Raw genomic sequence first — 48,440 nt, forward strand, 5'->3', positions numbered from 1 at the left:
GCTTCAGCCCCCCGCCGACCACCCCGGGACAGCAGTCCGCTGCCCAGCCCGACCAGCCTCAGGCGCCGTCATCGTCGCCGTCATCGGGTCCCACCCCGTCGTAACCGGGCGCTCGCCGCGCACGTCTGACGGGCGCGGCGCGTGACACGGATGGAGGACAGGCGGCCGGTCGGGGCGCGCCAGGCACGGGACCTGGTGCGGGTCGCGTTCGGTCCGTCGCTGGTGGCGTTGACGGTGATCGCCGCGGTGACGGTGCTGCAACTGGTCATCGCCAACAGCGATATGACCGGCACTCTCGGTGCCATCGCCAGCATGTGGCTGGCCGTGCATCAGGTACCGATCTCGATCGCCGGGCATCAGCTGGGCGTGCTGCCGCTGCTGCCGGTGTTGCTGATGGTCTGGGGCACTGCGCGGACCACGGCGCAGGCCACGTCGCCGCGCGCTTCCTGGTTCGTGACCCGCTGGATCGTCGCCTCGGCCCTCGGTGGTCCGATGCTGATGGCGGCAATCGCGCTGGCCGTGATCCACGACGCCTCCTCGGTGATCACCGAGTTGCAGACGCCCAGCGCACTGCGGGCATTCTCCGGCGTGCTGGCCGTGCACGGCATCGGTGCGCTCATCGGGGTTGGGTCACGAGTGGGGTGGCGGGCGCTGCGCGCCCTGCGGCTACCGCTGTGGCTCGGCGACACCGTGCGGGCGGCGACGGCAGGCCTGCTGGCCTTGCTGGGCCTTTCCGGCGCGGTCACCGCGGCCTCCCTGGTCGTGCACTGGGGCACCATGCACGAGCTTTACGCGGTGACGGACTCGCTGTTCGGCCAGCTCAGTCTCACGCTGTTGTCGGCGCTGTACGTGCCGAACGTGATCGTCGGGACGTCAGCGGTGGCCGTGGGATCCAGCGCCCACATCGGCTTCGCCACGTTCAGTTCGTTCACGGTCTTCGGCGGCGACATCCCCGCCCTGCCGATCCTGGCGGCGGTCCCGACCCCACCGCTGGGGCCGGTCTGGGTGGCGCTGCTGATCGTCGGTGCCGCGTCGGGGGTCGCAGTGGGACAGCAGTGCGCCACCCGGCCGCTGCCCTGGCCTGCGGCGATGGGCAAACTGGCGGTCGCCTCCCTGCTGGCGGCGGTCACGATGGCGGTGCTCGGCTACGCCGGTGGGGGACAGCTGGGCAACTTCGGCGAAACCGGCGTCGACCAGGCCACCTTCGGTCCGGCGGTGTTCTTCTGGTTCTTCGTCGTCGGAGCCGTCACCGTCGTGATGACCGGCGGTATCCGGCGCCGCCCGAAGCGGGTCAAGCCGCCCGAGCCGGTCGCCGAGCCCACCCTCGAGGACGACGGCGAGGCGCTCACCGCCCCGATCCCTGACCTTCCGGACGCGCCGGACGTGCCCGGGGAGTCACAGCCCGAACCCGAACCGGCCCCGCAACCCCACGCCGAGGGCGAACCCGAACCCGCGCGCCTACCGCCCGCGCCCCCGCCACCGGTCCGGCCCGCTCCCGACCTCGAGGACGTCGAGGACCTGATGATCGTCGACGACGACATCGACGCGGGCCCACCCGAGCGCTGAGGTGTTCTAGCCCCCGGCCGGGACCGGGTACCGGTCGTTGATGTCGGCGTTGCTCGACTTCCGCGCACAGTGTGCGCAGCAGAAGATGGCGTCCTCGGTCTCGACGCCGTGACCCAGGATCCGGCAGCCGCAATGAGCACACGCGGGAGCCAGTTCGACCGCAGCGCACTCGACGCTGTCGAACGTGGCGGTGTGCCCGTCGGCGAAGGTGACGCTGAAGGCCTTGTCGTAGTCGTTTCCGCATGTGTTGCAGATCGCCATGGGCAATGCTCCTGTAGAGAAGACGGTGAAACCTCGGATGCCCGGCGAGCGGTGCCGACAAACACCGTTAGGCTCATCGCCGTGCAGCATCGGATCCACGTCCCCCCGAGCGCGCCGGCGCGCCTCGTCGTCCTGGCCTCGGGTACCGGTTCGCTGCTGCAGTCGCTGCTGTCGGCCGCGATCGGGGACTATCCGGCGCGGATCGTCGCGGTGGGAGTAGATCGCGACTGCCGCGCCGTGGACATCGCGCACGATGCGTCGATCCCCACCTTCCGCGTGCGACTCAAGGACTACGCCGACCGCGCCGCCTGGGACACCGCGATCGCCGACGCCACCGAAGCGCACAGCCCCGATCTCATCGTGTCCGCAGGCTTCATGAAAATACTTGGGCCGCAATTCCTTTCACGTTTCCTCGGCCGGGTCGTCAACACGCACCCGGCGCTGCTGCCGGCGTTCCCCGGCGCGCACGCGGTGCCCGACGCCCTGGCCTACGGGGTCAAGGTCACCGGCTGCACCGTCCATCTGGTGGATGCCGGTGTGGACACCGGCCCGATCCTCGCCCAGCAGGCGGTCGCCATCCTCGACGGTGACGACGAAGACACCTTGCACGAACGCATCAAAGTCGTGGAACGACGGCTCTTGGTGGACGTACTGGCCGCGCTGGCAACGCGCGGCGTGACCTGGAGTGGCAGAAAGGCGACCATAGGATGACCGCGGGGACATTGATCGGGAAGAAGCCGATCCGGCGCGCGCTGATCAGCGTGTACGACAAGAGCGGACTGATTCCGCTCGCACAAGGTCTGCACGAGGCGGGCGTGGCCATCGTCTCCACCGGATCGACGGCCAAAACAATTGCCGACAAAGGCATTCCGGTGACCCCGGTGGAGTTCGTCACCGGCTTTCCCGAGGTGCTCGACGGCCGGGTCAAGACGCTGCACCCGCACATCCACGCCGGCCTGCTCGCCGATACCCGCAACCCCGATCACGTGCGGGCGCTCGGCGAGCTCAAGATCGAGCCGTTCGACCTGGTGGTCGTGAACCTCTACCCGTTCAGCGAGACGGTGGACTCCGGCGCCGAAATCGAGGAATGCGTCGAGCAGATCGACATCGGCGGCCCGTCGATGGTGCGCGCGTCGGCCAAGAACCACGCGAGTGTGGCCGTCGTGGTCGATCCGCTCGGATACGACGGGGTGCTGGCCGCGGTCCGCGGCGGCGGCTTCACCCTCGCCGAGCGGCAGAAGCTGGCGGCGCTGGCGTTTCGGCACACTGCCGAATACGACGTCGCGGTGGCCAGCTGGATGGGGTCGGTGCTGTCCCCGGAAGGCGGCGACGCACCGGCATTCCTTCCGCCGTGGTTCGGTCAGACCTGGCGACGCACGTCGCAGCTGCGTTACGGGGAGAACCCGCATCAGCAGGCCGCGCTCTACAGCGACGACGCCGGCTGGCCGGGGTTGGCGCAGGCTGAGCAGCTGCACGGAAAAGAGATGTCCTACAACAACTTCACCGATGCCGATGCGGCGTGGCGGGCGGCGTTCGACCACCAGGAGATCTGTGTGGCGATCATCAAACACGCCAACCCGTGCGGGATCGCCATCTCCTCGGTCTCGGTGGCCGACGCGCATCGCAAAGCCCACGAATGCGATCCGCTGAGCGCGTTCGGCGGCGTGATCGCCGCCAACACCGAGGTCACCGTGGAGATGGCCGAGTTCGTGTCGGAGATCTTCACCGAGGTGATCATCGCGCCGGCGTATCAGCCCGGAGCGGTGGAAATCTTGGCCCGTAAGAAGAACATTCGCGTGCTGGTGGCCGCCGAACCGCCGGTCGGCGGGGTGGAGCTGCGCCAGATCAGCGGCGGTCTGCTGATGCAGGAACGCGACGGGATCGACGCACCCGGTGACGATCCGGCCAACTGGACGCTGGCCACCGGCACGCCTGCGGACGCGGCCACCCTGGCCGACCTGCGGTTCGCCTGGCGCGCCTGCCGCGCGGTGAAGTCCAACGCGATCGTGGTCGCGGCCGACGGGGCCACCGTCGGCGTCGGGATGGGCCAGGTCAACCGGGTCGATGCCGCGCGGCTGGCCGTGGAGCGCGGCGGCGAGCGGGTGCGCGGCGCGGTCGCGGCCAGCGACGCCTTCTTCCCGTTCCCCGACGGTCTCGAAACGCTGATGGCGGCCGGGGTCAAGGCCGTCGTGCATCCGGGTGGATCGATGCGCGACGACCTGGTCACCGAGGCGGCCGCGAAGGCCGGCGTGACCCTCTATCTGACCGGAGCCCGCCACTTCGCGCACTGAACCCCACCCCGCCTCCGAGGCGTGGTCTGTGACGTTGCGCTGACCGCGTAGTGCCGTCGTGGCGTGGCAGTCGTAGCGTGGAGAGGTGACTTCACCTGACACCTTCCCCCGCACTCTTGGCGAACTCCGCGCGACCGGACATCGCGAGCGCAGCGTCAAGCAGGAGATCCGGGAGAATCTGCTCACCGCCCTGGCGGAGGGCGACGACGTCTGGCCAGGTATTTTCGGCTTCGAGGACACGGTGTTGCCGCAGCTGGAGCGCGCGCTGATCGCCGGGCACGACTTCGTATTGCTCGGCGAGCGGGGGCAGGGCAAGACGCGGCTGCTGCGCTCGCTGCAGAACCTGCTCGACGAGTGGACCCCGGTGATCGCCGGATCGGAACTGGGCGAGCACCCCTACTCGCCGATCACGCCGGAGTCGATCCGGCGGGTCCAGGAGTCCGGCGACGACCTGCCCATCGCATGGCGGCACCGCAGCGAGCGCTACACCGAGAAGCTGGCCACCCCGGACACCAGCGTGGCCGACCTGGTCGGCGACATCGACCCGATCAAGGTGGCCGAAGGCCGCAGCCTGGGTGATCCCGAGACCATCGCCTACGGGCTGATCCCGCGGGCGCACCGTGGCATCGTCGCGGTCAACGAACTGCCCGACCTGGCCGAGCGCATCCAGGTCTCGATGCTCAACGTGATGGAGGAGCGTGACATCCAGGTGCGCGGGTACACCCTGCGGCTGCCGCTGGACGTGCTCGTGGTCGCCAGCGCAAATCCCGAGGACTACACCAACCGCGGGCGCATCATCACCCCGCTCAAGGACCGGTTCGGCGCCGAGATCCGCACCCACTACCCGCGGGAACTGGACGCCGAAGTCGGGGTGATCACCCAGGAGGCGCACCTGTCGGCGCGGGTGCCGACCTACCTGATGCAGATCATCGCCCGCTTCGCCCGCTACCTGCGCGAGTCGAACTCCGTCGACCAGCGCTCCGGGGTGTCGGCGCGGTTCGCGATCGCGGCCGCCGAGACCGTCGCCGCCTCGGCCCGGCACCGCGGCGCGGTGCTGGGCGAGGACGAACCGGTGGCCCGGGTGGTGGATCTGGGCACCATCATCGACGTGCTGCGCGGCAAGCTGGAATTCGAGTCCGGCGAGGAGGGCCGCGAGCAGGCCGTGCTCGAGCACCTGCTGCGCCGCGCGACCGCCGACACCGCCCAGCGGGTACTCGGCGGGATCGATGTCGGCCCGCTGGTGGTCGCGGTCGAAGGCGGCTCGGCGGTGACCACCGGCGAGCAGGTGTCGGCCAAGGACGTGCTGGCCGCGCTGCCCGACCTGCCGGTGATCGAGGCGATCGCCGAGCGACTGGATGCCGACACCGAAGGCGAGCGGGCCGCCGCGCTCGAATTGGCGCTGGAGGCCTTGTATCTGGCCAAGCGCATCGACAAGGTGACCGGAGAAGGCGAAACCGTCTATGGCTAGCCGCCCCGACAGGGGACACGCGCACGACTCCCGGTATTCGGCCTACACCGGGGGCCCTGATCCGCTTGCCCCTCCGGTGGATCTGCGTGACGCACTCGAGCAGATCGGGCAGGACGTCATGGAAGGCACGTCGCCGCGGCGGGCGTTGTCGGAATTGCTGCGCCGCGGCACCAAGAACACCAAGGGCTCCGACCGGCTGGCCGCCGAGGTGAACCGTCGTCGTCGAGAGCTGTTGAACCGCAACAACCTCGACGGCACGCTGCAGGAGATCAAGAAGCTGCTCGACGACGCGGTGCTCGCCGAGCGCAAGGAGCTGGCCCGCGCCCTGGACGACGACGCCCGATTCGCCGAGCTGCAGATCGAATCGCTGTCGCCGTCGCCGGCCAAGGCCGTCCAGGAACTGTCGGACTACAACTGGCGTAGTCCCGAGGCGCGCCAGAAGTACGAACAGATCAAGGATCTGCTCGGCCGGGAGATGCTCGATCAGCGGTTCGCCGGGATGAAGCAGGCGCTGGAAAACGCCACCGACGAAGACCGCCAAGCGGTCAACGAGATGCTCGACGACCTGAACGATCTGCTGGACAAGCACTCTCGTGGGGAAGACAGCGCGCAAGACTTCGACGATTTCATGCGCAAGCACGGCCAGTACTTTCCGGAGAATCCGAAAAATGTCGACGAGCTGCTGGATTCGCTGGCCAAGCGGGCGGCGGCCGCGCAACGGTTCCGAAACAGCCTGACGCCCGACCAGCGCGCGGAGCTGGATGCATTGGCGCAGCAGGCTTTCGGCTCGCCGGAGCTGATGAACGCGCTGAACCGGCTGGACTCGCATCTGCAGGCGGCCCGGCCGGGGGAGGACTGGACCGGCTCGTCGGAATTCTCCGGTGACAACCCGATGGGTATGGGGGAGGGTGCGCAGGCGCTGGCCGACATCGCCGAACTCGAGCAACTCGCCGAGCAGCTCTCACAGAGCTACGCCGGGGCCTCCATGGACGATGTCGACCTCGACGCGCTGGCCCGTCAGCTCGGCGATCAGGCCGCCGTGGACGCGCGGACGCTGGCCGAGTTGGAGCGCGCGCTGATGAACCAGGGCTTCCTGGATCGAGGTTCCGACGGGCAGTGGCGGTTGTCGCCGAAGGCGATGCGCCAACTCGGCCAGACCGCGTTGCGCGATGTCGCCCAACAACTGTCCGGGCGTCACGGCGAGCGCGACACCCGTCGTGCGGGTGCCGCCGGTGAACTGACCGGCGCCACCCGGCCGTGGGCGTTCGGCGACACCGAGCCGTGGAACGTCACCCGCACTCTGACCAACGCGGTGCTGCGGCGGGCCGGAACCGGGGATACGGCCGGGTCGTTGCGGATCGCGGTGGACGACGTCGAGGTCTCCGAAACCGAGACCCGCACGCAGGCGGCGGTGGCGCTGTTGGTGGACACCTCGTTCTCGATGGTGATGGAGAACCGGTGGCTGCCGATGAAGCGCACCGCGCTGGCGCTCAACCACCTGGTGAGCACCCGGTTCCGCTCCGACGCGCTGCAGACCATCGCCTTCGGCCGTTATGCCCGGACGGTGACTCCCGCCGAACTCGCCGGGCTCGAGGGCGTGTACGAGCAGGGCACCAACCTGCATCACGCCCTGGCGCTGGCGGTCCGGCATCTGCGCCGGCATCCCAATGCCCAGCCGGTGGTGTTGGTGGTCACCGACGGCGAGCCGACCGCACATCTGGAGGACGTCGACGGTCGCGGATCGTCGGTCTTTTTCGACTACCCGCCGCACCCGCGGACGATCGCGCACACCGTGCGAGGATTCGACGAGGTGGCACGCCTGGGCGCTCAGGTGACGATTTTCCGGCTCGGAAACGATCCCGGCCTGGCCAGGTTCATCGATCAGGTTGCTCGACGAGTGGAGGGTCGGGTGGTCGTTCCCGATCTCGACGGGCTCGGCGCGGCGGTGGTCGGCGACTACCTGCGGTCGCGGCGACGCCGCCGGTAAGCCGAACCGACCGGCTACTCAGCAAATTCTCATTCGGCGCGTGCGTGGGCGCTGGGTCGACCGAGTCCAGCAAAGAGCGCGGCAAACCTGGTTATTGTTGACATCAACTTTCTGCGGCGGGGGGTCCTAGCGAACACGTGCGTGATGTGTTCGCGGGAATGTTTCAGGCCTGTGAACTGGCTACTCGACACCTGTCGGCACGCCGTGAAGGAAGTGACACATGCGAATTTTGATGGCCGCGAATTTGAGCCGTTCCGCTTGCTGAAGGGCAAACAGCCCCTTAGTATCTATCAGGATCTTCTAAGATTCGCATCAGCAAAGCATCGAGTTCGTCACGACCTGGGCGAACCGCACCAGCAAGGGGAATCAGCAATGGCGTCACGGACTCGACCTTTCCTGATGACCGGCGCGGCACTGGTCAGCGCCGCCGCCGTCGTCACCGCCTCACCGGCGTTCCTGCCGACGCACGACATCGCGGTGGGGGCGCCCAGCTCGCTGCCGCTGTCGACCGCCAAGTACGAGCTGACCGCGCTCAGCGACATCACCATCCAGGGCATCAACGACGCCTACTGGTTCGGCTGGGGCGGCTACATCACCGACACCAACACCTACTACCCGGGTGTCAGTGACCGCTACGTCAGCGGCGCTTCGGGCGTCCTCTACTACCTGGTCGACAACGCCGCCGAGACCTTCCTGCCGGGCTTCGACCTGGACAACTACTACTTCGAGATCGGCGCGCCCGCCGTGCCGTACGTCGCCGCCGGTGAGCTGTTCGGCACGAGCTCGCCCATCTTCCAGGCCGCGCAGGCGACCTTCTACTACGGCATCCCGAACGTGATCAACTCGATCGTCGTCTCGGCGACGGAGCTGGTCCCGGAGATCAACATCGGCCCGATCAAGATCGGTGCGGGATACCTGGCCAGCCTGTACTTCTACGGACAGACGCCGGATTACGACCCGACCACCGGTACCGGGTTCTCCTACGGCAGCAACGGGCTGTCGGCGATCTGGGCCTACATCTCGACCTCGATCTCGGACAACCTGCCGGGCGCCCCGTCCGGTGCGGCGCTGAGCAGCGCGGTCGCCGCGGCCACCGTGGCCGTCGAGAACGGCATCAAGGGCCTCGAGGACGCGGTCAAGACCGTCACCTCGCCGGCCACCTCGTCCTCGGCGGCGGCGAAGTCGACCACCAAGGCCGTGTCAGCTGCCGCTGAGGTCAAGACCGAGACCGAGGCCGAGGACACCACCCCGGCGACCGGCGGCACCACCTCCACCGAGGGCAGCTCGTCCACCGACGACAGCTCGTCGACCGAGGGCAGCTCGTCCACCGACGACAGCACCTCGACCCCGGCGACGTCGACCGGTAGCGCGGCACCGTCCACCCCGAAGTCGACCGCCACCAAGCCGGCCAAGCCGCAGAACCCGCTGAACAAGATCGGCAAGAAGATCTCGGACGCGCTCGGCATCACCAAGAAGTCGAAGCCCAGCACCAAGTCCTCCAGCGATTCGAGCAGCAGCTCGAGCTCGAGCTCGAGCTCCGGCACCGGCGGCAGCGCCAAGTAACACCCGATCAACGACAACGCCGCCCCCTTCTGAAGAAGGGGGCGGCGTTGTCGTTGAGGGCTGGGGTGTTGCTCAGCGAGACAGTTCTTCGGAACCGCGAGGCTTGCGGCTCTTGCGTTTGACACCGACACCACCCCACAGCGAGAAGCCTCGGATGGTGACCTTGGGGGCACCCGGGGTGCCGCGGCCGTCGACATCGTGATCGAAACCGCCCATCACGCCGACCCCACGAACCTCGACGTTGACCTCCGGGGGCAGCAGGATGGTCTGCCCGCCCATGATCGAATACGCGTGAATCTCCACGGTGGCCGAGGTGAAGTCGGCATAGCGCAGGTCCACCACGCCGCCACCGAACAAGGTGAACGTGGTGATCCGGCCGGGCACGTTCCAGCGCCCACGGCGCTCGAAGCCGCTCAAGATCGCCAGCAGCAGTGTCTTGGGCGCCGGTTTGGAGGCGCCGCGGCGGTGCGAGGTGTCGGTGGCTTCCGGCAGGTCTTCGGTGAGTCGGTCCAATTCGTCGTAGGTCTGCGCGGCGTAGGCCTTGGCCAGCCGCTGCTCGTACTCGCCGAGCTGCAGGCGACCCTTGGCGGCGGCCTCGGTGAGCAGCTGAGCAACCTGGATGCGGTCCGTGTCAGCGGCCCGCGTCGTCGCGTCCCGGGGCGTCAAATTGCTCATCGCCTACGAGGGTACGACTCTGGAAGGCAACCGCAAGAGTGTTCGCTGATCTCTCACCCTGGTGTTATCGCAGCCAGCGTGGCTGACGTTTCTCCAGGAACGCCAACATCCCTTCCCGCGCCTCCTCGGAGACGAACAGCCGGGCGGATTCGGCGGCCAGCCGCTCGGCGTCGCGGTCGAACCGAGTCAGGACATCGGCCGTGGTCAGGGCTTTTGACGCCGCCAGCCCCTGGGGCGAGCCGCGACCCAGGTCCGCCACGATCGCCGCGACGGCGGGGTCGAGGTCGTCGGCTGCCAGGGTGATCAGCCCGATCTCGGCGGCCGTCGCCGGGGTGAAGGTCTCGCCCGTCAGGTAGTAGCGGGCCGCCGCCCGCGGCGCGAGCTTGGGCAGCAAGGTCAGCGAGATGATGGCAGGCGCCACCCCGATGCGCGCCTCGGTCAGCGCAAACGTACTGCGCGGCCCTGCAACCACGATGTCGCACGCACCCACCAGCCCCAGCCCGCCGGCGCGGACGTGGCCGTCGATCGCCGCCACCACCGGCACGGGCGATTCGACGATCGCGCGCAGTACAGTCGCGAGCTCCCGGGCTCGGGCGACGGTGGCCTCGTAGGGATCCCCGTCGGAGGCTTCGCTCAGGTCGGCGCCCGCACAGAATGTGCCGCCGGTGTGTCCCAGCACCACCGCCCGCACCGAGGCGTCGGCGGCGGCCGCCCGCAAGCCGGCGTGCAACTGCTCGACCAGTCGGGCGGACAGCGCGTTGCGGTTGTGCGGTGAATCCAGCGTCAGACGGGCGACGTGGCCGTCGACCGCATAACGGACCAGGGTGTCCATCGGAGTCAGTACGACCGCGGCAGGCCCAGTGAAGTCTGGGCGACGAAGTTCAAGATCATTTCCCGGCTCACCGGGGCGATGCGCGCCAGCCGTGACGCGGTGAGCATCGAGGCGACGCCGTACTCCTTGGTCAGCCCGTTGCCTCCCAGCGACTGCACGGCCTGGTCGACGGCGCGGGTGGACGCTTCTCCGGCGGCGTATTTGGCCATGTTGGCCGCTTCGGCGCAGCCGAAATCGTCGCCGTGGTCATAGAGCGTGGCCGCCTTCTGCATCATCAACCTGGCCAGTTCGAGCTCGATGTGGTTCTGTGCCAACGGGTGGGCGATGCCCTGGTGGGCGCCGATCGGGGTCTTCCACACCTGGCGGGTCTTCACGTAGTCGGCTGCCTTGGTGAGCGCGAATCGGCCCACCCCGATCGCGTTGGCCGCCCCCATGATCCGCTCGGGATTCAAGCCCGCAAAGAGTTGCGCGATCGCGGCGTCCTCCGAACCCACCAGCGCATCGGCAGGCAGCCGGACGTCGTCGAGGAACAACGAGAACTGGTTCTCCGGGCTGACGATCTCCATGTCGATCTTGGTGAAGGTAAAACCGGGGGAATCGGTCGGCACGATGAACAGTGCCGGCTTCAGGTTGCCGGTCTTGGCGTCTTCGGTCCGGCCCACGACCAGCACCGCCTGGGCCTGGTCGACCCCGGAGATGTACACCTTCGCACCCGACAGGATCCAGTCGCTGCCGTCCCGTCGCGCGGTGGTGGTGATCCGGTGGGAGTTCGAGCCGGCGTCGGGTTCGGTGATCGCAAACGCCATGGTGATCGAGCCGTCGGCGATTCCCGGCAGCCAGCGTTTCTTCTGCTCGTCGGTGCCGAATTTGCTGATGATCGTGCCGTTGATGGCCGGTGACACCACCATCATCAACAGGGAGCAGCCGTTCGACGCCATCTCGTCCATGACGAGCGACAGCTCGTACATGCCCGCGCCCCCGCCGCCGTACTCTTCGGGCAGATTCACCCCGATGAAGCCGAGTTTTCCAGCCTCGGACCATAACTCGTCGGTGTACTCGCCGGCGCGGGCCTTGGCCAGGTAGTAGTCCTGTCCGTAGCTGGCCGCGAGCGCTGCGACTGCCTTGCGTAACTCCTGACGCTCGGCGCTCTCGATGAAGCCGGTGTCGCTCATTGCTCTCCTTCAGCCGCAGCCGGGCTCTCTACCCGGGCCAGGACGGTACCGACGTCGACCTGCTGGCCGACGCTGACATCGAGTTGGGCCAGTACACCGTCGCCGGGCGCGGTGATGGTGTGTTCCATCTTCATCGCCTCGAGCCACACCAGGGGCTGGCCGGCGATCACCGTGTCACCCAGTGCCGCACCGAGCCGGATCACCGTGCCGGGCATGGGGGCCAGCAGCGAGCCCTTCTCGACCGCGGATCCCGGTTCCGGGAACCGTGCGGCGGTGGCCAGTCGCACCGAGCCCAGCGGAGCGTCGACGAACACCTCGGTGCCGTATCGGCTCACGGCGAACGCGGTCGCCACCCCGTCGGCGTCGGCCAGCACCACCTCGTGTGGCTGTGCCGATATCAGGGTCACGTCGTCGTCGGGCAGCAGCAGCCCGTCGCGGGTGAACCGATAGGCCACCCGATGTTCGCGCTCCGCGGCGTCCACATACGTCTTGTGCTGATTGCCCGACACCACATTGCGCCAGCCGCTGGGGATTTCGGCCATCACCGGGGCGGTGGCCCGGTTGGCGGCGGCATCGGCCAGGGCGGCGGCGACCGCCGCGAGCCGGACGGTGCGGTCGTCGGCAAGCGGCCGGGCCAGTTCGGCCAGGCCGTGGGTGTCGAAGAATGCCGTGTCGGTTGCGCCGTCGACGAACGCATGGTGGCGAAGGACATTGACCAGCAGATCGCGGTTGGTGCCAACACCGTGCAGCCGGGTGCGGGTCAGTGCGTCGGCGAGCACCGCAGCCGCGCGGCGCCGGGTCGGGGCATACGAGATCACCTTGGCCAGCATGGGGTCGTAGTGGATCGACACGGTCGAGGAGTCGACGATTCCGGAGTCCAATCGGACACCGGTGCCGGCCAACAGACCGAACGACGCGGTGGCGGCAGGAACTTCGAATCGATGGACGACTCCGGCCTGCGGCTGCCAGCCCCGCGCGGGGTCCTCGGCGTAGATCCGTGCCTCGATGGAATGGCCGCGGGGCCGCGGCGGAGCGNNGTCCAGGCGCTCCCCGTCGGCCACCGCGAGCTGCCACTCCACGAGATCCAGTCCGGTGGTCAACTCCGTGACCGGATGCTCGACCTGAAGGCGAGTGTTCATCTCCAGGAAGTAGAACTGCCCGTCATCGTCGGCGAGGAACTCCACGGTGCCCGCCCCGGTATAGCCGATCGCCTCGGCTGCCAGCCGTGCGGCCTCAAAGAGCTTCTCCCGCATGCCGGTAACGCGTTCGACCAACGGTGAGGGCGCCTCTTCGATGATCTTCTGATGCCGGCGTTGAATAGAGCACTCGCGCTCGCCGACCGCCCACACTGTGCCGTGTTCGTCGGCCAGCACCTGGACCTCGACATGGTGGCCGGTGGGCAGGTAGCGCTCGCAGAACACCGTGGGATCGCCGAACGCCGACTGGGCCTCCCGACGCGCAGCCTGTACCTGATCGGCCAGCTCCGAGAGTTCGGTCACCACCCGCATGCCGCGGCCACCGCCGCCGGCAGACGCTTTCACCAGCACCGGAAGCTGTTCGGTGGTGACGGTGTCGGGGTCGAGTTCGCCGAGCACGGGAACCCCGGCGGCGGCCATCATCTTCTTGGCCTCGATCTTGGAGCCCATCGCGGCCACCGCGGCCACCGGCGGCCCGATCCAGCGCAGCCCGGCGTCGAGCACCGCCTTGGCGAAATCGGGGTTTTCCGAGAGGAACCCGTAGCCGGGGTGGATGGCGTCGGCGCCGGCGGACCGGGCTGCGGCGAGCAGCGCCGCGATGTCGAGGTATCCGCGCACGCCGTCGAGCCGCACCCGGGCATCGGCCTCGGCGACGTGCGGTGACTGGGCGTCGGGATCGGTGTAGACGGCCACTGTGCCGATTCCCAGCCGGCGACAGGTGGCGAAGACGCGGCGGGCGATCTCGCCCCGGTTGGCCACGAGGACTGTGGTGATCATTTCGCTCACATCCGGAAGACGCCGAAGTTCGACGTCCCCTCGATCGGGGCATTGGCTATGGCGGACAGGCACATTCCCAGCACGGTGCGGGTGTCGCGGGGGTCGATCACCCCGTCGTCGTAAAGCCGGCCGGACAAGAACATGGGCAGCGACTCGGCTTCGATCTGTGCCTCGACGGCAGCGCGCAGCGCCGCGTCGGCCTGTTCGTCCACGACGCCGCCGCGGGCTTCGGTGGCCGCGCGGTTGACGATCGACAGCACGCCGGCCAACTGTGCACCGCCCATCACCGCGGACTTCGCACTGGGCCAGGCGAAGAGGAATCGGGGATCGTAGGCGCGTCCGCACATCCCGTAGTGTCCGGCGCCGTAGGAGGCGCCGATCAACAGGGAGATGTGCGGGACCCGCGAGTTGGAGACGGCGTTGATCATCATCGAGCCGTGCTTGACCATCCCACCTTCCTCGTAGGCCTTACCCACCATGTAGCCGGTCGTGTTGTGCAGGAACAACAGTGGAGTGTTCGACCGGTTGGCCAGCTGGATGAACTGGGTCGCCTTCTGGGACTCCTCGCTGAACAGCACGCCGCGGGCGTTGGCCAGGATGCCCAGCGGGTAGCCGTGCAGCGTCGCCCAGCCCGTCACCAGTGAGGACCCGTACATCGCCTTGAACTCGTCGAAGTCGGAACCGTCGACGATGCGGGCGATCACCTCACGGGGATCGAACGGGATCCGAAGATCGGCCGACACGATGCCCAGCAGCTCGTCGGGGTCGGCGAGCGGCGGGGTGACCGGGCGCGGTGCGGGTCCGTGCTTGGCCCAGTTCAGCCGGGCCACGATGCGCCGGCCGATCCGGAGCGCGTCGAGCTCGTCGACGGCGAAGTAATCGGCCAAACCCGAAACCCTGGCGTGCATTTCGGCCCCACCCAGGGACTCGTCGTCGGCTTCCTCGCCGGTGGCCATCTTCACCAGCGGGGGACCGGCCAGAAAGACCTTCGACCGTTCCTTGATCATCACCACGTGATCCGACATGCCCGGAATGTATGCGCCACCGGCGGTGGAGTTGCCGAACACCAGCGCGATTGTCGGGATACCCGCCGCGGACAGCCGGGTCAGGTCACGGAACATCTGCCCGCCCGGGATGAAGATCTCTTTCTGGGTGGGCAGGTCGGCACCGCCGGACTCGACCAGTGAGATCACCGGCAACCGGTTCTCGAAGGCAACCTGATTGGCCCGCAGGATCTTCTTCAGTGTCCACGGGTTACTGGTGCCGCCCTTGACCGTGGGGTCGTTCGCGATCAGAAGGCACTCCACACCCTCCACCACACCGATACCGGTGACCAGGCTGGCGCCTACCTGGAAGTCGCTGCCGTAGGCGGCCAGCGGGCACAGTTCCAGAAACGGCGAGTCCGGGTCGACCAGAAGCTCGATCCGCTCGCGGGCGGTGAGTTTGCCCCGGTTGTGGTGGCGGTCGACGTATTTGGGCCCGCCGCCGGCCAAGGCCTTGGCCAGCTCACCGTCGATCTCGGCGAGCTTGGCGGTCATCGCCTCGGCTGCCGCGACATAGGTCGGTGCCGTCGGGTCGATGGTGCTCGTGAGCCGGGTCATGCCTGGTATCCAAGTGCCTTGGCGGCCAGTCCGGTGAGAATTTCGGTGGTTCCGCCGCCGATGCCCAGGATTCGCATGTCCCGGTATTGGCGTTCGACCTCGCACTCGGTCATGTAGCCCATCCCTCCGAACAACTGAACAGCCTGGTGTGCCACCCATTCGCCGGCTTCCACCGCGGTGTTCTTGGCGAAGCACACCTGCGCGATCAGATTCGTCTCGCCCGCCATCTGCCGTTCCACGACATTGCGTGAGTACACCCGGGCCACGTCGATGCGGCGGGCCATCTCGGCCAGCGTGTTCTGCACCGACTGCCGGGCGATCAACGGACGGCCGAACGTCTCGCGGTCGCGGCACCACTGCACCGTCAAGTCCAGGCACCGCTGTGCCGATGAATAGGCCTGCGCAGCAAGGCCGATCCGTTCGGAGACGAAGGCTGCCGCGATCTGGGTGAAACCGGAGTTCTCGGTGCCGACGAGATTGGCCACCGGAACCCGCGCCTCGGTGTAAGACAGCTCGGCGGTGTCCGAGGACCGCCAACCCATCTTGTCCAGCCTGCGGGTGACGTCAAAGCCCGGGGTGCCCTTCTCCACGACGAGCAGCGAAACCCCCGCCGCCCCTGGCAGTTCGGCACCGCCGGTGCGCACCGCGGTCACGACGTAGTCGGCGCGCACGCCCGAGGTGATGTAGGTCTTGGCGCCGTCGACGATGTAGGAGTCGCCGTCGCGGGTGGCCGTCGTCCGCAGATGGCCGACGTCCGAGCCGCCACCTGGCTCGGTGATGGCCAACGATCCGATCAGCTCACCGCGAAGGGTGGGCCGCACGAACGTCTCGATCAGCCGTTCGTCGCCGCTGGCCACCATGTGGGGCACCGCGATGCCGCAGGTGAACAGCGAGGCGAAAACCCCACCGGGAGTGCCGGCTTCGTGCAGCTCCTCGCAGATGACCACTGAGTCCGCGGCATCACCGCCCCCGCCGCCCACCGATTCGGGCAGGTCGGCGCCCAGCAGCCCGGCCGCCGCGGCCCGCCGGTGCAGGTCGCGCGGCAGTTCGCCGGCGCGCTCCCACTCCTGGATATGGGGCAGGATCTCGCGTTCGGCGAAGCTGCGTACGGTCGCGCGCAGCTGTCGGCGTTCAGCGGTGTTCCAGACGGTCACGGCAGGATCGCTTCCGGGATGTCGACGTGCCGGCTGCGTAGCCACTCGCCCAGCCCCTTGGCCTGGGGGTCGAATCGCGCCTGATAGGCGACGCCCTGGCCGAGGATGTCCTCGATCACGAAATTCATGGCGCGCAGGTTCGGCAGCAGGTGACGGGCGATTGGGAGATCCTTTGTCTCGGGCAGCAATTCCCGGAGTGCATCGACAGTCAGTGCATGCGCGAGCCACTGCCACTGCTCATCGGTGCGGACCCATACCCCGATGTTGGCGGCCCCGCCCTTGTCCCCGCTGCGGGCGCCGGCGATCGTGCCCAACGGCAGGCGTCTGACCGTGCCGGGGGCGGGGGAGGGCGGCAGCGGCGGTGGGTTGACCTCGGCCAGCTCGCGGGTGATCGCGGCGGCGGCGATGTCAGCGCGGGTTCCGTCCGGTCGCACAGCGACGTGGGCGACCGCGTCGGCCGGCACGAAGCCCGCGGTGAACACGCCATAGACCTGACCGTCGCCGGGTGGTGCGGTCGAGGTGAATCCGGGATAGGACGCCAGCGCGAGTTCGACTGCGGCCGAGGAGAACTGACGCCCGACGAGTTTGGGATCGGGATCGCGCACGACACAGCGCAGCAGGGCGCTGGCTGCCTCTTCGGTATCCGCGTCGGCGTGGTCGGTGCGTGCCAGCGTCCATTCCATCTCGGCCGGCGTCACCGTCAGCGCCGACTCCAGCTGGCGACGGACCAGGGCGGCCTTGGCCTCGATGTCCAAGCCGGTGAGCACAAACGTCGCCGCGTTGCGGAATCCGCCGATGCTGTTGCGTGACACCTTCAGCGACGGTGGTGGCGGCTCGCCGCGCACACCGCTGATGCGGACGCGATCGGCGCCGTCGGGGGTCAGGGTGATGCTGTCGAAACGGGCGGTGACGTCGGGGTTGGCGTATCGGGCGCCGCCGATCTCGTAGAGCAGCTGGGCGGTCACCGTGCCCACGCTGACCTGACCGCCGGTGCCGGGGTGCTTGGTGATCACCGAGGAGCCGTCGGCGTACACCTCGGCCAGCGGAAAGCCGGCGTGGCCGAGGTCGTCGATCTCGGTGAAGAAGGCGTAGTTGCCGCCGGTGGCCTGAGCGCCGCACTCGATGACGTGTCCCGCCACCACCGCGCCGGCCAGCTGGTCGTAGTCCTCCCGGCCCCACCCGAAGTGTGCCGCGGCCGGGCCCACCACCACCGAGGCGTCGGTGACCCGGCCGGTGACGACCACGTCGGCGCCGGCCCGCAGGCACTCGGCGATACCCCAGCCGCCGAGGTAGGCGTTCGCGGTCAGCGGCGAACCCAGTCCGAGCTCGGCGGCCCGGGGCAGGATGTCGTCGCCCTCGACGTAGGCCACCTGCGCGGGGATGCCGAGCCGCTCGGCCAGTGCGCGCACCTCGGCGGCCAGTCCGGCGGGATTGAGGCCGCCGGCGTTGGCAACGATGCGCACGCCGCGGTCATGGGCCAGGCCGAGGCACTCCTCGAGCTGGGTGACGAAAGTCCTGGCGTAGCCGCGCTCGGGGTGCTTGATCTTGTCCCGGCCAAGGATCAGCATGGTGAGCTCGGCCAGGTAGTCGCCGGTCAGATAATCCAGCTCACCGCCGGTGAGCATCTCCCGCATCGCGGCGATCCGGTCACCGTAGAAACCCGAACAGTTGCCGATCCGCACCGCATTTGCCATGCGCGCTGTCATCCCTTCACTGGCACTGGATCCGGGGTCGCTCCGCTCCTGCCCGCCGAACCAACCAACCGGTAGGTTACTGGGGACCGCCGGTTCTCCGTCAAGGGGTGAGGTCACTCGTCCCGGACGTTTTGGAGCCCACGCAGGTGAGCGGCTATCCTGAAGCGCAACTGTTGGCCGCCGGCACTGAGGAGTCTCCGCGCGGCGCCACCCCTGATCAAGGAGAAGCACGTCATGGCTGTGCCCAAGCGCAGAATGTCGCGCGCGAACACCCGCAGTCGGCGCGCGCAGTGGAAGGCCGAGGCCACCGGTCTGGTCACCGTTTCCGTCGGCGGCCGTCAGCACAAGGTTCCGCGCCGGTTGCTCAAGGCGGCTCGCCTCGGACTGATCGATCTCGACAAGCGCTGACGCGTTCACCTGCCGCGAATTGCCTGCTCGCGCGGCGTGCCTCTCAGGGCAATCTCAGGCGTTGGGTTGAGACTGGTTGCTGTGCGAATTCTTGTCGTTGATGATGATCGCGCTGTGCGCGAGTCGCTGCGCCGGTCCCTCTCGTTCAACGGGTACTCCGTTGACCTGGCGCAGGATGGCGTAGAGGCCCTCGATGCGATCGCCAACGACCGGCCCGATGCCCTGGTGCTGGACGTGATGATGCCCCGGCTGGACGGGCTCGAGGTCTGCCGGCAACTGCGCAGCACCGGTGACGATCTGCCCATCCTGGTCCTGACCGCACGGGACTCGGTGTCCGAGCGGGTGGCCGGTCTGGACGCCGGCGCCGACGACTACTTGCCCAAGCCGTTCGCCCTCGAAGAGTTGCTGGCGCGGATGCGCGCGCTGCTGCGGCGCACCAGCCCCGACGAGCAATCCGATTCGGCGGTGATGTCGTTCGGCGATCTCACGTTGGACCCGGTCACTCGCGAGGTGCACCGGGGTAAGCGCGCCATCAGCCTGACCCGCACCGAGTTCGCCCTGCTGGAGATGCTCATCGCGAATCCGCGGCGGGTGCTCACCCGCAGCCGCATCCTGGAAGAGGTATGGGGTTTCGACTTTCCGACATCCGGTAACGCACTGGAGGTCTACGTCGGTTATCTCCGTAGGAAAACCGAAGCAGAAGGAGAACCGCGGCTGATCCACACCGTTCGGGGTGTGGGTTATGTGCTGCGTGAGACACCGCCCTGATGGCACGCCTGAGGCGGCGCGCGCGGGCTTCGCGGGCGCCTGACGAATCGACGACATCGCTGTCCCTGCGATGGCGGGTGATGTTGCTGGCCATGTCGATGGTGGCGATGGTCGTCGTGCTGATGGCGGTCGCGGTGTACGCCGTGGTGTCCGCCGCGCTCTACACCGACATCGACAATCAGCTGCAGAGTCGGGCGGGCTTGCTGATCGCCAGCGGGTCGCTGGCAGCCGATCCCGGCAAGGCAATCGAGGGCACCGCCTACTCCGACGTGAATGCGATGCTGGTCAACCCGGGCCGGTCGATCTACACCGCGAACCAGCAGGGCCAACGGTTGCCGATCGGCGAGCCGGAGAAATCCGTGATCGGTGGCGAGCTACTGATGTCGCGCCGGACGGTGGCCAACCAGCGGGTGCTGGCGGTGCATCTGCCCAACGGCAGTTCGCTGCTGATCTCGAAGAGCCTGGCGCCGACCAACGCGGTGATGACCAAGCTCAAATGGGTGCTGTTGGCGGTGGGCGGCATCGGCGTGGTGGTGGCCGCGATCGCCGGCGGGATGGTGGCCCGAACCGGGCTGAGGCCGGTGGCGAGATTGACCGAGGCCGCCGAGCGGGTTGCTCGCACTGACGATCTGCGGCCCATTCCGGTGTTCGGCAGTGACGAATTGGCTCGGCTCACCGAAACGTTCAACACGATGCTGCGGGCCTTGGCCGAGTCGCGGGAGCGCCAAGCCCGCCTGGTGGCCGACGCGGGCCACGAGCTGCGCACGCCGCTGACATCGCTGCGCACCAACGTCGAGCTGCTGATGGCCTCGATGCAACCCGGCGCGCCGAGGCTGCCGGAGGGCGAGATGGCCGATCTGCGAACGGATGTGATTGCGCAGATCGAGGAATTGTCCACTCTGGTGGGCGATCTGGTGGACCTTACGCGGGAGGATGCCGGCGGGGTGGTCCACGAAGCCGTCGATCTGAGCGACGTCGTCGAGCGCAGCCTGGAACGAGCGCGCAGACGCCGCAACGACGTTCAGTTCGACGTCGACGTCATCGGATGGCAGGTCTACGGTGATCCCGCCGGGCTGTCGCGGGCGGTGGTGAACCTGCTGGACAACGCCGCCAAATGGAGCCCGTCGGGGGCCCACGTCGGGGTCCGGTTGCGTCAGGTCGACGCCGCCCACGCCGAGCTCGTGGTGTCCGACCACGGACCGGGAATCCCGCCTGCCGAGCGCGGTCTGGTGTTCGAGCGGTTCTACCGCTCGGCGTCGGCGCGGGCCATGCCTGGATCGGGCCTCGGACTCGCGATCGTCAAACAGGTTGTCGTCAAGCACGGCGGGATGATCCGCATCGGCGACACGGTGCCCGGGGGCCAACCACCGGGCACGGCGTTCTATGTGCTGTTGCCCGGCCTGCCGATCACCGCGGCAATGTATCCGGAGCCTTCAGCTGAGAGCGAAATCACCGGTACAAACGCCGAGAGCAACGGTGATCGAGGGTCGCTCCAGCAAAAACCGCCGACCGTACCGAGTGTTATCTCAGTCGATTCTCAGTAGTGCAAGGCAAGCTTGAGCCAACACATTTTGTGCATCTCGTGGAGAGAAAGAGCGACCTGACGACATGACCGACCACTCGAGGTACTCGCAGCCGCAGCAGCCCGGCCCAGCCGGGCCGAATCAGCATGCGGCACCGGGGTATTCGCAGCCCCCGCGGACGGCCGGTTATCAGCAACCCTACGACTGGCGCTACGCCACCCAGCAGCAACCGCCTGCCTATCGTCAGCCTTACGATCCGTATCAGGTTGCGCGACAAGGACATCCGCCGACTTCTCCGGTTATGCCGCCGCTGCCGCCGCGCAAGCGCTCAAGGGTGGCGGCGCTGACCGCAGGAGCGTTGGCCATCGCCGCGGTGTCGGCGGGCGTCGGCGGCACGGTGGTGCTGCTGGCCCACCCGGACCGCCAACCGGTCGGCTCGGTGTTGCAGGGTGGCCCCAACGGGGTGTCCAACGTCCCGGCCGCCAATCTGCCGGTGGGTTCGGTCGAACAGGTGGCGGCCAAGGTCGTCCCCAGTGTGGTCAAGCTCGAAACCGAGTTCGGGCGTCAGTCCGAGGAGGGCTCGGGCATCATCTTGTCCTCCGACGGGCTGATCCTGACCAACAACCACGTCGTCGCCGCGGCCAAGGGCGGCGGTCCGGCGCCGGCGGCCCCACCCTCGATCCCCGGTTTGCCGCCGTTGGCGCCGGGCGGCCCGAGCGGGCCCAGCGGTCCCGGGGATCCGGCCGGCGGCGGGGCACCGACCACCACGGTGACGTTCGCTGACGGGCGCACCGCATCCTTCACCGTGGTCGGAACCGATCCGGCCAGCGATATCGCCGTCGTCCGGGCGCAGGGAGTGTCGGGATTGACTCCGATCAGCCTGGGCTCGTCGGCCAACCTGCGGGTCGGCCAGGACGTGGTGGCGGTCGGTTCACCGCTGGGTCTGGAAGGCACGGTCACCACCGGGATCGTCAGCGCCCTGAACCGCCCGGTCGCCACCGGCGGTGACGCGAACAACCAGAACACCGTGCTGGATGCCATTCAGACCGACGCCGCGATCAATCCGGGGAACTCCGGTGGCGCGCTGGTGAACATGAGCGGTGAGCTGGTCGGGGTGAACTCGGCGATCGCCACGCTCGGCGGCGATTCCCCCGACGCCCAGAGCGGGTCGATCGGGCTGGGCTTCGCCATTCCGGTGGACCAGGCCAAGCGGATCGCCGACGAGCTGATCAGCACCGGCACCGCCACTCACGCGTCGCTCGGGGTGCAGGTCAGCAATGACACCACCACGCATGGAGCGAAGATCGTCGACGTGACCAAGGGCGGTGCCGCGGCGTCCGCCGGGTTGCCCAGCGGTGTCGTGGTGACCAAGATCAACGACCGCGTGATCGGCAGCGCCGACGCCTTGGTCGCCGCCGTCCGGTCTCGCGCGCCGGGCGAGAAGGTGACGCTGACCTACACCGATCCTTCCGGCGCCGATCGCACCGTGGAGGTCACGCTCGGCAAGGCCGCCCAGTGATCCGCGTGGTGGGTGACCATCCCATGACTCTGACCAGCACGACTGCCAGGATGTCGGCGCGCGGATATACGGTGACACCCATGGAACAGCCAGGGGAGCTGGTGGGGCGTGCACTTGTCGTCGTGGTCGACGACCGTACGGCTCACGGCGATGAGGAGGACCACAGCGGACCGTTGGTCACCGAGCTGCTCGCGGAGGCGGGCTTCGTGGTGGACGGCGTGGTCGTGGTCTCTGCTGACGAGGTCGAGATCCGCAACGCGCTGAACACCGCCGTCATCGGTGGTGTCGACCTGGTGGTATCGGTGGGTGGCACCGGTGTCACTCCGCGCGATGTCACGCCGGAGGCCACCAGGACCATCCTCGATCGGGAGCTGCTCGGGATCGCCGAGGCGCTGCGCGCCTCGGGTCTGTCGGCCGGGATCACCGACGCCGGCCTGTCACGCGGGCTGGCCGGGATTTCCGGCAGCACGCTGGTCGTCAACATCGCGGGCTCGCGGTATGCGGTGCGCGACGGCATGGCGACCCTCAACCCTCTGGCGGCCCATGTCATCGGCCAGCTGTCCAGCCTGGAGATTTAAGCAAGCTCCTCACGGAGCGTCGACGGTCGCCGCCGGTAGCGGCGTACCGTCGGTTAAGCGCGCCGTATCGGGCGCGCAGGGCCTTGTGTTAACAGCCTGTGAACTGCACAAACATCAAGATTGTGATCTTTGTCACAATTATCCGGAGATGTGATGGGAACTTCGCGTCAGAACCGATCTGCAGTTAACAAGATTTTCGGCACCGAGCTGCCTCAGGAGTCCTCCGACGAACGCGATCCGGACGACAAACGTGACATCGCGGACCGCGACCAATGGCTCAGGGATAACGTTCCGCCGCACCACCATTGAGTATCGGCAGGTAGTGGGATCCGATTGCTCGGGTGGCTGCGGCCCCTGCCCTGTCGGGTCGTCCCACGCCGGGAAGTTCCCGGTTAACCGTGGCCGGCTTTCCAGCAAACTTCCTCGCGCAAGAATTGATTCGACGCACCCCGACCCTATGCGTTGCCGCCCAGATGCCATCCCGTTATGTTCCTCGTGTCAACGATGAGCAGAGCGTAAGAGCAGGTTGTGAGGACTCTCATTGAACTGCCAAGCGCCGTGTGCGGTGTCAGCATGTTGGGACCCGAGCACGAACCACTAACTCGGTGAGCCCGCGGGTCACCGTCGACATAGCTAGGGAGAACATGAAGGTAATCGGTCGGGTACTGGTGGCGATGATCGCCGCCGTCGCGGCGTTGTTCGTCGGGACAGGTACCTCGCACGCAGGTTTGGACAACGAGCTGAGTCTGGTCGACGGCGGTGGCCGCACGATGACGATTCAGCAGTGGGACACCTTCCTCAACGGCGTGTTCCCCCTGGACCGCAACCGGCTGACCCGTGAGTGGTTCCACTCCGGCAAGGCTGTCTACAGCGTGGTCGGCCCGGGTGCCGACGAGTTCGCGGGCACCTTGGAGCTGGGCTACCAGGTGGGCTTCCCGTGGTCGCTGGGTGTGGGCATCAACTTCAGCTACACCACGCCCAACATCCTGCTGGACGACGCTGACATCTCCCCGACGGGCTTCAACCCGCTGGGCTCGGTGATCACCCCGAACCTGTTCCCGGGTGTGTCGATCAGCGCCGACCTGGGCAATGGCCCCGGTATCCAGGAAGTCGCCACCTTCTCGGTGGACGTCGAAGGCCCCAACGGCTCGGTGGCGGTGGCCAACGCCCACGGCACCGTGACCGGTGCGGCCGGCGGTGTGCTGCTGCGTCCGTTCGCCCGGCTCATCTCCAAGGCCGGTGACAGCGTCACCACCTACGGCGAACCCTGGAACATGAACTGACTCCCTGAGCACGTCAACACAATGGCCCCCGGCATCCGCCGGGGGCCATTGTGTTGATCGGGTGTCAGTCTCGGTCGGCGCTCGTGGTGTCCGCAGTGTCGGGGCTCGGGCCGGTCCCCGGGCCAGTGACCTTCTTTGGCGTCCCGTTCGCGTCCGCCAGCAGATCACGGATCTCGGTCAACAGGCTCAGTTCCGTGTCGCCGGCCTGCTCGACCTCGCCCTTCTTGCGCAGCCGGTTGTAGGGGACGACGACGAAGAAGTACACCACCGCGGCGACGAGGACGAAGTTGATCATGGCCGACAGCAAGATGTTGAGGTCGATGGCCTGCCCGCCGCCGATGCCGATGCGCAGGATGCCGTATTCGGTGTCCTTGCCCGCCCCGATGCGATCGATCAACGGTTGGATGATGCTGTCGGTGAACTTGGTGACCAACCCGGTGAACGCCGTACCGATCACCACCGCGACCGACAGGTCGACGATGTTGCCGCGGGCGAGAAATTCTTTGAAACCTTTCAACACGACATGACCCCTTTCACGTGGGAATTGGCTTGTCAGCAGGACTGCTCCCCGAGACCTCGAAGGGTAGTACGGCGCTGGGCGCCTCAGTGGATCGTCAGCGTGACGGTCTGCACCAGCGTGGCGGCGGCCAGGGCGCGCGCGGCCGGGGCCGGTAGCGCCACCAGGACCACCCGGTCATCGCCCGATCCGGCGGCTTTCTGCTTCGCTGACACCAGCACCACGATGGCGTCCGAGGCCACCAGCGTCGGCGTGGCGTCCGCGCCGGCGTCCGGGGCGCCCATCACATCCACCACGTCGCCGGGCCTGATCAGGTCGAGCACCGCCGCGTCGGCAAGGTGCAGCGGCACCACTCGTGCGTCCGGCCCGGCGGTGAGGCCCGCAAGGCGGGAGCCCAGCACGCGCACGTCGGTGAGTATCTCGCCGCGCCGGGCCGGTCCGGCCAGGGTGGTGCCGACGAGGGATTCGACAACGGTCTGAGCGCCGTCGGGTACTGTTGCGGCAGAACGCTTTTCCAGCGCAATGTCGTCGGCGGACAACGCGATACCGGGGCGCAGGTCGCGCGCGGCGACCACGACATCGGATCGTCGGTCACCGGGATCCGGTCGCAGGGCGGCGATGCCGGCGAGGACGACCAGGCTGCCCGCCGCGACGCGGCGGGCCACCACCGTGCGGGTGGCGTCTGGCCGCAAGTGCCGGATTCGGCTCGACAGTGTGGGATTGAGCGACTCGCCCATGCGGCCACCGTAGCGGGGTGCGCTGCTCCGGAATTTCCTGGCGGGACTCGCCTGTTGATAAGTGGGCTGGGTGCGGCGGTTTTTCGTCGTTTCCGGCTTCGGGCATATCGTTGCCTGTACGTTTACCTAACTGTTGTTACGGCGCCTGGGCGGGTGAGTAAGGAGGCGCGGCCATGAATGCCGATCAGCTTCTGGCACGCAACCTGCTGTCCGCGCTGGCCAACGGCGAAGTGCAGCCGCACTTTCAGCCGATCGTGTCGTTGGAGGACCGCCACGTTCTCGGGTTCGAAGTCCTTGCCCGATGGCACGATCCGGCCCAAGGGTTCATCAGCCCGGAGCGCTTCATCCCGGTGGCCGATCGGTTCGGCCTGCTGGACCGTTTGCTCGACCAATTGATGCGGACGTCATTTCAGGCCGCGGCCCAGTGGCCGCACAACCTCTTTCTCGGGTTCAACGTCTCACCCACGCAGCTGCGCAACGCCGAGCTGGCGACCAGGATCGCCACGGCCGCCATCGAGGCGTCATTTCCCTTGAGCCGCGTGCACATTGAGGTGACGGAGTCGGGTTTCATCGAAGACCTGACCCAGCCCCGTCGCACGCTCGACCGGTTGATCAACCTCGGTTGCATGATCGCGATGGATGACTTCGGCACCGGCTATTCCAGCCTCACCTGGCTGAGCACGTTGCCGTTCTCCAAGATCAAGGTCGACTCGAGTTTCGTGATGGCGATGCAGGACCACCGGCAGAGCCGAAAGATCGTCGACGCAGTGGTGGGCCTCGGGCACAGTCTCGGGCTGGCGGTCGTGGCGGAGGGGGTCGAGACCGCCGAGCAGGCCGAGCTGCTCAAAGGCATGGGATGCAAGCTCGCGCAGGGTTACCTGTTCGGTCGGCCGACGCCGGCGATCCAGGTCCCGGACGTGTTGGCCGCCAGCGCGGCCCGCGCCCGCGACGCCGAACCGTCGGCGTCGATGTCGCTGGAGTTCCGGGCGCATCGGCTCTCGGAGGCCTACGAATCCACCGCCGCCGTCGCGTTCATGGACCCCACCGGCACCGTTGTCGCGTCCAGCTCGGCCTTTGATCGCACAATGGAGGTCGGTCCGGGTGAAGCGGCCGGCCGGCACATCTGGGAGTTGATCGGGGTGACACCCGAGACGTTCGCCCAGCTGCGGGCGACCGATCTGCTCGACCAGCCGTTTCCGGCCTTCGACGAGACAACGGCCAGCGGGTCGATCGCGCGCGTGCTGATCCGTCCGGTCAAGGACGAGAGAAGCGAATTGCTCGGGTATTCAGTCGAATTCGGCGATTCCGAGCAGAGTTCGACCGAGGTGGCGTCCTGACGGACGATGTTCGTCAGCTCGAGGCTGCGGCGGCCGGCGTCGAGGTGCTCGCACTCGAGGAACTCGACGAGCTGGACGACGACTCGCTGGAGCTCGAGGATTTCTCCGAACTCGACGACGAGGAGGACTCCGACTTGCCGGTGCTCTTGGTGGAGTCACGGCTGTCAGTGCGGTAGAAGCCGCTGCCCTTGAACACCACTCCCACCGAGTTGAACAGCTTGCGCAGCCGACCGGAGCACTGGGGGCAGCTGGTCAGCGCATCGTCAGTGAACGCCTGCACCGCGTCGAAGCGGTTGTCGCACTCGGTGCACGCGTAGCTGTAGGTCGGCACATGAACCTCCGGGACGAGACGTGGTCTTTTAGCACTCTACCGTGCCAAGTGCTAGAACCGCCATGTGGTACTTATCATTCCCGATACCGCGCAGGGGTGAGCCGGGCGACCAGGTGCCGCTGAATTGCGGCAAAACGGGATCGCCGGGGGAGGCTCGGGTGCATGGTAGGCCGGTGGCCTCACGACGTGGCGGCCAACGTGAACAGGCCGTGTTTGGGGGTCAGGACATGGGTCATCCGAATGTCATGAGCCTCGCTGGGCAGCTCGTCGACGACCTCGCTGTCCCGGACCACCGCGACGAGCTTGGTGCCGGGTTTGCACAGGGCCAGCGAACGGTCGTAGAACCCGCCGCCACGCCCCAGCCGCACCCCGCGGCGGTCCACTGCCAGCGCGGGAACCAGCACCACGTCCGCCTGCGCCACCGCCGAGCTGGGCAGCCACGGCTCCGGCGGCTCCAGCAGCCCGAACCGGGCCGCGACCAGAGTGCCCGGCACGTAGACGCCCCACAGCAGGGCGAGCGGCGCGCCGTCGGCGTCCGACCGCGTCACCGGCAACAGCACCCGGGCGCACAACTCGCGCAGCCGGTCCACCAGCTGCGGCGAGCCGGGTTCGGTGCCGACCGGCAGATAGGCGCAGACGGTGTCGTCCGGACCCACGAACTCCCCGAGGTGGCCGGTCAGCGCCAGCGCCTCGGCTGCCCGGTCCGCGTCGGAAACCGCGCGTCGCGCGGCCAACAGGGCCTGCCTGTGGTGGGCTTTCGAACCGGCGAACACGCCGTCCACCATGTCAGTGCGCGCGTCGATTGCGCCAGAGTGAAGGGTCACGATGATGGCGATAGGGTGTGAACGATGAGGCCGTCAGAGGTCCCGTTCCCGCGCACAGCGATTGTTCCCGCGGCCGGGCTGGGTACCCGATTCCTGCCCGCGACCAAGACAGTGCCCAAGGAATTGTTGCCGGTCGTGGACACGCCGGGCATCGAGTTGGTCGCCGAGGAAGCCGCCGAGGCGGGTGCCGAGCGGTTGGTGATCGTCACCTCCGAGGGCAAAGACAGCGTCGTCGCGCACTTCGTCGAGGACCTGGTGCTCGAGGGGACGCTGGAGGCCCGCGGTAAGAAGGCGATGCTCGAGAAGGTGCGCCGGGCGCCGGCCCTGATCAAGGTCGAGTCGGTGGTCCAGCACGAGCCGTTGGGCCTGGGACATGCCGTCGGGTGTGTGGAATCGGTGCTCTCGCCCGACGAGGACGCCGTGGCGGTGCTGCTGCCCGACGACCTGGTGCTGCCGACCGGCGTGCTGGAGACGATGGCGAAGGTCCGGGCCAAGCGCGGCGGCACGGTGCTGTGTGCGATCGAGGTGTCGGAGGCCGAGGTCAGTGCCTACGGCGTGTTCGACGTCGAAGAGGTGCCGGATGCGGCCAATCCCAACGTGCTCAAGGTCAACGGCATGGTGGAGAAGCCCAAGGCGGAGGATGCGCCGTCGCGGTTCGCCGCGGCCGGCCGCTACCTGCTGGACCGGGCGATCTTCGATGCGCTGCGCCGCGTCGACCGGGGTGTCGGCGGCGAGATCCAGTTGACCGACGCGATCGAGTTGCTGATCACCGAAGGCCACCCGGTGCATGTCGTGGTGCACCGCGGCTCTCGACACGACTTGGGAAATCCCGGCGGCTACCTGAAGGCTGCGGTTGACTTTGCGTTGGATCGTGACGACTATGGCCCGGATTTGCGGCAATGGTTGGTGGCGCGACTAGGCCTGGCCGACAAGACCGTCAAGTAAGAGCTGCGGCGGGCCCGCGCGATCGGGGCTCGAGGCAGAAAGGCGCGCGGTGCGTTCGGTAGAGGAACAGCAGGCCAGGGTGGCGGCCGCCGCGGTGGCGCCGCGACCGGTTCGGGTGCCGATCGCCGAGGCTCAGGGCCTGATGTGCGCTGAGGAAGTGATCACCGAGCATCCGTTGCCGGGGTTCGATCAGGCCGCCATCGACGGCTATGCGGTGCGCAGCGTCGATGTCCAGGGCATCGGTGCCGGCGGCGACGACGAGCAAGGCGATGGTGAGATCAGCCTGCCGGTGATGGGGGTGATCGAGGCCGGCACCCGCACGCCGAGCCGGCTGCAGCCCAAACAGGCGGCCCGGGTGCAGACCGGGGCGCCGATGCCGACTCTGGCCGACGCGGTTCTCCCGCTGCGCTGGACCGACGGCGGTCAGGCCCGGGTGCGGGTGCTGCGCGGAGTGCGTTCGGGCGCCTATGTCCGCCGGGCCGGCGACGACGTCCAGCCCGGTGACGTGGCCGTGCGGGCCGGTGCGATCATCGGCGCCGCGCAGGTGGGGCTGCTGGCAGCGGTCGGCCGGGAGCGGGTGCTCGTGCATCCGCGGCCACGGGTGACGGTGATGAGCGTGGGCGGTGAGCTCGTCGACATCTCCCGTACGCCGGGCAACGGCCAGGTGTACGACGTCAACTCCTATGCGATCGCCGCCGCGGCCCGAGACGCCGGCGCCGAGGTGAACCGGCTTGGCATCGTCAGCGCGGATCCCAAGGATTTGCGCGAGGTGGTCGAGGGCCAGCTCAACCGTGCTGAGCTGGTGGTGATCGCCGGTGCGGTCGGTGGTGCGGCGGCGGAGAGCGTGCGCACCGTGCTGTCCAAGCTGGGGGAGATGGAAGTCGCCAGGATCGCGATGCATCCGGGGTCGGTCCAGGGGTTCGGCCAGCTGGGGCGCGAAGGGGTGCCGACCTTCCTGCTGCCGGCGAATCCGGTGAGCGCTCTGGTGGTCTTCGAGGTCATGGTTCGGCCGTTGATCCGGCTGTCGCAGGGCAAACGGCAGCCGATGCGGCGTGTCGTGCAGGCCCGGGCGCTGTCGCCGATTTCGTCGGTAGCCGGGCGCAAGGGATACCTGCGCGGGCAGCTGATGCGAGACCAGGACACCGGCGAATATCTGGTGCAGGCGCTCGGTGGGGCCCCCGGCGCCTCGTCGCATCTGCTGGCCACGTTGGCCGAGGCGAACTGTCTGGTGGTGGTGCCCACCGAGGTCGATCAGGTCCGGACCGGTGAGCTGGTCGACGTCGCCTTCCTGGCTCAACGCGGCTGAACCGCGGATCACGGTGAATCTCCTGCGCAACAGTTCTGTGCACCCGGGATGGCCCGCGCAGGTCGGACCGCTGCGGGTGCGTGCAGGCGTGGTCCGGTTGCGTCCGGTGCGCATGCGCGACGCGGCGATGTGGAGCCGCATCCGGATGGCCGATCGTCGTTTCCTGGAACCGTGGGAGCCGACAGCCGAGGTGGATTGGGCTGTGCGACATGCGGTTTCGTCGTGGCCGGCGGTGTGTTCCGGGCTTCGCGGCGAGGCGCGCAAGGGCCGGATGCTGCCGTACGTCATCGAATTGGACGGGCAGTTCTGCGGTCAGCTCACGATCGGGAACGTGACCCACGGCGCCTTGCGCTCGGCCTGGATCGGCTACTGGGTGTCCAGTGCCGTCACCGGCGGCGGGGTGGCGACCGGAGCGCTGGCACTCGGGCTGGACCACTGTTTCGGACCGGTCACGTTGCATCGGGTGGAGGCCACGGTGCGGCCGGAGAACGCGGCCAGTCGAGCGGTGCTGGCCAAGGCCGGCTTCCGCGAGGAGGGCCTGTTGCAGCGGTACCTCGACGTCGACGGCGCGTGGCGGGACCACCTGCTGGTCGCGATGACGGTGGAAGAGGTGGACGGTTCGGTGGCGGGCCGTTTGGTGCATCACGGGCTGGCGCAGTGGGCGTGATTCCCGAGCTGATTTGTTACTGATGTGACATTTGGGGCTGTTGGTGCTTGTCATGGGCTAATTACATGTGTGTAATTGACAGCGGCGCGCCGTCGCGGGTTGCGTAGGTCACGGACCTAGCCTGGACGGGAAAGGAGCAGGCCATCATGCCAAGCATCCCCCAGTCATTGCTCTGGATCTCACTCGTGGTGCTCTGGTTGTTCGTGCTGGTCCCCATGCTCATCAGCAAGCGCGACAACGTGCGTCGGACCAGTGACGTCGCGCTGGCCACCCGGGTGCTCAACGGCGGTGCGAAATCGCGCAGGTTCAAGCGCAGCGGGCCGTCGGCCGGTCACCGGCACGATCCGGACTGGCAACCCGAGGAGGACCAGTTCGACGAACTGGACGCCGACGATGAGGTGACGCCGTCCCGGACCCGCTCAGTGGTCGTGGTGGCCGCGGTGGCCGAGCAGACCGAACCCGACTATCTCGACGTCGACGTGGTCGACGAGGACTCCGGCGCCCTTCCGGTCGGTGGCGGTGCGGCGCGAGCTGCCGACGCCCAGCCAACCCTGTTCGACGAGGCCGTGGCGCCGGTGGCCGAAGACACGGTGACCGCCCAGCCCGAGGCAGCGGCCGAGGACGACGAGGAGGCCGTGTCCGAGGGGGAGGCCACCGACACGTTCGAAGCCATCGCCGACGACGAGCCGCAGGACGGAACGGCCGACGAATACGAATATGTCGAGGACACGTCCGGTCTGGAGGCCGAGGAGGAGCCGGCGACGACCATGACGCCGCGGGCCGGCCGGCAGCGCCGGACCGAATCCACGACGGCGGCGGCGGTCAGCGCCCGCAAGTACCGCTTCCGCAAGCGGATGCTGACGGCGATGGCGGCGGTCATGGTCCTCACGGCCGTGCTGTCCTTCACTGTCAGCGCCGATCTGTGGTGGGCCTGCGGTGCCGCCGGCGCAGTGACGGTGCTGTATCTGGCCTACCTGCGTCGGCAGACCCGGATCGAGGAGCAGGTGCGCCGGCGCCGTCAGCAGCGGATGGCGCGCTCGCGTCTCGGCGTGGAGAGCACCGAGGACCGCGAGTTCGACGTGGTGCCGTCGCGGCTGCGCCGCCCCGGCGCGGCGGTGTTGGACATCGACGACGAGGACCCGATCTTCGAGCACCTCGACGAGGTCGCGTTCGCGCGGCACTTCGACCTGCCGCGGGCGGCCGGTCAGTAGGTCACCGGTTTCGGCATGGCGGCCTGCGGCTGGTAGCCTGCTAGCGACCAAGGGGCTATAGCGCAGTTGGTAGCGCGTCTCGTTCGCATCGAGAAGGTCAGGGGTTCGATTCCCCTTAGCTCCACAGAGTTTGAGCAGTTCAGAGGCCTAAAGCCACTGAAACCGGATTTCCCGTCAACGCGGCGGTCAACAATTCGCGGCTAAGATGCCCGCCATGGCCTCTCTCCGCACCAGAACCCGCTCCGACGGAACCGAGTACTACGCCGTCCTGTATCGCCTCAAGGGCAAGCAGACGAGCACTTCCTTCGACGACTTCGCGCTCGCCGAGAAGTTCTGCAACCTTGCCTCGAAGTTCGGTGTGGAGAACGCGCTGAGCACCCTGCAGGTCGAGCAGACGCTGGCGACCCTGACGGTGGGCCAATGGGTGGAGCACCACATCAACCACCTAACCGGAGTGGACCCGAACACCATCACCAAGTACCGGACCTATCTCCGCAACGACATCGCCGAGCCGCTCGGTTCGATGCCTCTGGCCGCTCTGACCCGTGACCACATCGCTCAATGGATCAAGGGCATGCAGCAACCGAACGCTAAAGGCAAAGTCGTCTCGGCTAAGACGATCACGAACAAGCACGGCTTCCTGGCCGGTGCTCTCAACACCGCCGTGACTGCTGGCCACATTCCCGCCAACCCGTGTACCGGCATGGGCATGCCTCGCGACGACGACGAGCGCGAGAAGGTCTTCCTCACCAGCGAGCAATTCGCACTGCTGCACTCGAAAGTCACCGACTACTGGAAGCCGATGGTGGAGTTCATGGTGGCCTCCGGTGCCCGCATCGGTGAGGTCGTCGCGCTCCGCCCCTCCGACATCAATCTGGAGGCGGGCACGGTGAGGATTCGGCAGTCCTGGAAGTACGGCGGAGCCGAGCGAGGCTACACACTGGGCACCACGAAGACCCGGAAGTCGAAGCGGACGATCAACGTCCCGAAGTCGGTTCTGGCTAGGCTCGATCTGACCAACGAGTTCGTATTCGTGAACCGCGAGGGCCGACCGGTACGCCAGCACGGCTTCTCTGCTCGGGTCTGGTCACCAGCAGTCGAGAAGGCCTGGCCGTCACGAGACAAGGATGGTCGCGAGTACAAGAACCCACTCCGTCCCCGCGTCCACGATCTGCGCCACACCTGCGCGAGCTGGATGATCCAGCGCGGTGTGCCGCTGCCGGTAATCCAGGAGCACCTTGGTCACGAGAGCATCCAGACAACCATCGCTGTCTACGGCCACCTGGACCGGTCCTCGATGGAGGCAGCCTCTGACGCGATCGGTGCTGCTCTGGGTATGTAAAGACTTCTAGCCGCTGTCGTAACTCGTTGTTTCGCAACGCCATTCGGTGCTGAGTGTTTGCTTGAACCTGAGTTTCACAAGCTTTCAATCGGTTTGAACCGCTGGTATGGTCATGTCGTCCGGCTTTGCCGGAGTCTGCCAGAGGAGTCCCATCGGGACTGATCCATCGCGATCAAGGGACCTTCTGTGCCTCCATCTCTCACATACGACCTCGCCGCCGCTACTGAGCGCATCGGTGCACCCTCCACAGAGTGGCTGATTGTCAACCTCCGCCATGGCCGGTTTCCTGGCCGCAAGATTGGCCGTCACTGGCGGCTGACCGACGACGACATCCAGGCGATCCTGGACATCTGTAGCAACAGGCATCAACGTCTAAATCCGAAGAAGAACGTGGCTTCCGCGAGCGTCGCAACCGGTCTGACGCCCACGTCACGCAAGCGGGTAGCGGGCCTGTGACGCCTCATGAGTCCGCCTACCGCAGAAGTGGGCCGCCCCGATGACGCGAACACCGAAGCGGCCCAGGGACTACCGGATCAAGGAGTCGAATCCAGCCTACTACTGCCCTCTGCCATTAACCGGGCACTGCCGAGCCACATCCTGCATATCCTGGCCACTGGTGCGCCGGGTCGGAATCCGGGCGGACGGCAGGTCTGGGGCAGGTTCGTCTCCGTCGCGATGAGTGCGCGTCGGCGCGGGTGGACCGAGATGCAGTACGTCGACGAGGTCTGGTCGAAGGATTCTCGGTGGGGTAGCGGTGGCCGGAAGACGTATGGCTATTGGCACCTGACCAACCAACTGCTCGTGAGCGCCAAGGGCAATGAGGCCAGGGCTCACCGCGAGGTGGAACGTGCATGGAAAGCAGCAGGAGACAATCTGCTTCAGGAACATTCGCTGAAGACCCCTGAGGATTTCATCGCAGATGCGATCGAGTCGGCCTACGCCTGGGAGGACAGGCTCGACGAAGGTGTCGACAACCTCAGCATCACGCAGAAACTGGTGATGCTCTACGTCACAGCCTCGGTGATCAAACGGCGGAACTCCAAAGTCACTTGCCCATGCAGGGAAGTTGGTGCCGCTGCAGGCATTCCATACCGCACTGCCAACTACACAATGCGACGTCTAGGTGATCGAGGCTTTCTAGTTCTGCATGACAGGGGAACTCACTCTGCCGATCCGAAAAACTGGAAAGCAGCGATCTACTCACTGTCTGATCCATTCAGCCTCCCTCATGGAGGTCACACGTGATTGATCACCTTGCACACAGGAAACAGACTGGGAAGTCTACCTATGTGCAACGTCTGAAGACTCCCGAGAGTCCTGACGATATGGGCACCGACCGTTAGGCGGCCCGGCGTATGAACTTGAACTCAGTAGAGCCTCGACGGAAACGTGTTATCGGAGAGCTTTGGCTGTTTAGCGACACCCGTTTAGACTGATGGAAGTTGGACGTCCCGCCAGTGGATTTACTCGCGGGGGACGCCGACATAGCGGTGGCGGAAGTTCAGCACCGACGTGACGTTGACCGGATGCACAAGCGACGTCTTACTGGGACCAATGAGGCGCTCGGATCTCGCGATGCCTCAAAAGGCCCATGGAGCTGAGTAGCGCGCACGCAACTCCAAAGGTGCTGAGCTGCAATAGCTCTGCTTACCCTGTAGTGGTTGCAAAATGGATGAAAGTGGGACGCGAGAATGCGCAAGTATCCTCGCTGCGCCTATCCGCAACTTCGTGTCACTTTTCGATCCCTGAACTGGTAAAATAGTTCGAAGAATGACGAAACCCGCCGCCTCGGAGCGCAATACGCCGTCGGATCACTGCAAGTTGCGATGTGCGGTTTGGACTAACGTGCGAAGTCGCCTGACACCGAGGGGCTTTGAGCGATTCGGGCTGTCTGGTGGTGATGCTCGTGGACGCTAACGCGATGTACGAGATGGACGGCGTCTTGTATACCTACGACGAGCTGGCCGCCACGATCGAGGCGGAAGCCGCAACACTGCCACCGGAGACCTGGAGATCAGGCGAGTGGGATCTGAATGACTACATGATCGAAGCCGAGCAGGTGGGAATCATCAAGCGGCTCGACGCCGACCACTACTACGACGACGGCGAGGTCGTCTGACGGGGCGGGCGGTTGGCGACGGGGTTGGGTAGTACTTGCCGGAGGGGTCGATGTCTACCCAATGGGTGCGAGTGTGCCGCCAGCGACCTGCACTGTCTTGTTAGGTGTCTTGGGAGTCCGAGACCAAGAGGGCGACGGAAATCTCAAGGGCGTCCGCGATGTCGAATAGGCGCTCATAAAGCACTCCGCGCTTGCCATGCTCCAAGTCGATGAGCACATTGCGTGTGACGCCGGAACGTAGCGCCAACTGTTCCTGGGTCAGGCCTCGCGCGATGCGCAGGGTGCGGATGCGCCCGCCGACTTCCCGACGTCGCTGGTCCCAAGCGGCGACCCGGTCTGGGTCGTTCTGGCTGGGTCGGGTTGGCACCGTCCTAGTAATCGGTGAAGCGAAACCAATGTCTGCCCTACTAGTAGGGCTAAACTGTTGAGAGCTGCAGGCTGGGTCGGATAGCCTCGGTTGCTTTTGCAGTCACCACCGGGGGGGATTTTGATGAGAGTGCTGGCCGCCTCAGCAGCGTCGATTGCTGTCTTGACATTGATGGTCGGCTGCGGCGGGAAGAGCGGGTCGTACGAGGAGGGCTACCGCAGTGGAGGCGGTCGCGAGTGGGCGACGCAGATGTTGCGTACCGCCTCTCCAGATGTCGTATGCCGACGTATGTACACAGCCCTCATGAGACACCCTGAAAAGGCAGACGTCATCACGGACAAAGGCGAATACATACAGGGGTGTGAGGATGCTTTACGGGACGCAACCAGCTAGTTGCGCAGTACCTCCTCGACCAAGCCGTGCTTGGCAAATCCACACAGGCCGAGAACGCCTAGTACGCGAAGGGGCACGTCTAGGCGACTGGACTTGCTTACTCGTAATTTAGCGAAGCTGCATCCGATGAGGATGACGGAGTGGGATGTTCGGACATGACTGGGCAATGCGGTGCCGAACGGTGGCCACAGCCAGACCGAAGGGGTGGGTATGTTGATCCGACGAGTCGGGGTGAGCGCCCCCGGGGGAAAGTTCGCCATTGGCGTCTTGGTGACCGTTCTCGCACTGGCGGTCTGCGCACCTGCGCAAGCCGATAACGACCAGGATCAACGATTTCTAGCCGCCCTCACGTCCGCCGGTTGGTCGATCCACAACGCCAGCGGTCTCATCAGCCAGGGTCGACAAGTTTGCGTCGAGGGTCTGGCACATGGTGTGACGTGGCAGGAGATCCGCTCGACGCTAATGGGCTCTGGGTATTCGTCGTTAGATTCGTCAACACTCATTACTCAAGCCGTCACCGCCTACTGCCCTGACCGCAGATCTGCGATAGCAGGTATGGATTCTGGAACAAGAACTGCCGGACCGAGCAGCAACGATGAGTGGTGGGATACCCCGTCCATGGGTAAGTCGATGTGCACGATGGTCAAGGTGAATGGCCGCGACTGGGCCGCTAGCTACGGCATCGGCGACTTCAACGGCACCGCCCAGGGTGCGCATATTGTCGACGACTTGATCGCCAAGTACTGCCCCCAGTTCGGCCACTGAGCGTAGGGCGAGGACCCAGCAGGCTGACGCCGTCCATCTGGGTCACTTCGCACAGCCTGTTCGAAGCGGATGCATCACAGTCGGGCGCGGGCGCGAGACGATGCGCCGAAGTACTTGTGAGTCGACGTTCGCGGCTAGCGCAGGAGTGGAACAAGCGAGGAATGTTGATCACAGCAGCTAACATCTCGCCATGCCTCTGAGGATCGGCGACACGTTCGCCGGATACCGGGTGCTGCGACTCCTCGGCTCCGGGGGGATGGGCGAAGTTTATTTGGTCCAGCACCCCCGCTTGCCCCGGCAGGAGGCGCTGAAGGTACTCCGACCAGACATCTCAAGCGACGCCTCCTTCCGGGACCGGTTTATCCGGGAAGCTGACCTCGCCGCAGGCCTACGCCACCCCCACATAGTTGGCGTCCACGACCGAGGCGAGCATGAGGGGCAGCTCTGGCTCTCGATGGACTACATCGACGGCACTGACCTCGGACAGCTCGTGGAGCAGCGGTATCCGGCTGGCATGCCCGTCGAACTCGTCGTGCCCATCGTCAGTGCGGTGGCCAGCGCCCTGGACCACGCCAACAAAAAGGGCCTGCTCCACCGGGACGTCAAACCCGCCAACATCATGGTTGCCGACCTCGACACCGACGACCCGAGTATCTACCTCACTGACTTCGGCATCGCCCGCCCGCTTGACGACACCAACGGGCTCACCACCACCAACATGACGGTTGGGACCGTTGCCTATTCAGCGCCCGAGCAGCTCATGGGCGAGCCGATGGACGGGCGAGCTGACGAATACGCCCTCGCCGCAACGACGTACAACCTGCTTACCGGCGCACAACTGTTTCCGCACTCCAACCCCGCCGTCGTCATCAGCAGACACCTCAACACGACACCGCCCAACTTGCGTGACTGCCGCCCGGACTGCGCACGCTTAGACGAAACACTCCAGAAAGCACTCGCCAAGAACCCGGCTGACCGTTTTGCGTCCTGTTCCGCGTTCACGCAGGCCCTGACCGCTGTGTCGCCCCCACAGGCAGGTGCGTCCGCCAACGCAACCACCCAAGCTGCAGGCCAACCACGAACACCCGTCCCCGGCATCAGTGGGAGGCCAACCAGAAGACCAACCACTCGATACCGGCTTGCCGTGGGTGTAGTGGTTGCGATCATCGTCGTGATCGGGGTTATCGGGGTGTTGTGGCGGCCATGGCAGCATTCGCCATCGAACGACGCTGTCGTCACATCGAGCAGTGCACTGACCACACCCACTACGACAGGCGCACCTCCCTCAGGCTCTGCTGGGTCGGGACCTCCCGCGACGAGTACGAAAGCGGTTCCGACAGTTACGGTCACCGCAACACCGACGACGACTGCCGAAGCACCGTTTTCCGCAAGCGAACGAGCGTTTCTCAGCTCCGTCGCTTCGATTAGCCCGGCCAACGGCTATGCCAGCGGTCCCGCGTTCCTCAATGCCATCGACGGTGGCGCTGCAAGTAAGCAGCAGGAGGACCGCGCCTTGGTACAGCGTGGATACCAGTTGTGTGCTGCATTGGACGATGGTCTGGACTCCGCCGCTGCTCGCCAGCGAGTGCTAGAGCCTCTGAACGATCACTCGATCGACTTGTTCGACTACTACGGTGCACTCTTTATCGGATCTGCCACCTACCGACTGTGCCCTGAACATAGCGACAAAACAGGCCCGATCTAGCGCATAACACGACGGACGGCGTCCCGCGAGACTCTGTGAACCTGGGCGATCAGTCCGGCAGCTTGTCTGCCGCGATACCGACCCATACGTGCTTCTCGGCAGTCCGATTCCCAGTCTGATCCGCCTGGTGTTCCGTGATCACTGACACGGCGACTGGTTGGCCAACCATAACCACACCGCCAACGAGCACATCGGATGGCACATCGACAATTTTTGCCTTCGCCCGCTGTTTCTGCACCCGCATTTCGATGGCGTTGCCTTCGAGATCCACGCTCACCACGCGCCCCGACAATACCTGCGGGGAGGATACCGCCGATCTTTCGAAAAGCGCCTTAGCGCGGATGCGACCCCTCCTGGAAAGGGTGGAGTTCAACCGGCTGCCGGTGCTCCCTGCTGCAATGACCTGAAGGTCGAGGTTCTGGTCGTTCAGCTCGGACGTGAGTAGTCGTAGTTGTTGGAGGAAGTCGGGTCGTTCTTCTGCAAACGCGCTATCGTCAGCCTCGTTTTCAAGCGCGTCGTGCACTTTGAGAACGTGTGCGACCGCCGACTCAAACTCGTCTACTACGGCAACGTCGAGGTGATCCGGGTTTGTGGCAACAAAGCGGGGAACCATGTGCATGATCGCGCTTCCCTCGCTTACACCTTGCCAATCAATGTCTGCGATACGCGCTGCCGCTGCTGAACCGAGCGCCTCCCGCACCTCACTTTGGAAGCGGTCTGCGATCAACAAGGCATTGGACGGCAGTCGTCCACCTTCCGTCGATGGACCAATGAGCCGGAGATCCAAGTGGATTGGAAATCTGGCACTCGGGGTGACGTCTTGAATCGCCCCAACGAGTGATTGGCGCGCAGCTTGAACGAGGTCCGAATCATCGTCGTCGTTGTTCACTACCCAATCCGGTACGTGACGACGTCGGAGGCGTGGGTACCTGTCGGCCAGGCTCATAACGTCACCTCCAGATACCCTCGGGCTGGTTCAGCGTCTTCGACAAGCATCGCTTGCTTCACCGACAGGTCGGTCGTGCGTTGCCAGAAGTCGTCCATCATGCCGCGAGTGGCTACGTACTCGTATTCGTCAGCCTCCAGATTCCGCAGCTTGAGGGTGGTGAATGGCTTCCATAGTACGACGAACGGTTCCACTCGGTAGGTCGACTTGATCCGGTCCCGGTGTTGGTACAGCGCCTTGAGCTGACCCGCACCTCGGCGGCCACGCAGCGAGCTAAGCGCGTCACTATCGAGGAACGGCGAGATATCGACGTCGCCAACCTCAACAGCGCCGCTGGTAAAGCTCCCACCAACCCATAGCCGTTTTAACACCTTGACTCTTAGAGCAGTCTCGATGGCTTCCCAGTCGGCGAGATAGTCCACAAGGCCGTCGAACACGGCGCGACGGCTGGTAGATGCAGCGAACTCTGCCGCATCGACGAACCGCGACTCCATTTCCTCCAGTGTGCATAGGTACGTGCCAACCGGCAGGTGGCCGTCAACAAGATCAGGAATCAAGGCGACCAACAACCCCCATTTCCACACCCGTTTGAGAATCGTAGACGGCGGACTTCGACGTTAATGGCTTCTAACTCGATTCAATCGCTTCGCTTTGTGCGCTGCCCGCCGAGGTGACCCTTTCGATGTTCAACGACGGCGCTGTCTATCTAGGCTCTAGTCAAATGAGGCGGCCTGCAGGCGACGCTCTAGTGTCCATCTAGGGTTGTTGTCTGATTAATGGACATGTGCCATGATGGGTCTTAGACATCAGATCAACACTGGGGGGTAGATGGGCACGGGTCAGATCGTCGGCTATCGGCGGGTCAGCACCATGGACCAGAACACCGACCGCCAGCTCGACGGCTTCGATCTCGACGAGGTGTTCACCGATCACGCCAGCGGCAAGGACACCAACCGGCCCGAGTTGCAGGCGATGATGAAGCACGTCCGCAAGGGCGACGAAGTTGTCGTGCACAGCATGGATCGGCTGGCCCGCTCGCTGGTCGATCTCCGTCGCACCGTCGATGAACTCACCGGCAAGGGGGTGCGGGTCCGGTTCGTGAAGGAGGGCCTGACTTTCGGTGACACCAGTGACCCCTGCGCTGTGCTCATGCTCAGTGTGATGGGGGCGGTGGCCGAGTTCGAGCGCAGCCTGCTGCTCGAACGCCAGCGTGAGGGCATCGCCATCGCCAAGACCAAGGGTGTCTACAAGGGGCGCAAGCCTGCCCTTTCTGATGAGCAGATCGCCGAGGTGAAGTCGCGCCTTGCTGCCGGGGAGTCTGCAACCGCGCTAGCCAACAAATATGGGGTCAGCCGGGCGACCATCTATAACACCAACCCGTGGACTGAAGAGCACGTGATCGCTGTCGATGACCTATACCGTCGGCACGGTTGCGTGCTCGGTTCGGCACACCCCGAGATCATCGCCTTGGCCGACAGGCTGCAGCGAGTGCCGTCGTCGGTGGCGCTGCGGATGCGCGATCTGGCCGCCGCGCACGACGAGCCGGGCGTGTACCCCAGCAGCAAGGGGTCTGTCGCGTTTACCAAGCTGGACCGAAAGGTGGCTGACCGATGATCACTGCAGGCGGGACTGAACGGCAGTCGAGCTGGGTACGGCGCTGTTCGGAGCACGAGGTCGACTTCGCGAGTAGCGGCGAGTGCCCTGAATGTTCCCGGCTGCTGTTAGATCGACAGTCCGAAGGCGTGACTGTGTTCGATGGCGGCGACGATGAGGGCTATCGGGCCTGGGTCAGCAAACACCGAGGTGGCTATGTCCTCAATATGGAGAAGTCCTACAACCCAAATTACGTGATACTGCATCAGGCCACGTGTCACACGATTAACGGCGAACCCGCACGGGGCGACGTGTTCGTCGGCGACTACGTGAAAGCGTGTGCAAGGCGGCGCAGCGAGCTTGAGGACTGGACGATCAAGAATGTGGGAACGTCGCCTTCACGGTGTGAAGTCTGTTTTTGACTTGCCGACGCCCCCGCCCCGCCCGCTCTGCGATCAACCAAAACGCACACCGAAGGAGTGACGGGCAAGGCCATGCTCACCACCACGGCGGTCTTCGCTCAACTCGAACGAGACAAGATGATCGAGCGGACCCGCGTCGGGCTCGCAGCGGCTGCCGCCAACGAACGTAGAGGCGGACGACCCGGCAAGAACGACGACGCCAAGCACATCGCTACCGCCAGGCGGATGAAGGCTGACGGTCACACTTGCCAAGAGCATCGCGAAGTACTTAGGCGTCAGCCGAGCGACCCTTTACCGCTACCTGAGCGGCGTTAGCTCATGATTCTCCGCCGCTGATGTGCTTTTTTGCTTTGGCGACTGCCTCATCCACACCGTCTATATCCCACGACCCGACTATCCACTGGTCGTCATCGGCGGTATACAAAACCCATCCGTCAGGGCGGCTTAAGCCAGTTGATGAGCGCCAGTATCGGCTCGCCTTTCGTGTCATCGAATGTCAGAGCGGCGTGCTCTGGGTTGAAGTCGACGTGAACGGTGGGGTCTTGCGACACTGTGACCTCGCTTAGTCTCTGGTGAGTATCACTGGAAGGTATCGATGCGCGTTTATCCGAGTCTTCGTGGTGCCTTCCGTCAGGCTGATAGGTCGAACTTTCAGCGACAATGCCAGTTCGGGAAGTTGCCCGTCGCGTTACCAGGGCGCGTAGAAGTGAAACGTCGATTGGCGCACCCTCGCTCAGTGCATCGCCGAGCCTGATGCCGCCAACGTTGTCCCACACCGACAATCTGGCAAGACGCCATGTCTGAGAGTCCGAGGCGGCGATGTCCTTGATCGCGTCGTACAGGGCGCGCTGCTTCCATCGAGGTGCGCCAGCCTCTTGCAAAGCACCGGTTTCGCCTGCGGGCCCGAACATTGCTTCGCAGGAAGGGCTTGTCCATCGTTTGCCCCACCGACCGACCTGTAAGCAGTGCGCTTCGTACCGCGTGCAGAAATCAAGGTAGGCGTCGCGCCAAGGCAGCTTCGTGGACACGGCGGGCTGAAGGGTCGTGATCCGGTAGCGGTTGAAGTGCAGTTCCTCGTCTAGCTCGATGACCAGCCCCCCGTCGAATGACAAGTCCCATGCTCCGGGACGGAGGGCCTGCATCGGCTGTAGTCCGCCAAGCACGTCATATACCGCGATCACCGCAGACTGCGCTTCGGTGGAGAGTTCATCCAACCGAGGCGACGGAGGTGCGATGGCGGCAGGTTGCAGTCCTGCGCGGAACAAGAGTTGCTGGAGCGCCGCAGCGCGGGCACCGGTGCGGACCATCTTCAACAGTCTGCCCGCCGCGCCCGGACTGTCGACAACGCCCGCAATGCCAGCCTCCACCCAGTGCGGCGCGGTAGTTTCGCCGTGTCTCGAAATCGGACTTGGGGAGTGAATCGAGAACATGGCGCAGACTAATGCCAACCTGATCTGGAAGATTGCTGACCTGCTGCGGGGGCCGTATCAGCCCAATCAGTACGGCGACGTGATCCTGCCATTCACCATCCTGCGCCGCCTGGACTGCATCCTGGAGCCGACGAAGGACGAGGTCCTCGCGGCGTACAAAAAGATCTCGGCGACCAAGGTCGATCCCGCTGTGATGCTGAAGGCGAAGTTCAAGCTGCCCTTTTACAACACTTCCCGCTGGACCTTCGAAGCCTTGATCGGCGACCCCGACGGCGTCGCCGACAACCTCATTGACTACATCGAGCGATTTTCACCGAACGTCCGCGACGTCTTCGACGGCTTCCGCATGATCGACCTCATTAGCGACTTGGCCAAGTCCGACCGGCTGTACCTGATCGTCAAGGAGTTCGCCGCCGTCGACCTGCATCCGAAGGTCGTCACCAATCACGACATGGGCTACATCTTCGAAGAACTGATCCGCAAATTCGCCGAATCCAACAACGCCCAGGCCGGTGACCACTTCACCCCCCGCGAGGTCATCGCTCTCATGGTCGACATCTTGTTCCACACCCAAGACGACGTTCTGACCAAGCCCGGCACGGTCCGCACCATCTACGACCCCGCCGCCGGAACCGGCGGCATGCTCTCGACCGCCCACGACCACCTCATCGAGATGAACCCGAAGGCTCGCCCGGTTCTGTACGGGCAGGACATCAATCCTCGCTCGTACGCGATGTGCAAATCCGACATGATCATCAAAGGTCAGGATGTCGACAACATCTATCTCGGCGACACTCTCACCGATGACGGTTTCCGCACCAAACACTTCGACTTCCTGCTATCCAACCCGCCGTTCGGCGTCGCCTGGAATACCCAGCAGAAGGCCGTCACCGACGAGTACGAACAGCGCGGCTTCGCCGGACGCTTCGGCCCGGGCCTGCCCCGAGTTTCCGACGGGTCGCTGCTGTTTCTCTTGCATCTGATCTCCAAGATGCAGCCCGTCAAGCAGGGTGATGGCGGCAGCCGCCTGGCCATCGTCCTCAACGGCTCACCGCTGTTCACGGGTGGCGCGGGTTCGGGCGAGTCGAACATCCGGCAGTGGATCATCGAGAACGACCTACTCGACGCGATCATCGCGCTGCCGACCGACATGTTCTACAACACCGGCATCGCCACCTACATTTGGGTCCTGGACAACAACAAGCCCGTCAAACGCCAAGGGAAAGTCCAGCTCATCAACGCCGTCGACATGTACGGCAAGATGCGCAAATCCCTCGGCTCCAAGCGCAAGGAGCTGCGTTCAAAGGACATCGAGCGCATCTGTGGCCTCTACGACAGTTTCCGCAACCAGCACGCTTCCGACGAACACGACGCCCACTCGAAGGTCTTCAAGGGTGAGGAGTTCGGCTACTCCACCATCACCGTCGAGCGTCCGCTGCAGCTCCGCTTCACCCCGACCCAGGAGAAGATCGAGGAAGTACTGGCGCAGAAGAGCGTCGACAAGCTCAGCGACGGCGAGAAGGCGGCACTTCGTAACGCGCTCACGACGTTGATCGGGTGGGAGTGGAAGGACCGCGACGAGTTCATCACCGAACTCAAAGACGCTCTTCGCAAAAGCGGGCTCTCGAAACCAGGTGCTCCATTGGTGAAAACGATCTGGTCGACCCTTGGTGAGCACGACGAGGACGCCGTCATCGTCACCGACTCCAAGGGCAACCCCGAACCCAACCCGGCGCTACGTGACACAGAGAACGTGCCGCTGACCGAGAACATTGAGGAATACTTCGCCCGCGAAGTCCTACCCCACGTCCCGGACGCCTGGATCGACCACGACAAGACCAAGGTCGGCTACGAGGTCCCGTTCACTCGACACTTCTACCGCTACGTGCCACCCCGTCCGCTCGATGAAATCCAGAAGGACCTCCGGGTGCTGGTCGGTGAAATTCAGGAGATGCTGGCTGAGGTTGGAGCATGAAACACGCATCGGTGCTGCCGGATGAATGGACGACACTGCGCCTAAAGCACCTTCTAGCAGAACCGCTCAAGTATGGGGCGAATGAAGCCGCATTGAGCGACGAGCCCGATGATCCTCGATTTGTGCGGATTACCGACATCGCTGACGACGGCACACTGAAGCCCGACACCTTCCGTTCGCTACCACCGGAAGTTGCGCAGCCGTACCTCCTGAAGGACGGCGATCTTCTATTCGCCCGAAGCGGCGCGACGGTCGGCAAGAGCATTATGTACTCCGAGGCATGGGGGCCTTGTTGCTTCGCTGGCTATCTAATTCGCGCTCGACCCGATGCAGCTAAGGCCCTGCCGGAATACATTCGGTACTTCTGCGAGTCGCGGCTGTACTGGCAGTACATCACGTCAGAACAGATCCAAGCGACGATCCAGAATGTCAGCGCGGAGCGATACGGGAATCTGCCCTTGCCCATACCGAGCGTCGTCTGGCAGCGCAAGATCGTGGAGTTTTTGGACCGTCAGACTGCGAAGATCGATGCGCTGATCGTCAAGCAGGAACACCTCATCGCCACCCTGCGCGAAGACCGAACTGCCACGATCACCCACGCCGTCACCAAGGGAATCGATGCCGATGTCGAAATGGAGGAGTCCGGGGTCGAATGGCTTGGTGAGATTCCGCGCCATTGGACGCATTCGTTCGTGAAGTACGCAGCCACATTGTTGTCGGGCTATCCATTCAAGAGCGAAGGTTTCACTCACGACTCAGACGACCTGCGACTGCTGCGCGGGGCGAACGTCGGGGTGAACGAGATCGACTGGACGGATGTCGTGCGTTGGCCGAGCGACGAGGCAACGGCCCTGGCGGCCTACGAACTGCAAAAGGGCGACATCGTGATGGGCCTCGACAGGCCGTTCATTAGCACCGGCATCCGAGTCTCGCGTATCGGCCCCGAGGACTTGCCTTCCCTACTCCTGCAGCGGGTGGCCAGGCTGAGAGCGGTGGCGAACTTCGAACAGGACTATTTGTTCCACCTACTCACAGGACCGGGCATCCTTCACCACCTAACGCCGATGTTCACGGGCGTGAGTGTGCCGCACGTCAGTCCCGACCAGGTCGGTTCATTTCCCATCCCGCAACCACCGCTCGCTGAACAGCGGCGGATCGTGTCCTACCTTACAGACCGGTGCGGCCAGATAGACAGGCTCATCAATAAGGCTTCCGCATCCATCGATGTTCTACGCGAGTATCGCTCGGCACTGATCACTGATGCGGTGACAGGCAAGATCGATGTTCGGGGGGTGGCGTAGCGGTGGTCCAGCAGCATCACGAGTCCGCGTTCGAGAGCGAGATCTGCCAGTACCTGGCCGAGCACGACTGGCTGTATTCGACCACAGATGGCGGTTACGACCGCGAGCTGGCGCTATATCCAGAAGACGTCTTCGATTGGCTGGCAGACACACAGCCGGAGCAGTTAGCCAAGCGGGTCAGGCCAGACCTAACCGGGGAAGCTCTGGCTAAGGCACGGGCCGGGGTCCTGGCGACGCTGGTGAAGCAGTTAGGCGCTGATCCGAAGGCGAACGGCGGCACGCTCGCGGTGCTGCGGCGGGGCTTCAAGGATCTTAACGCCCAGTTCTCAATGTGCCAGTTCCGTCCCAACACGTCGCTGAACGAGACGACCGCGACAAAGTACGAGGCGGTGCGGCTGAGGGTGATGCGGCAGGTGCATTACTCGACGCAGAACTCGAACAGCATCGACCTTGTGTTCTTCGTCAACGGCATCCCGGTGGCCACAGCGGAGCTGAAGACCGACTTCAGTGTCCAGAGCGTCCACGACGCGGTACTGCAGTACAAGCATCACCGGCTGCCCAAGGGCGAACCGCTACTGCAATTCGGCTCTCGGGCTCTGGTGCACTTCGCGGTGTCGAACTCCGAGGTGCAGATGACCACGAAGCTGGCGGGCAAGGACACCGTGTTCTTGCCGTTCAACCGTGGCGATCGCGGTCATGCCGGGAATCCGGCCAACCCGCACGGTTCAGCGACGGCGTACCTGTGGCAGCAGATCTTGGACCGCGACACCTGGTTGGACATTCTCGGGCGGTTCCTGCACCTGCAGATCGACGAGAAGATCGACCCGTCCACCAACAAGAAGGTCCGCACCCAGCGGATGCTGTTCCCGCGCTACCACCAATGGGATGTGGTGACCCGGCTCGTCGCGGACGCTCGCACTAAGGGGCCGGGTCAGCGGTACCTCATTCAGCACAGCGCCGGATCAGGCAAGACCAACTCCATCTCGTGGCTTGCCCACCGTCTCTCGGTGCTGCACGACGATGCCAACAAGCCGGTGTTCGACTCGGTCATCGTGATCACCGACCGCAACGTCCTCGACGCCCAGTTGCAGGACGCGATCCGCCAGATCGACCGCACACCAGGAGTAGTCGCGCATATCGCCGGGCTGGGCGGTGCCAAATCTCAGGAGCTGGCTGAGGCGCTAACCGGCGGCACGAAGATCATCATCGTCACCATCCAGACCTTCCCCTATGCCCTGCAACTGATCCAGGAGAAAGCCGACCTCAAAGGCAAAAGCTTCGCGATCATCGCCGATGAAGCTCACTCCTCCCAGGCGGGCGAAGCCTCCAAACGACTCAAAGCCGCGCTATCGCAGAGCGAACTGGACGACCTCGACGACGGCGGCACCATCGACGCCGAGGACGTGCTCGCCGCTGAGATGGCCGCCCGCGCTCAATCGAAGAACCTGTCGTTCTTCGCGTTCACCGCCACACCCAAGGCGAAGACCTTGGAGCTATTCGGTCACAAGTCCAGTGTCGACGGCAAGCCGCATCCGTTCCACCTCTACTCGATGCAGCAGGCGATCGAGGAGGGCTTCATCCTCGACGTGCTGCGCAACTACACCCCCTACAAAACCGCGTTCCGGCTCACCCACAATGGGCACACCTTCCAAACCGAAGACACCGCCGCCTCGGGCACAGTCCAGGTTTCCGGCGAAGCCACTGGCGAGTTGGTGGACAAGAGCGCGGCGATCAAGTCGGTGATGAACTGGGTCAAACTGCACCCCACGAACATCAGCCAGAAGGTCGCCATCATCATCGAGGAGAAATAGTCAAATCCTGTGGATCGAGGGTCGTCAGGCGACCTCGGACACTGGGGTGTCGGGCGATGGTTCCGGGGTGATGTCGACCG

42 protein-coding genes, 1 tRNA gene and 2 pseudogenes are annotated in these 48,440 nt (G+C 65.5%); 29 read left to right on the forward strand and 16 right to left on the reverse strand.

Features of this window, described 5'->3' with window-relative positions; all coding sequences use genetic code 11:
• Nucleotides 1-150 precede the first annotated feature (150 nt).
• Nucleotides 151-1,566, forward strand: coding sequence for a DUF6350 family protein (locus MSZK_RS27735; protein ID WP_099251747.1), 1,416 nt, complete (start codon nt 151-153; stop codon nt 1,564-1,566).
• A gap of 6 nt (nt 1,567-1,572) precedes the next feature.
• Here the strand turns inward: MSZK_RS27735 and MSZK_RS27740 are convergent, their stop codons facing one another.
• Nucleotides 1,573-1,827 carry a hypothetical protein gene (locus tag MSZK_RS27740; RefSeq protein WP_099251748.1) on the reverse strand — a complete coding sequence of 85 codons (255 nt, stop codon included), beginning with the start codon at nt 1,825-1,827 and terminating at the stop codon, nt 1,573-1,575.
• An 81-nt stretch (nt 1,828-1,908) separates the two neighbouring features.
• Between MSZK_RS27740 and purN the strand changes: the two genes are divergently transcribed.
• The 5 genes from purN (at nt 1,909) to MSZK_RS27765 (ending at nt 9,136) form a co-directional block, all read left to right on the forward strand.
• Nucleotides 1,909-2,538 carry a phosphoribosylglycinamide formyltransferase gene (gene purN, locus MSZK_RS27745; RefSeq protein WP_099251749.1) on the forward strand — a complete coding sequence of 210 codons (630 nt, stop codon included), beginning with the start codon at nt 1,909-1,911 and terminating at the stop codon, nt 2,536-2,538.
• Nucleotides 2,535-4,118: a bifunctional phosphoribosylaminoimidazolecarboxamide formyltransferase/IMP cyclohydrolase gene (purH, locus tag MSZK_RS27750; RefSeq protein ID WP_099251750.1), complete on the forward strand. Its 1,584-nt coding sequence runs from the start codon at nt 2,535-2,537 to the stop codon at nt 4,116-4,118. Before purN ends, purH begins: the two co-directional genes overlap by 4 nt.
• Nucleotides 4,119-4,203: 85 nt before the next feature.
• Complete coding sequence (locus tag MSZK_RS27755; RefSeq protein WP_099251751.1) at nt 4,204-5,586, forward strand: sigma 54-interacting transcriptional regulator; 1,383 nt, start codon at nt 4,204-4,206, stop codon at nt 5,584-5,586.
• A complete protein-coding gene (locus tag MSZK_RS27760; protein ID WP_099251752.1) occupies nt 5,579-7,573 on the forward strand; it encodes a VWA domain-containing protein in 1,995 nt (664 codons plus the stop codon). The genes MSZK_RS27755 and MSZK_RS27760 overlap by 8 nt, the downstream gene beginning before the upstream one ends.
• Nucleotides 7,574-7,945: 372 nt before the next feature.
• Nucleotides 7,946-9,136, forward strand: a complete 1,191-nt coding sequence (locus MSZK_RS27765) for a hypothetical protein (RefSeq protein ID WP_142390017.1) — start codon at nt 7,946-7,948, stop codon at nt 9,134-9,136.
• A 72-nt stretch (nt 9,137-9,208) separates the two neighbouring features.
• Here MSZK_RS27765 and MSZK_RS27770 read toward each other — a convergent pair whose 3' ends face one another.
• The 7 genes from MSZK_RS27770 to MSZK_RS27800 form a co-directional block, all read right to left on the reverse strand.
• The gene (locus MSZK_RS27770; protein WP_099251754.1) at nt 9,209-9,811 is read right to left on the reverse strand and encodes a DUF1707 domain-containing protein; all 603 of its coding nucleotides are present in this window, start codon (nt 9,809-9,811) and stop codon (nt 9,209-9,211) included.
• Between the two features lie 64 nt (nt 9,812-9,875).
• A complete protein-coding gene (locus MSZK_RS27775) occupies nt 9,876-10,643 on the reverse strand; it encodes an enoyl-CoA hydratase family protein (RefSeq protein WP_099251755.1) in 768 nt (255 codons plus the stop codon).
• 5 nt (nt 10,644-10,648) lie between these two features.
• On the reverse strand, nt 10,649-11,815 hold the full coding sequence (locus tag MSZK_RS27780) for an acyl-CoA dehydrogenase family protein (protein WP_099251756.1): 1,167 nt from the start codon (nt 11,813-11,815) through the stop codon (nt 10,649-10,651).
• A complete protein-coding gene (locus tag MSZK_RS27785) occupies nt 11,812-13,788 on the reverse strand; it encodes a biotin carboxylase N-terminal domain-containing protein (RefSeq protein ID WP_099251782.1) in 1,977 nt (658 codons plus the stop codon). The genes MSZK_RS27780 and MSZK_RS27785 overlap by 4 nt, the downstream gene beginning before the upstream one ends.
• Nucleotides 13,789-13,793: 5 nt before the next feature.
• Nucleotides 13,794-15,389: an acyl-CoA carboxylase subunit beta gene (locus MSZK_RS27790; protein WP_099251757.1), complete on the reverse strand. Its 1,596-nt coding sequence runs from the start codon at nt 15,387-15,389 to the stop codon at nt 13,794-13,796.
• The gene (locus MSZK_RS27795; RefSeq protein WP_099251758.1) at nt 15,386-16,543 is read right to left on the reverse strand and encodes an acyl-CoA dehydrogenase family protein; all 1,158 of its coding nucleotides are present in this window, start codon (nt 16,541-16,543) and stop codon (nt 15,386-15,388) included. Before MSZK_RS27795 ends, MSZK_RS27790 begins: the two co-directional genes overlap by 4 nt.
• Nucleotides 16,540-18,225, reverse strand: a complete 1,686-nt coding sequence (locus MSZK_RS27800; RefSeq protein WP_099251783.1) for an acyclic terpene utilization AtuA family protein — start codon at nt 18,223-18,225, stop codon at nt 16,540-16,542. Before MSZK_RS27800 ends, MSZK_RS27795 begins: the two co-directional genes overlap by 4 nt.
• A gap of 246 nt (nt 18,226-18,471) precedes the next feature.
• Here MSZK_RS27800 and rpmF point away from each other — a divergent pair, with 246 nt between their 5' ends.
• The 6 genes from rpmF to MSZK_RS27835 all read left to right on the forward strand — a co-directional run bounded on the left by rpmF (nt 18,472) and on the right by MSZK_RS27835 (nt 24,316).
• Nucleotides 18,472-18,645 (forward strand): 50S ribosomal protein L32, encoded by a 174-nt coding sequence (gene rpmF, locus MSZK_RS27805; protein WP_099251759.1) that lies wholly within the window; start codon nt 18,472-18,474, stop codon nt 18,643-18,645.
• Nucleotides 18,646-18,726: 81 nt separating this feature from the next.
• The gene (locus MSZK_RS27810) at nt 18,727-19,413 is read left to right on the forward strand and encodes a response regulator transcription factor (RefSeq protein ID WP_099251760.1); all 687 of its coding nucleotides are present in this window, start codon (nt 18,727-18,729) and stop codon (nt 19,411-19,413) included.
• Complete coding sequence (locus MSZK_RS27815) at nt 19,413-20,957, forward strand: HAMP domain-containing sensor histidine kinase (RefSeq protein WP_099251761.1); 1,545 nt, start codon at nt 19,413-19,415, stop codon at nt 20,955-20,957. Before MSZK_RS27810 ends, MSZK_RS27815 begins: the two co-directional genes overlap by 1 nt.
• Before the next feature lie 64 nt (nt 20,958-21,021).
• Nucleotides 21,022-22,455 (forward strand): trypsin-like peptidase domain-containing protein, encoded by a 1,434-nt coding sequence (locus MSZK_RS27820; protein ID WP_099251762.1) that lies wholly within the window; start codon nt 21,022-21,024, stop codon nt 22,453-22,455.
• Nucleotides 22,456-22,478: 23 nt separating this feature from the next.
• The gene (locus MSZK_RS27825) at nt 22,479-23,033 is read left to right on the forward strand and encodes a molybdenum cofactor biosynthesis protein B (RefSeq protein ID WP_099251784.1); all 555 of its coding nucleotides are present in this window, start codon (nt 22,479-22,481) and stop codon (nt 23,031-23,033) included.
• A gap of 644 nt (nt 23,034-23,677) precedes the next feature.
• The gene (locus MSZK_RS27835; protein WP_005139787.1) at nt 23,678-24,316 is read left to right on the forward strand and encodes an MspA family porin; all 639 of its coding nucleotides are present in this window, start codon (nt 23,678-23,680) and stop codon (nt 24,314-24,316) included.
• A 64-nt stretch (nt 24,317-24,380) separates the two neighbouring features.
• Here MSZK_RS27835 and mscL read toward each other — a convergent pair whose 3' ends face one another.
• Both mscL and MSZK_RS27845 read right to left on the reverse strand, forming a co-directional pair.
• Nucleotides 24,381-24,836 (reverse strand): large-conductance mechanosensitive channel protein MscL, encoded by a 456-nt coding sequence (mscL, locus tag MSZK_RS27840; protein WP_099251764.1) that lies wholly within the window; start codon nt 24,834-24,836, stop codon nt 24,381-24,383.
• A gap of 83 nt (nt 24,837-24,919) precedes the next feature.
• Complete coding sequence (locus MSZK_RS27845) at nt 24,920-25,570, reverse strand: SAF domain-containing protein (RefSeq protein ID WP_099251765.1); 651 nt, start codon at nt 25,568-25,570, stop codon at nt 24,920-24,922.
• Between the two features lie 173 nt (nt 25,571-25,743).
• Here MSZK_RS27845 and MSZK_RS27850 point away from each other — a divergent pair, with 173 nt between their 5' ends.
• Entirely contained in the window at nt 25,744-26,907 is a 1,164-nt protein-coding gene (locus MSZK_RS27850) for an EAL domain-containing protein (protein WP_099251766.1), read from the forward strand.
• A gap of 13 nt (nt 26,908-26,920) precedes the next feature.
• Here the strand turns inward: MSZK_RS27850 and MSZK_RS27855 are convergent, their stop codons facing one another.
• Nucleotides 26,921-27,238: an FmdB family zinc ribbon protein gene (locus tag MSZK_RS27855; protein WP_099251767.1), complete on the reverse strand. Its 318-nt coding sequence runs from the start codon at nt 27,236-27,238 to the stop codon at nt 26,921-26,923.
• Between the two features lie 179 nt (nt 27,239-27,417).
• Nucleotides 27,418-28,023, reverse strand: a complete 606-nt coding sequence (locus MSZK_RS27860) for a 5-formyltetrahydrofolate cyclo-ligase (RefSeq protein WP_099251768.1) — start codon at nt 28,021-28,023, stop codon at nt 27,418-27,420.
• Between the two features lie 63 nt (nt 28,024-28,086).
• On the opposite strand from MSZK_RS27860, the gene MSZK_RS27865 reads away from it, so the two are divergent.
• The 8 genes from MSZK_RS27865 (at nt 28,087) to MSZK_RS27895 (ending at nt 35,652) form a co-directional block, all read left to right on the forward strand.
• The gene (locus MSZK_RS27865; RefSeq protein WP_099251769.1) at nt 28,087-29,007 is read left to right on the forward strand and encodes a UTP--glucose-1-phosphate uridylyltransferase; all 921 of its coding nucleotides are present in this window, start codon (nt 28,087-28,089) and stop codon (nt 29,005-29,007) included.
• A 49-nt stretch (nt 29,008-29,056) separates the two neighbouring features.
• Nucleotides 29,057-30,313: a gephyrin-like molybdotransferase Glp gene (gene glp / locus MSZK_RS27870; RefSeq protein ID WP_099251770.1), complete on the forward strand. Its 1,257-nt coding sequence runs from the start codon at nt 29,057-29,059 to the stop codon at nt 30,311-30,313.
• A 13-nt stretch (nt 30,314-30,326) separates the two neighbouring features.
• On the forward strand, nt 30,327-30,980 hold the full coding sequence (locus tag MSZK_RS27875) for a GNAT family N-acetyltransferase (RefSeq protein ID WP_099251785.1): 654 nt from the start codon (nt 30,327-30,329) through the stop codon (nt 30,978-30,980).
• Between the two features lie 146 nt (nt 30,981-31,126).
• The gene (gene glpR / locus MSZK_RS27880) at nt 31,127-32,191 is read left to right on the forward strand and encodes a gephyrin-like molybdotransferase receptor GlpR (protein WP_099251771.1); all 1,065 of its coding nucleotides are present in this window, start codon (nt 31,127-31,129) and stop codon (nt 32,189-32,191) included.
• Nucleotides 32,192-32,242: 51 nt separating this feature from the next.
• Nucleotides 32,243-32,315, forward strand: a tRNA-Ala gene (locus tag MSZK_RS27885).
• A 90-nt stretch (nt 32,316-32,405) separates the two neighbouring features.
• Entirely contained in the window at nt 32,406-33,533 is a 1,128-nt protein-coding gene (locus MSZK_RS27890; RefSeq protein ID WP_099251772.1) for a site-specific integrase, read from the forward strand.
• Between the two features lie 705 nt (nt 33,534-34,238).
• A complete protein-coding gene (locus MSZK_RS32175; protein ID WP_142390018.1) occupies nt 34,239-34,778 on the forward strand; it encodes a hypothetical protein in 540 nt (179 codons plus the stop codon).
• 628 nt (nt 34,779-35,406) lie between these two features.
• Complete coding sequence (locus tag MSZK_RS27895) at nt 35,407-35,652, forward strand: hypothetical protein (protein ID WP_142390019.1); 246 nt, start codon at nt 35,407-35,409, stop codon at nt 35,650-35,652.
• A gap of 100 nt (nt 35,653-35,752) precedes the next feature.
• On the opposite strand, the gene MSZK_RS27900 is transcribed toward MSZK_RS27895, so the two are convergent.
• Complete coding sequence (locus tag MSZK_RS27900) at nt 35,753-36,019, reverse strand: helix-turn-helix domain-containing protein (protein WP_099251774.1); 267 nt, start codon at nt 36,017-36,019, stop codon at nt 35,753-35,755.
• A 624-nt stretch (nt 36,020-36,643) separates the two neighbouring features.
• On the opposite strand from MSZK_RS27900, the gene MSZK_RS27905 reads away from it, so the two are divergent.
• Nucleotides 36,644-37,177 carry a DUF732 domain-containing protein gene (locus MSZK_RS27905; protein ID WP_158230650.1) on the forward strand — a complete coding sequence of 178 codons (534 nt, stop codon included), beginning with the start codon at nt 36,644-36,646 and terminating at the stop codon, nt 37,175-37,177.
• 190 nt (nt 37,178-37,367) lie between these two features.
• Nucleotides 37,368-38,882 (forward strand): serine/threonine-protein kinase, encoded by a 1,515-nt coding sequence (locus MSZK_RS32495; RefSeq protein ID WP_099251776.1) that lies wholly within the window; start codon nt 37,368-37,370, stop codon nt 38,880-38,882.
• Between the two features lie 49 nt (nt 38,883-38,931).
• On the opposite strand, the gene MSZK_RS27915 is transcribed toward MSZK_RS32495, so the two are convergent.
• Nucleotides 38,932-39,771, reverse strand: a complete 840-nt coding sequence (locus MSZK_RS27915; RefSeq protein ID WP_142390020.1) for a hypothetical protein — start codon at nt 39,769-39,771, stop codon at nt 38,932-38,934.
• Between the two features lie 53 nt (nt 39,772-39,824).
• Nucleotides 39,825-40,412, reverse strand: a complete 588-nt coding sequence (locus MSZK_RS27920) for a hypothetical protein (protein ID WP_099251778.1) — start codon at nt 40,410-40,412, stop codon at nt 39,825-39,827.
• A gap of 244 nt (nt 40,413-40,656) precedes the next feature.
• On the opposite strand from MSZK_RS27920, the pseudogene MSZK_RS27925 reads away from it, so the two are divergent.
• From MSZK_RS27925 to MSZK_RS33265, 3 genes and pseudogenes are all read left to right on the forward strand, one after another.
• Nucleotides 40,657-41,199 (forward strand): annotated as a pseudogene (locus MSZK_RS27925) (recombinase family protein); the annotation flags it as partial.
• A 239-nt stretch (nt 41,200-41,438) separates the two neighbouring features.
• Entirely contained in the window at nt 41,439-41,843 is a 405-nt protein-coding gene (locus MSZK_RS27930) for a hypothetical protein (RefSeq protein WP_099251779.1), read from the forward strand.
• Between the two features lie 256 nt (nt 41,844-42,099).
• Nucleotides 42,100-42,165, forward strand: coding sequence for a helix-turn-helix domain-containing protein (locus MSZK_RS33265; protein ID WP_233211554.1), 66 nt, complete (start codon nt 42,100-42,102; stop codon nt 42,163-42,165).
• A 112-nt stretch (nt 42,166-42,277) separates the two neighbouring features.
• On the opposite strand, the gene MSZK_RS32740 is transcribed toward MSZK_RS33265, so the two are convergent.
• Nucleotides 42,278-43,150 carry a hypothetical protein gene (locus MSZK_RS32740; protein WP_199203521.1) on the reverse strand — a complete coding sequence of 291 codons (873 nt, stop codon included), beginning with the start codon at nt 43,148-43,150 and terminating at the stop codon, nt 42,278-42,280.
• 121 nt (nt 43,151-43,271) lie between these two features.
• Here MSZK_RS32740 and MSZK_RS27945 point away from each other — a divergent pair, with 121 nt between their 5' ends.
• The 3 genes and pseudogenes from MSZK_RS27945 to MSZK_RS27955 form a co-directional block, all read left to right on the forward strand.
• Nucleotides 43,272-45,248: a class I SAM-dependent DNA methyltransferase gene (locus MSZK_RS27945; protein ID WP_099251780.1), complete on the forward strand. Its 1,977-nt coding sequence runs from the start codon at nt 43,272-43,274 to the stop codon at nt 45,246-45,248.
• Nucleotides 45,245-46,549: a restriction endonuclease subunit S gene (locus MSZK_RS27950; RefSeq protein WP_099251781.1), complete on the forward strand. Its 1,305-nt coding sequence runs from the start codon at nt 45,245-45,247 to the stop codon at nt 46,547-46,549. Before MSZK_RS27945 ends, MSZK_RS27950 begins: the two co-directional genes overlap by 4 nt.
• A gap of 2 nt (nt 46,550-46,551) precedes the next feature.
• Nucleotides 46,552-48,351 (forward strand): annotated as a pseudogene (locus MSZK_RS27955) (DEAD/DEAH box helicase family protein); the annotation flags it as partial.
• Nucleotides 48,352-48,440: the final 89 nt, after the last annotated feature.

The organism is Mycobacterium sp. shizuoka-1, from assembly GCF_002723835.1.
Classification (GTDB): Bacteria; Actinomycetota; Actinomycetes; order Mycobacteriales; family Mycobacteriaceae; genus Mycobacterium.

Coding starts and splice junctions, on each gene's coding strand:
- MSZK_RS27765 (WP_142390017.1), top strand. CDS start 7,946: ATGGCGTCACGGACTCGACCTTTCCTGATGACCGGCGCGGCACTGGTC.
- MSZK_RS27815 (WP_099251761.1), top strand. CDS start 19,413: ATGGCACGCCTGAGGCGGCGCGCGCGGGCTTCGCGGGCGCCTGACGAA.
- MSZK_RS27835 (WP_005139787.1), top strand. CDS start 23,678: ATGAAGGTAATCGGTCGGGTACTGGTGGCGATGATCGCCGCCGTCGCG.
- MSZK_RS27780 (WP_099251756.1), bottom strand. CDS start 11,815: ATGAGCGACACCGGCTTCATCGAGAGCGCCGAGCGTCAGGAGTTACGC.
- MSZK_RS32495 (WP_099251776.1), top strand. CDS start 37,368: ATGCCTCTGAGGATCGGCGACACGTTCGCCGGATACCGGGTGCTGCGA.
- MSZK_RS27740 (WP_099251748.1), bottom strand. CDS start 1,827: ATGGCGATCTGCAACACATGCGGAAACGACTACGACAAGGCCTTCAGC.
- MSZK_RS27850 (WP_099251766.1), top strand. CDS start 25,744: ATGAATGCCGATCAGCTTCTGGCACGCAACCTGCTGTCCGCGCTGGCC.
- MSZK_RS27945 (WP_099251780.1), top strand. CDS start 43,272: ATGGCGCAGACTAATGCCAACCTGATCTGGAAGATTGCTGACCTGCTG.
- MSZK_RS27735 (WP_099251747.1), top strand. CDS start 151: ATGGAGGACAGGCGGCCGGTCGGGGCGCGCCAGGCACGGGACCTGGTG.
- MSZK_RS32175 (WP_142390018.1), top strand. CDS start 34,239: ATGCAGTACGTCGACGAGGTCTGGTCGAAGGATTCTCGGTGGGGTAGC.
- MSZK_RS27820 (WP_099251762.1), top strand. CDS start 21,022: ATGACCGACCACTCGAGGTACTCGCAGCCGCAGCAGCCCGGCCCAGCC.
- MSZK_RS27790 (WP_099251757.1), bottom strand. CDS start 15,389: ATGACCCGGCTCACGAGCACCATCGACCCGACGGCACCGACCTATGTC.
- MSZK_RS27860 (WP_099251768.1), bottom strand. CDS start 28,023: ATGGTGGACGGCGTGTTCGCCGGTTCGAAAGCCCACCACAGGCAGGCC.
- MSZK_RS32740 (WP_199203521.1), bottom strand. CDS start 43,150: ATGGTCCGCACCGGTGCCCGCGCTGCGGCGCTCCAGCAACTCTTGTTC.
- rpmF (WP_099251759.1), top strand. CDS start 18,472: ATGGCTGTGCCCAAGCGCAGAATGTCGCGCGCGAACACCCGCAGTCGG.
- MSZK_RS27950 (WP_099251781.1), top strand. CDS start 45,245: ATGAAACACGCATCGGTGCTGCCGGATGAATGGACGACACTGCGCCTA.
- MSZK_RS27770 (WP_099251754.1), bottom strand. CDS start 9,811: ATGAGCAATTTGACGCCCCGGGACGCGACGACGCGGGCCGCTGACACG.
- MSZK_RS27890 (WP_099251772.1), top strand. CDS start 32,406: ATGGCCTCTCTCCGCACCAGAACCCGCTCCGACGGAACCGAGTACTAC.
- glpR (WP_099251771.1), top strand. CDS start 31,127: ATGCCAAGCATCCCCCAGTCATTGCTCTGGATCTCACTCGTGGTGCTC.
- MSZK_RS27930 (WP_099251779.1), top strand. CDS start 41,439: ATGATCACTGCAGGCGGGACTGAACGGCAGTCGAGCTGGGTACGGCGC.
- MSZK_RS27775 (WP_099251755.1), bottom strand. CDS start 10,643: ATGGACACCCTGGTCCGTTATGCGGTCGACGGCCACGTCGCCCGTCTG.
- MSZK_RS27845 (WP_099251765.1), bottom strand. CDS start 25,570: ATGGGCGAGTCGCTCAATCCCACACTGTCGAGCCGAATCCGGCACTTG.
- MSZK_RS27825 (WP_099251784.1), top strand. CDS start 22,479: ATGACTCTGACCAGCACGACTGCCAGGATGTCGGCGCGCGGATATACG.
- purH (WP_099251750.1), top strand. CDS start 2,535: ATGACCGCGGGGACATTGATCGGGAAGAAGCCGATCCGGCGCGCGCTG.
- MSZK_RS27865 (WP_099251769.1), top strand. CDS start 28,087: ATGAGGCCGTCAGAGGTCCCGTTCCCGCGCACAGCGATTGTTCCCGCG.
- MSZK_RS27760 (WP_099251752.1), top strand. CDS start 5,579: ATGGCTAGCCGCCCCGACAGGGGACACGCGCACGACTCCCGGTATTCG.